At 70.2% G+C, this 42,812-nt stretch carries 42 protein-coding genes (1 of these 42 running past the window's edge); 31 read left to right on the forward strand and 11 right to left on the reverse strand.

Annotated features, from left to right (window positions below; translation table 11 throughout):
- On the reverse strand, positions 1-1,069 hold the 5' portion of the coding sequence (locus KAK07_RS18305) for a hypothetical protein (protein ID WP_210862363.1). 83 nt of this gene lie to the left of the window's left edge; only the first 1,069 of its 1,152 coding nucleotides appear in the window; its start codon is at positions 1,067-1,069; its stop codon lies beyond the left edge, outside the window.
- 226 nt (positions 1,070-1,295) lie between these two features.
- Here KAK07_RS18305 and rpoH point away from each other — a divergent pair, with 226 nt between their 5' ends.
- Complete coding sequence (gene rpoH / locus KAK07_RS18310) at positions 1,296-2,219, forward strand: RNA polymerase sigma factor RpoH (RefSeq protein WP_210853211.1); 924 nt, start codon at positions 1,296-1,298, stop codon at positions 2,217-2,219.
- A gap of 51 nt (positions 2,220-2,270) precedes the next feature.
- On the opposite strand, the gene KAK07_RS18315 is transcribed toward rpoH, so the two are convergent.
- Entirely contained in the window at positions 2,271-2,867 is a 597-nt protein-coding gene (locus KAK07_RS18315) for an SCO family protein (RefSeq protein WP_210853209.1), read from the reverse strand.
- Between the two features lie 28 nt (positions 2,868-2,895).
- On the reverse strand, positions 2,896-3,777 hold the full coding sequence (gene cyoE / locus KAK07_RS18320; RefSeq protein ID WP_210853207.1) for a heme o synthase: 882 nt from the start codon (positions 3,775-3,777) through the stop codon (positions 2,896-2,898).
- A gap of 249 nt (positions 3,778-4,026) precedes the next feature.
- Between cyoE and KAK07_RS18325 the strand changes: the two genes are divergently transcribed.
- Positions 4,027-5,385: a cbb3-type cytochrome c oxidase subunit I gene (locus KAK07_RS18325; protein ID WP_256441135.1), complete on the forward strand. Its 1,359-nt coding sequence runs from the start codon at positions 4,027-4,029 to the stop codon at positions 5,383-5,385.
- A gap of 17 nt (positions 5,386-5,402) precedes the next feature.
- The gene (locus tag KAK07_RS18330; protein ID WP_310738508.1) at positions 5,403-6,017 is read left to right on the forward strand and encodes an SCO family protein; all 615 of its coding nucleotides are present in this window, start codon (positions 5,403-5,405) and stop codon (positions 6,015-6,017) included.
- Here the strand turns inward: KAK07_RS18330 and KAK07_RS18335 are convergent.
- Entirely contained in the window at positions 6,014-6,589 is a 576-nt protein-coding gene (locus KAK07_RS18335) for a TlpA family protein disulfide reductase (RefSeq protein WP_210862365.1), read from the reverse strand. The two genes, KAK07_RS18330 and KAK07_RS18335, sit on opposite strands and share 4 nt — an antisense overlap.
- Positions 6,590-6,907: 318 nt before the next feature.
- Between KAK07_RS18335 and coxB the strand changes: the two genes are divergently transcribed.
- From coxB to KAK07_RS18365, 6 genes are all read left to right on the forward strand, one after another.
- The gene (coxB, locus tag KAK07_RS18340; RefSeq protein ID WP_210853200.1) at positions 6,908-8,056 is read left to right on the forward strand and encodes a cytochrome c oxidase subunit II; all 1,149 of its coding nucleotides are present in this window, start codon (positions 6,908-6,910) and stop codon (positions 8,054-8,056) included.
- 59 nt (positions 8,057-8,115) lie between these two features.
- Positions 8,116-9,744: a cytochrome c oxidase subunit I gene (gene ctaD / locus KAK07_RS18345; RefSeq protein ID WP_210853198.1), complete on the forward strand. Its 1,629-nt coding sequence runs from the start codon at positions 8,116-8,118 to the stop codon at positions 9,742-9,744.
- A gap of 8 nt (positions 9,745-9,752) precedes the next feature.
- Positions 9,753-9,875 carry a cytochrome oxidase small assembly protein gene (locus KAK07_RS18350; protein ID WP_210853195.1) on the forward strand — a complete coding sequence of 41 codons (123 nt, stop codon included), beginning with the start codon at positions 9,753-9,755 and terminating at the stop codon, positions 9,873-9,875.
- A 9-nt stretch (positions 9,876-9,884) separates the two neighbouring features.
- Complete coding sequence (locus KAK07_RS18355) at positions 9,885-10,463, forward strand: cytochrome c oxidase assembly protein (protein ID WP_310738507.1); 579 nt, start codon at positions 9,885-9,887, stop codon at positions 10,461-10,463.
- A complete protein-coding gene (locus tag KAK07_RS18360) occupies positions 10,460-10,687 on the forward strand; it encodes a DUF2970 domain-containing protein (RefSeq protein ID WP_210862367.1) in 228 nt (75 codons plus the stop codon). Before KAK07_RS18355 ends, KAK07_RS18360 begins: the two co-directional genes overlap by 4 nt.
- Positions 10,688-10,751: 64 nt before the next feature.
- Positions 10,752-11,612: a cytochrome c oxidase subunit 3 gene (locus KAK07_RS18365; protein WP_210853192.1), complete on the forward strand. Its 861-nt coding sequence runs from the start codon at positions 10,752-10,754 to the stop codon at positions 11,610-11,612.
- 86 nt (positions 11,613-11,698) lie between these two features.
- Here the strand turns inward: KAK07_RS18365 and KAK07_RS18370 are convergent, their stop codons facing one another.
- A complete protein-coding gene (locus KAK07_RS18370; RefSeq protein ID WP_210853189.1) occupies positions 11,699-11,899 on the reverse strand; it encodes a twin transmembrane helix small protein in 201 nt (66 codons plus the stop codon).
- A 169-nt stretch (positions 11,900-12,068) separates the two neighbouring features.
- On the opposite strand from KAK07_RS18370, the gene KAK07_RS18375 reads away from it, so the two are divergent.
- From KAK07_RS18375 to KAK07_RS18385, 3 genes are read left to right on the forward strand one after another with little or no spacing between them, the layout of a single operon-like run.
- On the forward strand, positions 12,069-12,794 hold the full coding sequence (locus KAK07_RS18375) for an SURF1 family protein (protein ID WP_256441136.1): 726 nt from the start codon (positions 12,069-12,071) through the stop codon (positions 12,792-12,794).
- Positions 12,791-13,369 carry a redox-active disulfide-containing membrane protein gene (locus KAK07_RS18380; RefSeq protein WP_210862371.1) on the forward strand — a complete coding sequence of 193 codons (579 nt, stop codon included), beginning with the start codon at positions 12,791-12,793 and terminating at the stop codon, positions 13,367-13,369. The genes KAK07_RS18375 and KAK07_RS18380 overlap by 4 nt, the downstream gene beginning before the upstream one ends.
- Positions 13,370-13,385: 16 nt before the next feature.
- Positions 13,386-14,486 (forward strand): COX15/CtaA family protein, encoded by a 1,101-nt coding sequence (locus tag KAK07_RS18385; RefSeq protein ID WP_210862373.1) that lies wholly within the window; start codon positions 13,386-13,388, stop codon positions 14,484-14,486.
- On the opposite strand, the gene KAK07_RS18390 is transcribed toward KAK07_RS18385, so the two are convergent.
- The gene (locus KAK07_RS18390; RefSeq protein WP_210862375.1) at positions 14,464-15,321 is read right to left on the reverse strand and encodes a methyltransferase domain-containing protein; all 858 of its coding nucleotides are present in this window, start codon (positions 15,319-15,321) and stop codon (positions 14,464-14,466) included. The genes KAK07_RS18385 and KAK07_RS18390 overlap by 23 nt on opposite strands.
- 22 nt (positions 15,322-15,343) lie before the next feature.
- Here KAK07_RS18390 and KAK07_RS18395 point away from each other — a divergent pair, with 22 nt between their 5' ends.
- On the forward strand, positions 15,344-16,048 hold the full coding sequence (locus KAK07_RS18395; RefSeq protein WP_210862377.1) for a ComF family protein: 705 nt from the start codon (positions 15,344-15,346) through the stop codon (positions 16,046-16,048).
- A 19-nt stretch (positions 16,049-16,067) separates the two neighbouring features.
- Entirely contained in the window at positions 16,068-16,535 is a 468-nt protein-coding gene (locus KAK07_RS18400) for a tRNA (cytidine(34)-2'-O)-methyltransferase (protein ID WP_210862379.1), read from the forward strand.
- A gap of 17 nt (positions 16,536-16,552) precedes the next feature.
- On the opposite strand, the gene KAK07_RS18405 is transcribed toward KAK07_RS18400, so the two are convergent.
- On the reverse strand, positions 16,553-19,735 hold the full coding sequence (locus KAK07_RS18405) for an ATP-binding protein (RefSeq protein ID WP_210862381.1): 3,183 nt from the start codon (positions 19,733-19,735) through the stop codon (positions 16,553-16,555).
- Positions 19,736-19,772: 37 nt separating this feature from the next.
- On the reverse strand, positions 19,773-20,867 hold the full coding sequence (gene ychF / locus KAK07_RS18410; protein WP_210853166.1) for a redox-regulated ATPase YchF: 1,095 nt from the start codon (positions 20,865-20,867) through the stop codon (positions 19,773-19,775).
- A gap of 80 nt (positions 20,868-20,947) precedes the next feature.
- Here ychF and KAK07_RS18415 point away from each other — a divergent pair, with 80 nt between their 5' ends.
- The 7 genes from KAK07_RS18415 (at position 20,948) to KAK07_RS25835 (ending at position 28,751) form a co-directional block, all read left to right on the forward strand.
- Complete coding sequence (locus KAK07_RS18415; protein ID WP_210862383.1) at positions 20,948-22,048, forward strand: FAD-dependent monooxygenase; 1,101 nt, start codon at positions 20,948-20,950, stop codon at positions 22,046-22,048.
- 22 nt (positions 22,049-22,070) lie between these two features.
- On the forward strand, positions 22,071-22,805 hold the full coding sequence (locus tag KAK07_RS18420; RefSeq protein WP_210853157.1) for a DsbC family protein: 735 nt from the start codon (positions 22,071-22,073) through the stop codon (positions 22,803-22,805).
- Between the two features lie 71 nt (positions 22,806-22,876).
- A complete protein-coding gene (locus KAK07_RS18425; protein WP_210853155.1) occupies positions 22,877-23,332 on the forward strand; it encodes a DUF3429 domain-containing protein in 456 nt (151 codons plus the stop codon).
- A 76-nt stretch (positions 23,333-23,408) separates the two neighbouring features.
- A complete protein-coding gene (locus tag KAK07_RS18430; RefSeq protein ID WP_210862385.1) occupies positions 23,409-25,145 on the forward strand; it encodes a M61 family metallopeptidase in 1,737 nt (578 codons plus the stop codon).
- Positions 25,142-26,209, forward strand: a complete 1,068-nt coding sequence (locus KAK07_RS18435; RefSeq protein WP_210853151.1) for a DUF3108 domain-containing protein — start codon at positions 25,142-25,144, stop codon at positions 26,207-26,209. Before KAK07_RS18430 ends, KAK07_RS18435 begins: the two co-directional genes overlap by 4 nt.
- Positions 26,210-26,294: 85 nt before the next feature.
- Positions 26,295-27,083, forward strand: coding sequence for an enoyl-CoA hydratase (locus KAK07_RS18440; RefSeq protein ID WP_210862387.1), 789 nt, complete (start codon positions 26,295-26,297; stop codon positions 27,081-27,083).
- The gene (locus KAK07_RS25835) at positions 27,084-28,751 is read left to right on the forward strand and encodes a tetratricopeptide repeat-containing sulfotransferase family protein (RefSeq protein WP_210862388.1); all 1,668 of its coding nucleotides are present in this window, start codon (positions 27,084-27,086) and stop codon (positions 28,749-28,751) included.
- Between the two features lies 1 nt (position 28,752).
- Here KAK07_RS25835 and KAK07_RS18450 read toward each other — a convergent pair whose 3' ends face one another.
- Both KAK07_RS18450 and KAK07_RS18455 read right to left on the reverse strand, forming a co-directional pair.
- Entirely contained in the window at positions 28,753-29,034 is a 282-nt protein-coding gene (locus tag KAK07_RS18450; protein ID WP_210862390.1) for a DUF427 domain-containing protein, read from the reverse strand.
- A 22-nt stretch (positions 29,035-29,056) separates the two neighbouring features.
- The gene (locus tag KAK07_RS18455) at positions 29,057-29,974 is read right to left on the reverse strand and encodes a LysR substrate-binding domain-containing protein (RefSeq protein WP_210853144.1); all 918 of its coding nucleotides are present in this window, start codon (positions 29,972-29,974) and stop codon (positions 29,057-29,059) included.
- 460 nt (positions 29,975-30,434) lie between these two features.
- Here KAK07_RS18455 and KAK07_RS18460 point away from each other — a divergent pair, with 460 nt between their 5' ends.
- The 5 genes from KAK07_RS18460 to KAK07_RS18480 all read left to right on the forward strand — a co-directional run bounded on the left by KAK07_RS18460 (position 30,435) and on the right by KAK07_RS18480 (position 36,642).
- On the forward strand, positions 30,435-31,817 hold the full coding sequence (locus KAK07_RS18460; RefSeq protein WP_210862392.1) for a ribulose-bisphosphate carboxylase: 1,383 nt from the start codon (positions 30,435-30,437) through the stop codon (positions 31,815-31,817).
- Between the two features lie 8 nt (positions 31,818-31,825).
- Entirely contained in the window at positions 31,826-32,629 is an 804-nt protein-coding gene (locus KAK07_RS18465) for a CbbQ/NirQ/NorQ/GpvN family protein (RefSeq protein ID WP_210853140.1), read from the forward strand.
- Between the two features lie 5 nt (positions 32,630-32,634).
- The gene (locus KAK07_RS18470) at positions 32,635-34,914 is read left to right on the forward strand and encodes a nitric oxide reductase activation protein NorD (protein ID WP_210862394.1); all 2,280 of its coding nucleotides are present in this window, start codon (positions 32,635-32,637) and stop codon (positions 34,912-34,914) included.
- A 154-nt stretch (positions 34,915-35,068) separates the two neighbouring features.
- On the forward strand, positions 35,069-36,115 hold the full coding sequence (locus tag KAK07_RS18475; RefSeq protein ID WP_210862396.1) for a hypothetical protein: 1,047 nt from the start codon (positions 35,069-35,071) through the stop codon (positions 36,113-36,115).
- 29 nt (positions 36,116-36,144) lie between these two features.
- Positions 36,145-36,642, forward strand: a complete 498-nt coding sequence (locus tag KAK07_RS18480; protein ID WP_210862398.1) for a hypothetical protein — start codon at positions 36,145-36,147, stop codon at positions 36,640-36,642.
- 12 nt (positions 36,643-36,654) lie between these two features.
- Here KAK07_RS18480 and KAK07_RS18485 read toward each other — a convergent pair whose 3' ends face one another.
- Positions 36,655-37,599, reverse strand: coding sequence for a LysR family transcriptional regulator (locus tag KAK07_RS18485; RefSeq protein WP_210853132.1), 945 nt, complete (start codon positions 37,597-37,599; stop codon positions 36,655-36,657).
- A gap of 126 nt (positions 37,600-37,725) precedes the next feature.
- Here KAK07_RS18485 and KAK07_RS18490 point away from each other — a divergent pair, with 126 nt between their 5' ends.
- The 5 genes from KAK07_RS18490 to KAK07_RS18510 all read left to right on the forward strand — a co-directional run.
- Positions 37,726-38,823: a class 1 fructose-bisphosphatase gene (locus KAK07_RS18490; protein WP_210862399.1), complete on the forward strand. Its 1,098-nt coding sequence runs from the start codon at positions 37,726-37,728 to the stop codon at positions 38,821-38,823.
- A 41-nt stretch (positions 38,824-38,864) separates the two neighbouring features.
- The gene (locus KAK07_RS18495) at positions 38,865-39,749 is read left to right on the forward strand and encodes a phosphoribulokinase (protein ID WP_210862401.1); all 885 of its coding nucleotides are present in this window, start codon (positions 38,865-38,867) and stop codon (positions 39,747-39,749) included.
- Between the two features lie 161 nt (positions 39,750-39,910).
- Entirely contained in the window at positions 39,911-41,965 is a 2,055-nt protein-coding gene (tkt, locus tag KAK07_RS18500) for a transketolase (RefSeq protein WP_210862403.1), read from the forward strand.
- Between the two features lie 13 nt (positions 41,966-41,978).
- Positions 41,979-42,689 (forward strand): HAD-IA family hydrolase, encoded by a 711-nt coding sequence (locus KAK07_RS18505; protein WP_210862405.1) that lies wholly within the window; start codon positions 41,979-41,981, stop codon positions 42,687-42,689.
- A 28-nt stretch (positions 42,690-42,717) separates the two neighbouring features.
- The coding region (locus KAK07_RS18510; protein WP_210862457.1) for a glyceraldehyde 3-phosphate dehydrogenase NAD-binding domain-containing protein at positions 42,718-42,812 on the forward strand (95 nt) is incomplete at its 3' end.

Genomic DNA, 42,812 nt, shown 5'->3' on the forward strand with positions numbered 1-42,812 from the left:
GGGTGCGGCCATCGCCACTGACGGCGCTGACCTCGAAGACCTGGTAGCGCCTGGGCAGGTCAATGCCCTGGGCGCTGAGGAAGGCGCGTGCCTCCATCAGCCCGGTGGCCGGCGTCCAGACCCAGCCCGAGGACTGCGGGCTGAACGTGGTGCGGCCGAAGCCCACCACCACCTGGCCGTCATCGGACAGGCCCAGCGCATAGGCCGAGCCGTCCCATTCGGTGCCGGGCAGCACGCCCAGCAGCTGGCGCTGCCAGGCGCCGCTGCCGTCGGCCGTCCACATCACCGCCGACTCGACGCCGGTGCTGGCGTCCCAGGCCTGGCCGACGATGCGGGTGCCGGCCGCGTCCACCGCGGCGGCTTCGCTGGGCCAGTCGCTGAGTTCCAGCAGCTGGCGCTGGCCGTGGATCCAGACCGCGGCCTGGCGCATGCCCCATTCCAGGTGCTCGTCCCAGCCCACCATCACGCGGCCGTCGTGGTTGGCATCGTCGATGCGGCTGGACCGCCCGCCGCTGCCCTGGTCCTTGACCCCCTTGCGCGCGGTCCAGGCGCTGCCGTGCGCCAGGCCGTCCTTCTTGCCGGCGCGCCAGTACAGGCCGGTGACCACCTTTCCGTTGCCCGACATGCCGTAGACACCCGCCTGGTCCAGGTCCATCTGGCCGGCGTCGCGGGGCAGCGGCCACAGCACCTGCCAGCCGGTGGCCGCCGTCCAGCGTCCCTGGATGCCGAACTGGCCGCTGTCGTCGAGGATGCTGCTGGCGATCACCTCGCCGTCGGCCGAGATCGCCGGCGTGCCGCTGTACAGGCCGATCGCGGTGGTGGCCCGGCCCAGCGGCACCTGGCCGTCCTCGGCGCGCCAGCGGAAAGTCTGGAAGTCGGCCGACAGCTGGCCGGTGGCGGTGCGGCCGTCGGCCGACAGGTCGGTGACCCAGCCGTCGCCGATCACGGTGTAGGGCTTGGCCAGCGCCGGTGCGGCGGGCTGCAGCAGGCCGGCGGCCAGCGCCAGCGCGGTGGCGGCCTGGCGCAGGCCGAAACAGCGGCCAAGCGCTGACAGGGGGGATGTGTGCATCGCGAGATCCTCCAGGACGCCGGGTGCGCCCTTGCATGGCAGCCACTCTAGGCCGTTCTCAAAGAATCTTCAAGAGTTCTCCAGGAGAAATTTGCTCAGGGCTTTCCAGCACGCTGGCGCCGCCGCTCGCCGCTCGCCGGCGCAGGCGAACCCGCGCTTAGCACTCATTTGCCAAGAGTGCTAATATTGTTGGAACCAACGGGCCTCGTGCCTCTCCAACTTCGCCATGACCCAGCACTCCACTGCCACCGCCGTCGCCCTGCGTGACCCTTGGGCCCTGGTGCCCTCGCTCGGCAATCTGGACGCCTACATCTCGGCCGTCAACCAGCTGCCGCTGCTGACGCAGGAAGAGGAAACCCGCTTCGCCCGCGCGCTGCGCGACGAGGGCGACCTGCAGGCCGCCAGCCGCCTGGTGCTGTCGCACCTGCGCCTGGTGGTGGCGGTGTCGCGCCAGTACCTGGGCTACGGCCTGCCGCAGGGCGACCTGATCCAGGAAGGCAACGTCGGCCTGATGAAGGCGGTCAAGCGCTTCGACCCTGAACAGGGCGTGCGCCTGGTCAGCTACGCGCTGCACTGGATCAAGGCCGAGATCCACGAGTACATCCTGAAGAACTGGCGCATGGTCAAGGTGGCCACCACCAAGGCCCAGCGCAAGCTGTTCTTCAACCTGCGCTCGATGAAGCGCCACCTCAAGAGCGACGCCGCCGAGGGCGACACCTACCGCCAGGCCCTGTCGGCCGACGAGGTCGCGCGCGTGGCCGCCGAGCTGGACGTGCGCCCCGAGGACGTGGTCGAGATGGAGACCCGGCTGGCCGGCGCCGACGTGGCCCTGGAGCCGCAGGACGACGACCGCGAGGACAGCGTCGCCCCGATCGCCTACCTGGCCGACGAGCGCCAGGAGCCCACCCGCGTGCTGGAATCGCGCCGCCGCGAAGCGCTGTCCACCCACGGCGTGGCGCATGCGCTGGAGCAGCTCGATGCGCGCAGCCGCCGCATCGTCGAGGAGCGCTGGCTCAAGGTCAACGACGACAGCAGCGGCGGCATGACGCTGCACGAACTGGCCGCCGAGTACGGCGTCAGCGCCGAGCGCATCCGCCAGATCGAGGTGGCGGCGCTGAAGAAGATGCGCAAGGCCCTGGAAGCGGCCTGACCCGGGTCCGCCCCGCGCTGTGACGACGGCCCCGACGGGGCCGTCGGCGTTTCAGGCAGCTTCCTTCAGCAGCACGCGCAGGTCATGTGCCAGCGTCTCGGCGCCAGCGCCATAACGGCTGAACACGCGGATGCGGCCCTGGGGATCGAACACATAGGAGCCCGCCGTGTGGTCCACGGTGTAGCTGCCCTCGGTCTTGCCCGGCACCTTGGCGTAGAAGACCTTGAACTCCTTTGCCGCGGCCTGCGTCTGCTCTGGCGTGCCGCGCAGCGCGATGAAGCCGGCCTTGAAGCTCTCGGCATAGGCGCCCAGCACCTCGGGCGTGTCGCGCTCGGGATCAACGCTGACGAAGATGCCCTGGACACGCTCGCCATCGGCGCCCAGCAGCTGCCGGGCGGCGGCCAGCTCGGCCATCGAGGTGGGGCAGACGTCCGGACACTGGGTGTAGCCGAAGAACACCACCACCACCTTGCCCTTGAAGTCGCCCAGGTGGCGCTCCTGGCCGCTGGGGTCTTTCAGGTCGAGGTGGCGGGCGTATTCAGCCCCGGTGATGTCGATGCCCTTGAACGGGCTGGGGCTCGGCCCGCCCGGCCGACAGGCGGCCAGGGCGGTGAGCAGGCTGAGGCTGAGGAGCAGGCGTCGGCGCATCGGGGAAGGGGCCCCGCGCGCCGCCGCATCAGACCAGGTAGTGGTCGACCAGCAGCGCCGCGAACAGGGCGGCCAGGTAGAGGATCGAGAACTTGAAGGTGCTGCGCGCCCAGGCATCGGAGTAGTGGGTCAGCAGCTTCACCGCACGGTAGAGGAAGACGCCGCCCAGGCCCAGTGCGCAGACCAGGTAGGGTAACCCATTCATGCCGATCACATAGGGCATGACCGTGACGACGATCAGGGCCAGCGTGTACGCCACGATCGAGCGCCGGGTGTAAAGCGAGCCGTGGGTGACCGGCAGCATCGGCAGGCCGGCGCGCTCGTAGTCCTTGGTGCGGTACAGCGCCAGCGACCAGAAATGCGGCGGCGTCCACATGAAGATGATCAGGAACAGCAGCCAGGCCTCGGCCGGCACGGTGCCGGTCACCGCCGACCAGCCCAGCACCGGCGGCATCGCGCCCGAGGCGCCGCCGATCACGATGTTCTGCGGCGTGGCCGGCTTGAGCCACAGCGTGTAGATGAAGGCGTAACCGACGAAGGTGCCGAAGGTCAGCCACATCGTCAGCGGGTTGACGAAATAGTGCAGCAGCACCAGACCGCTGCCCCCCACCAGGAAGGCGAAGGTCACCGTCTGGCGCGAGCTGATCACGCCTGAGGGCAGGGGCCGACCCCGGGTGCGCGCCATCTGCGCGTCAATGTGCCGCTCGAGCAGGCAGTTCACGGCGGCCGCCGATCCGGCGGTCAGCGCGATGCCCAGCGTGCCGAACACCAGCACCTGCAGCGACGGCACGCCCGGCGTCGCCAGGAACATGCCGATGACCGCGCAGAACACGATCAGCGACACCACGCGCGGCTTGGCCAGCGAAAGAAACTGGCTGACGGCACTCTTGCCGACGACGGAGGTGTTCATGAGTGAGATCTTCAAGGGGCTCTGCGGCGGGCAGAGCAATAACCCAGGCACGCACTCTGCCACAACGAAAGGGCACTCAAGGCTGGGGCTGACACCGATGGATTGTGCGGCCATAAGCGGCCTAGCCGGTGTCCGCCAGCGCCCCGGCCCGGGGTCGGGCCCAGCCCGGCCGCCACCGATCCCGCGCCGCCCGGCACAGGGGCAGGCTTGTGGTCTACTGCGCGGTCGCTGAAATCCTCGGTTACTGCAATGAGTGTGGATGCTTGGAACATCAGGGCCCCTTCGGGAGGGGCTTCGGCCCTGGCCAGGGGGCAGTTGTGGCTGGGCGTGGCGGCCCTGGTCGGTGCTGGCTTGCTGGCCGTGGTGCTGGTGTTGTCGCGCACCCCCGGTGCCTCGGCGCTGTTCTCCTCGACCAACCTCTTCCGGGCCGCGCTGGTCGTGCACGTGGACCTGTCGGTGCTGGTCTGGTTCATGGCCTTCGCCGGCGTGCTGACCAGCATCGTCACGCCGGACCGCTGGGTGCCGATGGGCTGGCTGGCCTGGGCCCTGGCGGCCCTGGGCACCTGTCTGATGCTGGTGTCACCGTTCCTGGATGGCGCGCAACCGCTGCTGAACAACTACATCCCGGTGCTGGACCAAGGGGTGTTCCTGGCCGGCCTGCTGGCCTGCGGCGCCGGCTTCGGGATGACCCTGCTGCGCTGCCTGCTGCTCAACGGCTCCGGGCCGGAGTGGCCGGCGGGCGAGCGGGCGCTTCGGCAGGGTGTGCGCCTGGCGGCACTGGCGGGCGCGATGGCGTGGCTGGCGTTTGGCTGGACCTGGCTGCAGCTGCCGGCGACGCAGGGCACCGCCTATTTCGAGCTGCTCTTCTGGGGGCCCGGCCACGTGTTGCAGTTTCAACACGCCCTGCTGCTGGGCGTGGCCTGGCTGTGGCTGGTGCATGGGCTGGGCGCGCAGCCGCCCGTGTCGCAGGGGCGCTGGCTGCGCTGGGCGGTGATGCTGGCGGCCGTGCCGCTGGCCGCCGTGCCGGTGTTGTACGTCGTGTGGCCGGTGGGCAGCCCCGGCCATCTGGCGGCGTTCACCGAGCTGATGCAGTGGGGTCATCTGTGGATGCTGCCCCTGGGCGCGCTGGTGTTGACCGCGCTGCCGGGCGTCTGGCGCGCGGCGCCCAGCCCGCAGCGCTCCGCGCTGTTGTTCTCGCTGCTGCTGTTTGCCACCGGCGGCGTGCTGGCGTACATGATTCGCGGGGTCAACGTGGTGGTGCCGGCGCATTACCACGGCTCCATCGTCGGCGTCACGCTGGCGTTCATGGGCCTCACCTATGCGCTGTTGCCGCTGCTGGGCTATCGACCGGTCCAGGCCGCCTGGGCCCGCTGGCAGCCCGTGGTCTACGGTGGCGGTCAGTTGATGCACATCCTGGGGCTGGCCTGGTCCGGCGGCTATGGCGTGCAGCGCAAGGTGGCCGGAGCGCAGCAGGTGCTGACGACCCTGCCGGAGAAGATCGGCATGGGCATGATGGGCCTGGGCGGCTTGATCGCCATCATTGGCGGCGTGATGTTCGCGTGGGCCTGCATCCAAAGCATGAGACCACGGGCGGTGGCCGAGGGCTGAACATGGGCCAAGCCCGGGTGTCTCGAGCCGTTTGGCTGCGTGCGGCCACGTGCGTTCCCCTGCTCTGGCTGCTGGGGTGCGACCAGCCGGCGGCCCCCCGCGCCACCCCATGGCGTGGCACCGACCTGAGCGGCACCGACCTGGACCGTGACGGCCTGGCCCAGGCCCTGTCCGACCACACCGGACAAGCCCGGCGGCTGGACGGTTTCCGGGGGCAGCTGGTGGTGCTGTTCTTCGGCTACACCCAGTGTCCCGACGTGTGTCCGACGGTGCTCGGCACCATGAGTCAGGCCATGCAACAGCTGGGCGAGGACGCGCACAAGGTGCAGGTCGTGTTCGTGACGATCGATCCCGAGCGCGATACGCAGGTCCTGCTGGCCCAGTACCTGGGGGCCTTTCATGCGGGCTTTCTCGGTCTGCGCGGCGATGCCGCCGCCACGGCCCGCGTGGCCAGGACCTTCAAGGTGCACTATGAGAAGCGCCCGGGCACTTCACCCGGTCAATACGCCATGGATCACTCCACGGGCAGCTATGTGCTGGATGCGCACGGCCGCCTGAGGCTGTACTTCACGCACGGTGAGAGCAGCGCGGCCATCGCGCAGGACCTGCGCCAGCTGATGGCCGAACGCTAGGGCTGGGCCGCGAGCAGGGTCCTGAGCTGCTGCTCCAGGGCCGGCTCGGACAGAGGGCCCAGGTGCACCGCTGCCAAGCGTCCGTCGCGACCGAAGAAGGCCGTGAAGGGCATCGCCTGGGCCGAATTTCCCCAGGCCACGCTGAGCTCCAGCAGGTCCACCCCGCCCATCAGCAAGGGGTAGCTGAGCGGATGCTCCGCCTCGAACCGGGCGACGTTGTCCGGCGTGTCGATCGACAGCCCGACCATCTGCACGCCTTGGGGGCCGAAGGTCGTCTGCGCCCGCGAGAACACCGGCATCTCTTCCCGGCAGGGTGGGCACCAGGTCGCCCAGAAATTCAGCACCAGCACCTTGCCGCGCCAGGCCTGCAGCGCCTGTTGCCGGCCCCGCGCGTCAGGCAGGGTGAGCGACCAGACGGCCCCGGGCTGTGTTGTCGCCATGGGCGGGGCCGACGCTGGCTGCTGGCGGGCGGACGGGCGTGTCGCCCACAGGCTGGCACCGGCCATCGCGGCCAGCAGTGCCACCACCACGGCAACGAGAAGCAGTGGGGCGATCGCCTTGTTGCGGCTCATGGCCAGAGGTTGTGATGGGCCAAGGTCTGGGGCATGCGAGTCACGCGGCCGGGACCGGGTGGATGACAGCCGCCAGCGGTGGGCAGCGGGCCTGTCTGATCCTTATCAAGCAGGGCCTGCGGCTTGTCCAAACATCTGGCGACGGGCTTGGCGATAGCTGGAATCCCTGACAAGTCCCCCCTGGCAGGGCGTGCTAACCTCGTCCGGGGGAACCGAGCAGACTGAGCCATTGCTTTGAGCATTATCAATGGCCAGTGCCATTTTTCATGCGGCGGCTCAAGGAGCGCGTCGGCGTGAGGTCTAGGTCCGGAGGAAAGAATGACGAGAGGCACGTTCAAGAAATTCGTTGGCATTGAGGCATGGCTGGTGTTGGCGCTGGCCCTCTTTGCCGGCGCAGCGAACGCCGCGTGGGACATCAATCTGCAGGAGCCGGTGACCAGCACCGCGCGCCGGATCTACGAGCTGCACACCTTCCTGACATGGCTGATCTTCGCCATCTTCGTGGGTGTTTTCGGCGTGGTCACCTACTCGCTGATCATGCACACCCGCAAGCGCGGGCACAAGGCGGCGACCTTCCACGACAACACCACGATCGAGATCGTCTGGACGGTCATCCCCGCGATCATCCTGGTGATGATTGCCTTCCCGGCCACCAAGGCCCTGGTTGCTGCGCGCGACACCAGCCAGCCTGACATCACCGTCAAGGCCACCGGCTACCAGTGGAAGTGGGGCTACGAGTACATGACCGGCGATGCCGCCGGCGTGAAGTTCATCAGCGCGCTGGCCACGCCGCAGAACCAGATCCGCGAGAACGCACCCAAGGGCGAGCACTACCTGCTGGAGGTGGATCGCCACCTGGTCGTGCCTGTCAACAAGAAGGTCCGCGTGCTGACCACCTCGGCCGACGTCATCCACGCCTGGTCGGTGCCGGCCTTTGGCGTCAAGACCGACGCCGTGCCGGGCTTTGTGCGCGACACCTGGTTCAAGGCGGAGAAGGAAGGCATCTACCGCGGCCAGTGTTCGGAACTGTGCGGCAAGGACCACGGCTTCATGCCCGTGGTGGTGGAAGTGGTCTCCGAGGCAAAGTACGCCGAGTGGATCGCCGAGCAGAAGAAGGCCATGGCGGCGGGCGCCGAAGATCCCAACAAGACCTATGCCCTGGACGAATTGGTGGCCAGGGGTGAGAAGGTCTACGCGGCGAACTGCGCGGCCTGCCACCAGCCCACCGGCAAGGGCCTGCCGCCGGTGTTCCCGGCGCTCGACGGCTCGGCGATCGTCAAGGGTCCCAAGGAGAACCACCTGAAGATCGTGCTCAACGGGAAGCCCAACACGGCCATGGCAGCCTTCGGTGCGCAACTGAGCGATCTGGACATCGCCTCGGTCGTGGCCTATGAGCGCCACGCCTGGAGCAACCAGTTGAACGATGCCATCCAACCGGCCGAGGTCAAGGCCCTGCGTGCCAAGTGACGGGCCAGCATGGCCACTGACACCAGCATCCCGTTTGGCGCATTGAGGACGTTTTGAACATGCAAGCAAACCAAGAAGCCCTGGCGGGCGGACACTCGGCTCACCACCACCACGACGACCACGGCCACCATGGCCGGGCGCCTGGCCTGGTCGGTTGGTTCACCACCACCAACCACAAGGACATCGGCACGATGTACCTGTGGTTCAGCTTCGCGATGTTCCTGGTCGGCGGCGCGATGTCGCTGGTCATCCGGGCCGAACTGCTCTCGCCTGGCTTGCAGTACGTCTCGCCCGAGTTCTACAACCAGATGCTGACGCTGCACGCGCTGATCATGGTGTTCGGCGCGATCATGCCGGCCTTCGTCGGGTTCGCGAACTGGATGATCCCGATGATGGTGGGCGCGTCCGACATGGCCTTCGCGCGCATGAACAACTGGAGCTTCTGGCTGCTGCCGCCTGCGGGCATCCTGCTGGTCTCGTCGTTGCTGGTGCCAGGCGGCGCCGCGGGCACGGGCTGGACCTTGTACCCGCCGCTGTCGGTGCAGATGGGCATTGGCATGGACATGGCCATCTTCGCCATCCACATCCTGGGCATGTCCTCGATCATGGGGTCGATCAACATCATCACCACGATCCTGAACATGCGCGCGCCCGGCATGAAGCTGATGAACATGCCCATGTTCTGCTGGACCTGGCTGGTGACGGCCTTCCTGCTGATCGCCTCCATGCCCATCCTGGCCGGCGCGGTCACGATGCTGCTGACCGACCGTCACTTCGGCACCAGCTTCTTCAACGCCGCCGGCGGTGGTGACCCGGTGCTGTTCCAGCACATCTTCTGGTTCTTCGGCCACCCCGAGGTCTACATCATCGCCCTGCCGGCCTTCGGCGTGGTGTCGCATGTGATCCCGGCCTTCTCGCGCAAGCCGCTGTTCGGCTACACCTCGATGGTGTACGCGATCGCCGCCATCGGCCTGATCTCGTTCGGCGTCTGGGCCCACCACATGTATGTGACCGGGCTGCCGCTGACGGGCCAGCTGTACTTCATGTATGCCACCCTGCTGATCGCCGTGCCCACCGGGGTCAAGGTGTTCAACTGGGTGTCCACGATGTGGCGGGGCGAGCTCACCTTCGAGACCCCGATGCTCTTCGCGCTGGGCTTCCTGTTCCTGTTCACCGTGGGTGGCCTGACCGGCCTGGTGCTGGCGATCACGGCGGTGGATGTGCAGATGCAGGACACCTACTACGTGGTGGCCCACTTCCACTACGTGATGGTGGCCGGCGCCTTGTTCTCGGCCTACGCGGGCACCTACTACTGGCTGCCCAAGTGGTGTGGCCACATGTACGACGAGAGCCTCGGCAAGCTGCACTTCTGGCTCTCCATCGTCTTCTTCAACGTCGCCTTCTTCCCGCAGCATTTCCTGGGCCTGGCGGGCATGCCCCGGCGCATCCCCGACTACGCCCAGCAGTTCACCGACTTCAATGCGGTGTCCAGCATTGGCGCCTTCGGCTTCGGCGTGAGCCAGCTGATCTTCCTGTGGGTGGTGCTGAAGGCCATCCGTGGCGGTCCGGCCGCTCCGGCCAAGGTCTGGGATGGCGCCGAGGGCCTGGAATGGACGGTGCCGTCGCCTGCGCCGTACCACACGTTTGAAGACCCGCCCAAGCTGCCGCAAGGCACGGCCAGCCACTGATGAACGTCATGAAACCTGATCTGGAGCAGCAGCGCCGCGGCAACCGCCGCGTCGGCCTGGCGCTCACCGCGCTGGCCTTGGCGGTGTTCGTCACCACCATCGTCCGGCAGTGGATGTCGGGCGGTCTCTGAGGTCTGATCGTGGCCAGCCCCAAGCTGTCGAGCACCAATGCCCGCCTGGCCGCCGGCCTGGGCGTGCTGGCCTGCGCGGCGTTCGGCTTTGCCTACCTGCAGCCGCCCCTGTACCGGGCCTTCTGCGAATGGACCGGGATCAACGATGTGCAGAAGGCCGACGACTTCCAGGCGTCGTCGGTGGCAGGTCGCCCGGTCACGATCGAGTTTGACGCCAACACCCATGGCCAGGGTCTGCGCTTCATCAGCCTGCACAACGCGGTGCAGGCCCGCACCGGCGAGCTGGTGCAGGTGTCGTTCCGGGTCCAGAACACGTCCGACCGTCCCATCACCGGCCAGGCCGTGCCCAGCTACGGGCCCAGGCATGCCGCCAATTTCGTCAAGAAGCTGGAGTGCTTCTGTTTCAGGCAGCAGACCTTTGCGCCTGGCGAGGTGCGTGACATGCCGGTGGTGTTCGCGCTGGACCGTCAATTGCCCGACGACGTGGTCACCGTGACCCTGTCCTACACCTTCTTCGAGGTTCCGGGCACGTCGGCGGACGCTGCAGCCGCTGCGAAACCCTTGAGCGGCCCGGCCAAAGGAACATGAGCAAAGCGCCAGCCATGCCCAAAGCCGCACCACCTGCCACACCGGGTTTCCTGCGGCTGATTCGCACCGTCGGTGCCGCCATGTTCGGTATCCGCGGGCGGAAGAGCCACGAACAAGATATGCCGTCCTTGTCGCCACTTCAGCTCATCGTGACCGCCCTGGTGTTCATGCTGATCTTTGTGGTGTCCGTCGTGTCGATTGCCAGCTATGTGGTTGGCCAATGAATCAGCGGTGCGCGATCCATTCAGCGCCCATGAGAAGTCCTGAGAACTAAAGGAGCCCATCCCCATGAGCAGCCACACCGCCGCCTCACGCTATTACGTCCCGCAGCCCTCCTACTGGCCGATGGTCGGCTCAGCCGCCCTGTTGCTGCTGGCCATCGGTGCGGTGCTGTCGATGAACAAGATCTCCTACGGCGGCCTGGTGCTGCTGGCGGGCTTCGTGGTGCTGCTGGTCATGCTGTTCGGCTGGTTCGGCCGCGTCATCGACGAGTCCGAGGGCGGGCAGTACAACCTGCAGGTGGACCGTTCCTTCCGCTGGTCCATGGGCTGGTTCATCTTCTCGGAGGTGATGTTCTTCGTCGCCTTCTTCGGCGCCCTGTTCTATGTGCGCGTGCTGTCGGTGCCGGAACTGGCCAGCGCCTCGCAGGAACTGTTGTGGGGCGGCTTCAGCGGCCATTGGCCCAGCGCCGGTCCGGTGGCCGAGGCGGCGAAGACCGAGATCCACGCCGTGCCCGCCATGGGCATCCCCTTGCTCAACACGATCCTGCTGCTGAGTTCAGGTGCCACGCTGACCTGGGCGCACTGGGGCATGCTCAAGAACAACCGCCGTCAGCTGAACCTGGGCCTGTTCCTCACCATCGCCCTGGGTCTGACCTTCCTGGGGTGCCAGGCATACGAGTACGTCGAGGCCTATTCGCACGGTCTGAAGCTGAGCACCGGCGTGTATGGCTCCACGTTCTTCATGCTCACCGGCTTCCACGGCTTCCACGTTACCCTGGGCGCCACCATGCTGGTCGTCATCTGGCTGCGCAGCCTGAAGGGCCACTTCACGCCTGAGCGCCACTTTGCCTTCGAGGCGGTGGCCTGGTACTGGCACTTCGTTGACGTGGTGTGGCTGGGCCTGTTCATCGTCATCTACATGCTCTGAGCCCGGGGACGGGCAGCGGCTGGGGCGGGGCGCGGGTTCAGCCCCCCGCCGCGTCCGGCGCTTCTTCAGCCGTTTCTTTGGCCGCGTCAGGACGCCAGGCCGTGGGTCCAACCCAGGTACCTGGCCGTCATCAAGGCCACCAGCAGCGCGACCGACAAGGCCACACGCCAGGTCAGGGCGCGCACGGCCTTTTCCCGGTTCGGGCCCTGGTCGTGGAAAATGAACAGCAGCGCGCGGCCCAGGTTGTAGACGATGGCCAGGAACATCAAGATGACAAACAGTCGCATGGCCTGAATTGAACGGCAGTCGGTGTGCTCGCGAGTGTGCCATCCCGGCGTGGGCCCGCAGCGCGGCGTGAACCCTTGGCCACACCACGGCCACAAGACCCTCCGAGGTCACTTGCCATGACCGCCCCGACGCTGCCTGCCAGCGGCCAGATCTGCTGACCACCCCCACATGAGTTCCTTACGCACTGCGCCCCGACCGCGCCGATGGGGTCTGTGGTTGGTTGTGCTGGCCTGTGCCGTGTGTCTGGGCATGTCGGCGTTCCAGCTCTGGCGTGCCCACGTCAAGGCCCAGCGCTACGACCAGATCCAGGCCGCCATCGCGTCGGGCCCCGTGTCGCTGAACGAGGTGCAAGCCCGGGGCGGGGACCTGGGCGCCCTGCCACTGCACACGCTGACCCTGCGTGGCACCTGGCTGCCCGAGCACACCCTCTTTCTCGACAACCAGATTCGGCGTCGATGGGTGGGCTATCACGTGCTCACGCCCTTCCGGCTGGAGGGCAGCGCGCTCGTCGTGCTGGTCAATCGTGGCTGGGTGCAGGCGCCGCGCCTGCGCAGTGACCTGCCCCAGGTGGTCACGACGCCGGGGCTCGTGCAACTGACCGGCCAGGCGCGGCCCTTCCCGCAGCGCGTCTTTGAGCTGGCGCCCGACGTGTCGCCGGGCCGTGTCTGGCAGCATGTTACTGAAGATCGCTACCGGGCCAGATCCGGCCTGGCGGCGACCGACCGCATCGCCCCCTTCCTGTTGCTGCAACTCAGCCCGTCCGAGGACGGACTGGCACGCGAGTGGGAGGAGCCGCAACACCCCGCACTGCACCACCTGGGCTATGCCGCCATGTGGTTGGTGTTTGCCTTGCTCGCCATCGGCTATGGTTGGTTGAGCAGGAGTCGACCTTGAACCCGTCCCACACCACAAGCCCTTCCCAACGCAGCGGCCGGCGCACGCTGCTGCTGATCGCCGCCATCTGCCTGCTGCCGCTGCTGGCGGCCGTGGTGCTTCGCCTGGTGTGGACGCCGCCCAAGCCAGACAGCCTGGGTGAGCTGCTGCCGCCGCAAGCGCTGGCCTATGACCGGCTGGTGGGCGCGGATGGTCGCCCCTGGCCGCACGAGCAGGTGGCGGATCGCTGGCTGATCGTCTACGCCTCACCCGGCCAGTGCGATGCGGCCTGCCAGGAAACGCTCTACCTGACCCGCCAGTCGCGCACCGCCCAGGGCAAGGCCAGCCTGCGGCTGGGCCGCTTGTGGGTGCTGACCGACGATACCCAGCCCGACCCGGCCTTGCTGGCAGCGCACCCGGATCTGCAATGGGCCAGGCTGGTCCAGCCCGGTGACCTGCCAGAACTGGGCGGCGTGAACCAGGCGCCCCGTCACCTGTTCCTGGTGGACCGGCGCGGCCAGATCGTGATGCGCTACAGCGACCACCCGGAGCCCATGGCCTTCATCAAGGAACTGGGGCGCCTGATCAAGTTCTGACGACCTGCGCGACGCCATGCCCCCCGTTCACACCGCTGATGCCTGGCTGCGCCTGGCGCTGCTGGCCATGGCACTGGCCGCCGTGCCACTGGCATGGTGGTGGTTTCGGCAGCGTCGGCAGCCCATGGCACGGCGGCTGGCGGCGCTCACCGCGCTGACCCTGTTCCTGACCCTGGACCTGATCGCCTTTGGTGCCTTCACGCGCCTGAGCGACTCGGGCCTGGGCTGCCCCGATTGGCCGGGCTGCTATGGCCGGGCCAGCCCGGTGGGCGCGAGTGCGCACATTGCGGCGGCCGAGGCCGTGCTGCCCGATGGCCCGGTGACGCAGACCAAGGCCTGGATCGAGATGACCCATCGCTACCTGGCCATGGCAGTGGGTCTGCTGATCCTGATCAGCGCCGTGGCCAGCTGGCGGCACCGGCAGGTGCTGCCGCACTCGTGGCTCTGGAGCCTGGGCACGCTGGCCTGGGTGATCGTGCAAGGCCTGTTCGGCAAGTACACGGTGACGCTCAAGCTGTATCCGGCCATCGTCACCCTGCACTTGCTGGGCGCGGTGACCCTGCTGGCCTTGCTGGTGATCCAGCATGCGTCGTTCACACGCCGCGCTGAGGCGCCCATCCCGGCGGCCACGGCGCGCTGGCTGCCCTGGGCCCTGGTGGCCCTGGTCATGCAGATCGCGCTGGGTGGCTGGGTCAGCACCAACTATGCCGTGCTGGCGTGCCAGGACTTTCCGGGCTGCAACGGCGACGGCTGGCCGACCATGGCCTGGACCGAGGGCTTCGCGCTGCTGCGCGAACTGGGCCACACCGCCGACGGCCGCATCCTGTCCTTCGAGGCGCTGGTGGCGATCCACTGGACCCATCGGCTGTTTGCGCTGATGGCTGCCCTGGCGGTGGGGACCGTGGCCGTGTGCCTGTGGCGCGTGCCAGGCTGGCGCCGGCCGGCAGCGTGGCTGGCCGGTCTGCTGCTGCTGCAGGTGCTGACCGGGCTGAGCAACGTGGTGCTGCGCTGGCCGTTGCTGGGCGCGCTGATGCACACCGTCGGGGCCGCCAGCCTGGCGGGCGTGCTGGTGTCGGTGATCGCGCGGCGGCGCTTCAGCGCTTCGGCCGGTTCCTGAGCATGGCGCTCATGTCGTCGAGGCCGATGCGAACCTCGGCGCTGACGGCCGGCCCGCGGTCCAGGCCACGGATGGCGTGCCCGTAGACCAGTTCCAGGCGCAGCGCGATGCGGCCCTGCGCGTCGGCGCGCGCTGACAGCGCGTCCAGCAGCCGTTGCCGCCACGACGGCGTGCGCAGGCCGCTGAAGCGCGCCGGGTCGGCGTTGGCGCCGAGCTCGCGCAACTCGGCCAGCAGCGCCTCGGGCGACGACCAGGTCAGGGTCAGCGTCTCCTGGTCCATCACCGGGCCCTCGTAGCCGGCGGCCACCAGCATGTCGCCCAGGTCGTGCATGTCGACCAGCGGTGCCATCGGCGAGCCCCAGCCCGCCTGGCTGTAGAGCTGGCGCAACTCGTCCAGCGTGCCGGGGCCCAGGGTGCTGAACATCAGCGCGCCCTGCGGCGCCAGACGCCGGCGCCAATCGGCCAGCAGCGCCGGCGGATCGGCGGCCCAGTGCAGTTGCATCACCGACCACAGCAGGTCGGCTTCACCATCGGCCAGCGCGGTCGGCGCGGGGGTCAGCAGGCGCTGCCACCAGCGCCCGCCCGGTGGCGGCGCACCGGCGCGGTCGATCTGCGCGCCGGGACAGGCCTCGGCCAGGACCGAGGCCGGGCCGCCTGCGCTGCCGGACAGGTCCAGCACCCGCCGAGGCGCCTGACGGAACACGACCAGGCGCTCGGCCAGTCGGCGCGCGGATTCGGCATGCAGCCAGGGCGCGGCGCCGGCCCGCTGCTGACGCCCCTGCACGCGCTGCGCGGTCCGGGCGTCCAGCGCGCGAGGGGCGGGAGAGGTACTCATGGCGCGGCAGTATATTGAGGCCATGCCGCCGCCCGCCGCCCTGGGGACATGGCTGCCAGCTTGGCGGCCCGCGCCGCCGCCGCAGGTCTGCGCGGTCTGCGGCGGCTGGGCGCGCGGCCCGGCCTGCCCGGACTGCCTGGCCCGCTTCGCGGCGCCGCGGCCGCGCTGCGGGCGCTGCGCGCTGCCCCTGCCGGCCGGGCAGCCGCTGTGCGGGCGCTGCCAGCTGTCGCCGCCGCCCTTCAGCCGCGCGGTGGTGGCGCTGGACTATGGATTTCCATGGGACCGCCTGGTGTCACGCTGGAAGCAGTCGGGCGACCTGGCGCTGACGGGTCTGTTCGCGCTGCTGATGCGTCCGGTGCTGTCGGCCGAGCCGCCGGTGGACGCGGTGCTGCCCATGCCCGCCTCACCTGCGCGCCTGCGCGAGCGCGGCTACGACCAGGCGCTGCTGCTGGCCCGCGCGGTGGACGCGCGCGCCGATGGCGGCCTGCTGCGCCGCTGGCGCGACACGCCGCACCAGACCGGCCTGGACCGGGCTGCGCGCCAGGCCAATCTGCGCGGCGCCTTCATGCTGGCGCCGGGCCGGCGTGCCGAGGTGCAGGGGCGCCACCTGGCGCTGGTCGATGACGTGATGACCACCGGCGCCAGCGTCACCGAGGCCAGCCGGGTGCTGCGTGAGGCCGGCGCCGCCTCGGTCAGCCTGTGGCTGCTGGCGCGCACCCCCGAGTGAGCGGGCCGACAATCGGGCCATGTTCCGCATTGTCCTGGTCCACCCCGAGATCCCGCCCAACACCGGCAACGTCATTCGCCTGGCGGCCAACACCGGTTGCGCGCTGCACCTGATCGAGCCGCTGGGCTTCTCGATGGACGACAAGCTGCTGCGCCGCGCCGGCCTGGACTACCACGAGTACGCGCCGGTGCGCCGGCATGCCGACTGGGACGCTTTCGTGGCGGCCGAGCAGCCCGACCCGGCGCGCTGCTTCGCCTTCACCACCCGCGGCAGCCGGCCGCTGGGCGAACTGGCGTGGCAGCCGGGCGACGTGCTGGTCTTCGGGGCGGAGAGCGTCGGTCTGCCGGCCGCGCTGCGCGAGCGCTTCCCGCCCGCGCAACGAGTCCGGTTGCCGATGCGGCCGGGTCAGCGCAGCCTGAACCTGAGCAATGCCGTGGCGGTGGCGGTGTTCGATGCCTGGCGCAGCCAGGGCTATGCCGGCAGCTGAGCCGTTGCCTTCGACCCTCAGACCAGCTCGTCCACCAGCGCCAGCAGACGCGCGATGTCCACCGGCTTGGTGACGTAGCCGCGCACGCCAGCCGCCTGGGCGCTGGCCAGGCGCTCCTGGGTGGCGTCGGCCGACACGGCCAGCACCGGCACCTCGGCCAGGCGCGGGTCGGCGCGCCAGCGGGCCAGCACCTCCAGGCCGTCCATGTCGGGCAGGTGCATGTCCAGCAGCAGCAGGTCAGGCAACTGGGCGCGGGCGGCGGCCAGGCCTTCGGCGCCGGTGGCGGCCACCGTCAGGCTCAGCCAGGGCCGCTGCGCGAGCACGCCGCGCATCACCTCGGCATTGGTTTCGTTGTCCTCGATGTAGAGCACATGGGCGGGCGCACGCACCGGCACCGGCGCACCCGCCGTGGCGGGCGCGGCCTCCGAGGCCGGGTCGGCGCCGGCGGCCGGCAGGCACAGGCGGAACACCGAGCCCTGGCCCGGCGCGCTGCGCGCCTGCAGCTGGCCGCCCATGGCCTCGGCCAGGCGCAGGCTGATCACCAGACCCAGGCCGGTGCCTTCGACACCCGAATGCTCGCGGCCCAGCCGGTTGAAGGGCTCGAACAGATGGGCCAGCTGCTCCGGCGTCAGGCCCTCGCCCTCATCGGCCACCTCGATGCACACGCCGTCCCCGTGATCGACCACGCTGCAGCGCACCGCGCCACCCTCGCGGTTGTACTTGGCGGCATTGCTCAGCAGGTTGGTCAGGATCTGGCGCAGGCGCAGCGGATCGGCCCAGACCCGCCGGGTGCTCTGGCTGCGCACCGGCTCAAAGACCAGGCGGCGGGGGGCCGCCGTGGGCGCCAGCATGGTGATGCATTCCTGCAGCAGCACGGCCGGGTCCACCGACTGCGGGCTCAGCCGCAACTCGCCCGATTCGATGCGCGCCAGGTCCATCATTTCGTTGATCAGACCCAGCAGGTGCCAGCCGGCCTGCTGCACCTGGTCGTTCCACTCGCGCTGGCGCGGCGTCAGCGCCGGTGAGCGCTCCAGGCCCAGCAGCTGGCCAAAGCCCAGGATGGCGTTCAGCGGCGTGCGCAGCTCGTGGCTGATGCGCGACAGGAATTCGCTCTTGGCGCGGCTGGCGGCCTCGGCGCTTTCGCGCGCACGCTCGGCCTGGGCCAGACGCAGGTGCTCGGTGACGTCCTCGATCACGCCCACCACATGGTGCGGCCGGCCCTCGGCGTCGCGCAGCAGGCCCAGGGTGACCTGCACTTCCAGCGGCTCGGCGCCCTCGCGCTGCAGCTGGCGCCGCGCCTGCCACAGGCCGCGGGTGTCGGCCAGTTGCGCCACCAGCGCGCGGTCATGGCCTTCGGGGCCGGGCAGCAGGCGCGCCAGGCTCAGGCGGGCCAGCGCCTCGGCGCCGTCCGGCGGCAGACCCAGCATCGTGCGCAGGCGTGGGTTGGCCTCGCGCAGCCGGCCTTCCAGGTCGGCATAGACCACGCCGGTGGGGATGTTGTCCACGATGGCGCGCCAGCGGGCCTCGCTGTCGCGCAGCCGCTCCTCGGCGCGGCGGCGTTCCTGCACCTCGTGGCGCAGGTCGCTGGTGCGCTCGGCCACCGCGTCCTCGACGCGCCGCTGGCGGCCGGTGATCGACAGCAGCAGCATGCCCAGCAGGCCGGCGAACAGCAGGCCGCCCACGCCGAACAGGCCGGTCAGCCACGGTGCATCGTCCGGCACCTGGCTGGGCGCGGCGCTGAGCCGCAGCTCCCAGCTGCGGCCGCCGAAGCTGGTCAGGCGGCGGTAGCTGAGATGGCCGGCCGGCAGGGCAGCGGCGCAGGCCGGTGGGCCGGCCAGCAGGGCCCGCGGTCCCTGGCCGTCGCGATCGACCAGGCAGGCTGTCAGGTAGGGCGGCGCGGTGGCCATGATGCGCGACAGCGTTTCACCGGTGCGCAGGGTCACGAAGGCCACGCCCTCCAGCCGGGCCCGCGGACCCTGGCCCAGCACCTGGCCGTCCGGCCGCATCACCGCGCGGTAGACCACCACGCCGGTCTCGTCGCCCAGCGCCTGGGTCAGGCGGAAGCCTTCGCTGGCACGGGCCTGTTCGTCCGCCAGTGCGCGTCCGATGGCCTGGCGAACCGCCGGGATCGACAACTGGTTGACGCCCAGCGCCACCTGGTTCGGGCCGAGCGGCGTGATGCGGCGCATGGCCACCACGTCCTCGTCGTCGGCGGTCAGGCTGGGCGGCGCGTCGGCGCGGTTGAACACCCGCCAGGCCCGACCATCCCGGGCGGCGATCCGGGCCTGGGCAGCGGCCAGATCCGCGCGCATCAGCCGCTGACCGAAGCCCAGCGCCACCAGGTGCGGCGACTCCTTGAGCCAGGCCTGGGCGGCGCGGTCGAACTCGTCCACGGTGACGTCGTCCGAGGCCAGGTACAGGCCGTGGATGGCCTCCAGTGCATGCAGCGGCGTGCGCAGGCCCCAGTCGAAGACGTCGGCGGTGCGGGTGGCGTCGCGCTCGAAGGCGCTGCGCAGGCGCTGGGCGTCACCCCGGCCGACCAGCAGCGTGGTGGTGGCCACCGCGGCCACCAGCGCCAACATCGGCAGCGCCACCGTCAGCCGGCGCGAGCGCCACAGGTGCGCCGGCTGGCCGACCAGCGTGAGCGCGATCGGCGCACCCAGCAGCACGCCCAGTGCGTCGCCAGTCCACCAGGACAGCCAGGTGCTGACCAGGGCGTCGCGGCCCAGCGCGCCGGTGCCGCCCAGCACCGACACGGCCACGCTGGCGCTGACGGTGCAGGCCAGCACGCCGGCCAGCAGGAACAGCTGCAGCACGTCGCGCGGCTCGGACAGGTCGCGCGGCGGCCGCAGTCGGCGGCGCACCAGACGTGCGCCCAGCTCGGCCTGGGCCGCCGCACCCAGCGCGATCAGGCCACCGCTGAGCAGGCTGATCCAGTCGGTCTGGCCGCGGGCACTGCCCAGCAGGGTGTTGACGGCGAAGGCCCCCAGCAGGCTGCCCACCCAGCCGGCGCGCCCCCAGGTCAGTGTGGCGACCAGGGCGATGCCGGTCGACGGGTACAAGGGGGCCGCGAACGACGGTGGCGCCGCCAGCCACAGCGCCAGGGCCGCCGTGGCGGCGTAAGCCAGCGCGGTCAGCAGCGCCACCCCGGCCTGGCGGGCCAGGGCGCTGGGGGCGTTCTCGGCGTGGCCGGAGCTCATCGTGGGGCGCTGGCAGGCGCGCAGGCCGGAAGCAGGCTCAGACGTTGAACAGGAAGTTCATCACGTCGCCATCCTTGACGACGTACTCCTTGCCTTCGGCGCGCATCTTGCCGGCATCCTTGGCGCCCTGCTCGCCCTTGAACTGGATGAAGTCCTCGTAGGCGATGGTCTGGGCGCGGATGAAACCACGTTCGAAATCGCCATGGATGACCCCGGCAGCCTGCGGCGCGGTGTCACCGATGTGGATGGTCCAGGCGCGCACCTCCTTCACGCCGGCGGTGAAGTAGGTCTGCAGGCCCAGCAGCTTGAAGGCGGCGCGGATCAGGCGGTTCAGGCCCGGCTCGTCCTGGCCCATCTCGGCCAGGAAGAGGGCGCGGTCCTCGTCATCCATCTCGGCCAGCTCGCTCTCGGTCTTGGCACAGATGGCCACCACCTCGCCCTTCTGGGCGGCGGCATACTCGCGCAGGCGGTCGAGGAAGGGGTTGTTCTCGAAACCGGTCTCGGCCACGTTGCCGACGAACATCGCCGGCTTGGCGGTGATCAGGCACAGCGGCTTGAGCAGCACCCACTCTTCCTTGCTGAACTCGACCGAGCGCACCGGCCTGGCTTCGTCCAGCGCGGCGCGGCACTTCTCGAGCACCTTGACCAGGGCCGCCGCCTCCTTGTCGTTGCCGCTCTTGGCCGCCTTGGTGTAGCGCTGCAGGCTCTTCTCAACCGTGCTCAGGTCGGCCAGGCACAGCTCGGTCTGGATGACCTCGATGTCGGCGATCGGGTCGACCTTGCCGGCCACGTGGATCACGTTCTCGTCCTCGAAGCAGCGCACCACGTTGACGATCGCGTCGGTCTCGCGGATGTGGCTGAGGAACTGGTTGCCCAGGCCTTCGCCCTTGCTGGCGCCCGCCACCAGACCGGCGATGTCGACGAACTCGACGATGGCCGGCAGCACCCGCTCGGGCTGGACGATCTGGGCCAGCGCGGCCAGGCGCGGATCGGGCACCTCGACCACGCCCACATTGGGCTCGATCGTGCAGAAGGGGTAGTTCTCGGCGGCGATGCCGGCCTTCGTCAGGGCATTGAACAGGGTGGACTTGCCGACGTTGGGCAGGCCAACGATGCCGCACTTGAGGCTCATGGGGATTCCTGGGGTTCTGGGGGGCGCTGGAGGTTTCCAGGCATAACCCGCCATTTTAGGGCGGTGCCTACAATGCCGGGATGGTTTCGCCCGACGTTCGCATCCTCGGCACCGGCATCGTCAGCCGCGCCGCTGCGCTGGCGCTGTCGCACGACGGCTTGTCGGTGGCGGTGCAGCGCCGCGCCGCGCCAACGTCGGCCGACCTGCGTGCCTATGCGCTGAATGCCGCGTCGGTGGCCTTGCTCGAGCGCCTGCGCGTCTGGGACAGCCTGCCCGCCGATGCCCGCACCGCCGTGCAGGACATGCGTGTGCAGGGCGACCAGGGCGCGGTGATCGGCTTCTCGGCCTGGCAGCAGGGCGTGGACGCGCTGGCCTGGATCGTCGACGCAGCCGCGCTGGAAGACACGCTGGAGGCCGCGCTGCGCTTCGCCCCGCGCATCAGCGTGCAGGACGAGCCCGCTGCAGCGGCGCTCACCGTGATCGCCGAGGGCAAGGCCTCGGCCGCCCGTGAGGCGCTGGGGGTGCGCTTCGAGCGCCACGGCTACGGCCACCATGCGCTGGCCGCCCGCCTGGTCAGCGACCGGCCGCACCAGGGCCTGGCCCGCCAGTGGTTCCGCTCGCCAGATGTTCTGGCGCTGCTGCCACTGGACCGGCCGCAGCCCGGCGCGTCGTACGCGCTGGTCTGGTCGCAGCCCGAGGCCCAGGCGCGGCAGTGGCGCGACGCACCGGCGGCGGAGCTGGAAGCCGCGCTGGCCGAGGCCACGGGCGGTGCGGCCGGCGCGCTGCATCTGGCCAGCGAGCGCGCCACCTGGCCGCTGTCGCTGGGCCATGCCAGCGCCACCACCGGCCCCGGCTGGGCGCTGCTGGGCGACGCCGCGCATGTGGTGCACCCGCTGGCCGGGCAGGGCCTGAACCTGGGCCTGGCCGACGTGCTCTCGCTGTCCGAGGTGCTGGCCGCGCGCGAACCCTGGCGGGCGCTGGGCGACCCGGCGCTGCTGCGCCGCCATGCGCGCCGCCGCAGCGGCCCCAACCACCTGATGGCCGGCACCACCGACGGCCTGTGGCAACTCTTTGGCCATCCGCACCCGCTGCTGCGGGAACTTCGCCACCACGGATTGACTCTGGTTGACAGGATGCCGCCGCTCAAGCGCTGGCTGATCGACCGCGCACTCGGCGCCTGACCGGCCGCCACAAGGACCCCCGATGACCCGTACCACCCCGCTGTTCCGCTCGATCGGCCTGTCGGCCCTGATGGCCGTGGCCACGCTGGCGCAGGCTGACGAAGCCACGATCCGCAAGGTCCTGGCCGATCGCATGCCCAACCTGCCGCCGATCGACGAGGTCAGCCGCACGCCGATGGGCGGCCTGTGGGAGGTGCGCCTGGGCACCGACGTGCTCTACACCGACGATGGCGGCAACTTCCTGATCGAAGGCAGCCTGTTCGACACCAAGACCCGCACCGACCTGACCAAGGCCCGGGTCGACAAGCTCACCGCCATCGACTTCGGCAGCCTGCCGCTGAAGGACGCGATGGTCCAGAAGCAGGGCAGCGGCGCGCGCAAGCTGGTGGTCTTCGCCGACCCGAACTGCGGCTACTGCAAGCGCCTGGAGCGCGACCTGCTGAAGGTGAAGGACGTCACGATCTACACCTTCCTCTACCCGGTGTTGGGCCCCGACAGCACGGTCAAGACCAAGGACATCTGGTGCGCCAAGGATGCCCAGAAGACCTGGCGCGCCTGGATGATCGACGGCGTCACGCCGCCCAAGTCGGTCGGTGAATGCGACACCACGGCGATCGACCGCAACTCCGCCATGGGCCGCAAGTTCCGTGTCCAGGGCACGCCGGCCATCGTCTTCGAGGACGGCTCCCGCTCGCCCGGCGCCATGCCCGCGAACCTGATCGAGAAGCGCCTGGCCGATCTGCAGAAGAAGGGCTGAAGGCCCGACACAGGGGGGGCGGGAACGCCTGCGCCGGCAAAGGTGGCGCGGCGCAGCGACAATCGCCCGCCATGAATGCTCCCACCCGTGCCCTGGCGCTGCATGAGCCGCCCGCCGATGCGGCGCGCCTGTCCTACCTGGGCCTGCTGCCCTTCGTGTTCGGCGCTGCGCTGCTGTGGCTGATCGACAGCCCTGAGCCCCACGCTTTCGTGGCGCTGGCCTTGGCCGCCTATGGCGCCACCGTGCTGGCCTTCCTGGGTGGCGTGCACTGGGGCCTGACGATGAACGCCCATGGCGAACCCCCCACGGCCCGGCGCTGGGCCGTCGTGCCGCCGCTGGTGGGCACGCTGGCGGTGGTGATGCCGGCCTACTCCGGCCTGCCGCTGGTGGGCATGATGCTGGTGGTGTGCTACCTGGTGGACCGCCGCCTCTACCCCCAGGCCCAGCTGGCCCACTGGCTGACCCTGCGCTTCCGTCTGACCGTGGTGGCAGCGCTGTGCTGCTTCCTGGCGGCCGCCGCCACCTGAGCGACCGAGCGTCGTTCAACCCCCGCCGCCTGGCCCCATCCACTGCTCCGCCGCTGAGCCCGAGGACCCCCACCCGATGGCCCGCATCGCCTACCGTATCGAGCTGCCCGAGCCGGGCACCCACCGCTACCGCGTCACGCTGACCGTGCCGCAGCCGCAGGCGCTGCAGGAGCTGGCGCTGCCGGTGTGGATACCGGGCAGCTACATGCTGCGCGAGTTCGCGCGCCACCTCAGCCGCCTCGAGGCCCGCCAGGGCGGCCGCGCCTGCGCACTGCGCCAGCTCGACAAGACCCGCTGGGTGGCCGAGTGCCACGGCCGCGCGGCGCTGGTGCTGAGCTACGAGGTCTATGCCTTCGACCCTTCGGTGCGCACCGCCTGGCTCGACGACACCCGCGGCTTCTTCAACCCCACCAGCCTGTGTCTGCAGGTGGTGGGCCGCGAGGCCGAACCCCATGAGCTGCAGATCGGCACCCTGCCGCGCGGCTGGGAGGTCGCCACCGCGATGACGCCGCTGCCCGGCCGCCGCCAGGCCTGGCTGTGCGCCGATTACGACGAGCTGGCCGACCATCCGGTGGAGCTGGGCGCCTTCTGGCGCGGCCAGTTCGAGGTGGCTGGCGCGGTGCACGAGTTCGTCGTCGCCGGCGCCTGGCCCGGCTTCGATGGCGAGCGCCTGCTGGCCGACACCCGCCGCCTGTGCGCCGCGCAGATCGCCTTCTGGCACGGTCGGCGCAAGCCGCCGTTCCAGCGCTACGTGTTCCTGCTGTGGGCGGTGGACGAGGGCTACGGCGGCCTGGAGCACCGCGCCAGCACCGCCCTGATCGCCAACCGCCGCGACCTGCCGCGCCTGGGCCAGAGCGCCAGCACCGATGGCTATGTCACGCTGCTGGGCCTGATCAGCCACGAGTACTTCCACACCTGGAACGTCAAGCGCCTGAAGCCGCGCGAGTTCCTGCGCTACGACTACCAGCGCGAGAACTACACCCAGCTGCTGTGGTTCTTCGAGGGCTTCACGTCCTACTACGACGACCTGTTCCTGCAGCGCACCGGCCTGATCGATGCGCCGCGCTACCTGAAGCTGCTGTCACGCGTGATCAACGGCGTGCGGGCCACCCCGGGCCGGCGCGTGCAGAGCGTCGCCGAGGCCAGTTTCGATGCCTGGAACAAGTACTACCGGCCCGACGAGAACACGCCCAACGCCACCGTCAGCTACTACACCAAGGGCTCGCTGATCGCGCTGTTGCTGGACCTGCGGCTGCGTGGCCGCGAGCAGTCGCTGGACGCCCTGATGCGTCTGCTGTGGACACGCCACGCCAGCAGCGGTCTGACCGAGGACGACGTGCTGGCCGCCGTCACCGAACTGGGCGGCGCCGATCTGGCGCGCGAGCTGGCCCAGTGGGTGCATGGGCGTGACGAGCTGCCGCTGGAAGCCGCGCTGGCCGCCAGCGGCGTGCAGCTGAGCCAGGAGGGCAGCGGCTGGACGGCTGCGCTGGGCCTGAAGCTCAGCGAGGGCCCGGTCAGCGGCTGCCACGTCAAGCAGGTGCTGGACGGCAGCGCCGCCGCGCGCGCCGGCCTGTCCGCAGGCGACGAGCTGCTGGCGGTGGACGGCTGGCGCATCCGCCGCCTGGATGACGCCCAGGCCTGGGTGCGCGAGGGCCAGGCCTTCGAGCTGACCCTGGTGCGACAGCAGCGCCTGCGCACGCTGCGGGTGCAACCGGGGGGCGAGGCCGGCTTCACCCGCGCCTGGGCGCTGACGCTGCGCAGCGAGCCGGCCGCCGCCGCGGCGGCGCTTCGCCAGGGCTGGCTGGGCGCGTGATCGCGGCCATGCGGCGCTGGGGCAGCGGCGGCCGTCGGCTGGCGCTGGCCGGCCTCACCGTGCTGGTGTCCTGCGTGCACCTGGGTGCCGGCCAGTGGGTCTCGGCCAGCCTGGCGCTGAGCCGCGACGCGCCGCCCGCAGCGATCGACGTGCGCTTCATCCAGGAGATGGCGCTGACCGAGCCGCCGCCGCCCGCATTGCCACCGCCGGCCCGCCGTCCACGGCCCCAGCCGGTGGTGGCGGCCGAGCCGGCCGCCAGTGCCGTGGCCGAGGCGGCGTCGGCGCCGGTGCCGCCACCGCCGGTGGCCACGGCGCCGCCCGAGCCGGCCGATGACGCGGCCAGCGCCGTCGCCGAGGCGCCGTCGCCCGCGGCGTCGGCCCCGCCTCCCTTCGCCTGGCCGCCGTCCACCCAGCTGCTCTACGCGCTGGAGGGCTCCTACCGCGGCCCGATCGTCGGCGAGGCCCAGGTCGACTGGCTGCGCGAGGGCGAGCGCTACCAGGTGCGCCTGGAGGTGCGCGTGCCGCCGCTGTTCAAGCGCCGCATGCTCAGCGACGGCCTGCTGGGTGACGAGGGTCTGAGCCCCAGCCGCTACGACCAGGAGACCGAGGTGGCGCTGTCGGCGCCGCGGCGCGAGACCGTGCAGATCGATGGCGACCGGGTGCAACTGGCCAACGGCAAGTCCGAACCCCGACCGCCCGGGCTGCAGGACGTGGCCAGCCAGTTCGTGCAGATGACCTGGCTGTTCCTGACCCGGCCCGAGCTGGCCCAGACCGGGGCCACCGTGGAGCTGCCACTGGCCCTGCCACGCCGGGTGGGCCGCTGGATCTATCGCGTGCAGGAGCGCGGCCCGCTGGAGCTGCCCTTCGGCACGATCGATGCGGTTCACGTGGTGCCGCAGCGCGACAACGCCAAGCCGGGCGAGCTGGCGGTGGAGCTGTGGGTGGCGCCGGGCCTGCTGTACCTGCCGGTGCGCATCGTCATCCGCCAGGATGCCGACAACTACCTGGACCTGCGTCTGAAGACCGCGCCACGCATCGCGGTGCTGAACGCGCCGTCCTCCTGAGGCCGGCCCGAACGCCTCTATCATCGGCCCATCCCCCCGATGAACCCGCTGCCCCAGGTGCTGGGGCGGCCCGCAGGAGACTTCCATGGCCTACGAATGCATCCTCACCGAGGTGCGCGGCGACGGCGCGCTTAAGACCGGCGTCATCACCCTCAACCGCCCCAAGCAGCTCAATGCGCTGAACGACCAGCTGATGGACGAGCTGGGCGCCGCGCTGCTGGCCTTTGACGCCGACGACGGCATCGGCTGCATCGTGCTGACCGGCAACGAGAAGGCCTTCGCCGCCGGCGCCGACATCTCGCTGATGGCGGGCTACAGCCACATGGACGCCTTCAAGAAAGGCCACATCTCGCGCAACTGGGAAACCATCCGCCAGGTCCGCAAGCCGGTGATCGCCGCGGTGGGCGGCTTCGCGCTGGGCGGCGGCTGTGAGCTGGCGATGATGTGCGACGTGCTCATCGCTGCCGACAGCGCGAAGTTCGGCCAGCCCGAGATCAAGCTGGGCATCGTGCCCGGTGCCGGCGGCACGCAGCGCCTGCCGCGCGCCATCGGCAAGGCCAAGGCCATGGAGATGCTGCTGACCGGCCGCATGATGGGTGCCGACGAGGCCGAGCGCAGCGGCCTGGTCTCGCGCGTGGTGCCGGCCGCCAGCCTGCTGGACGAGGCCCTGGTCACCGCCGGCCAGATCAACGCCATGGGCCAGCCCAGCGTGATGATGATCAAGGAACTGGTCAACGAGGCCTTCGAGAGCGGCCTGTCCACCGGTGTGCGCTATGAGCGCCGGCTGTTCCACGCGCTTTTCGGCACCGAGGACCAGCGCGAAGGCATGGGCGCCTTCCTGGAAAAGCGCCCGGCCAGCTTCACCCACCGCTGAGTGGCCCGGCCTGCCGCCCAGCCCACCCCGGCGGCCGACGATCCGCTGGCTGCGGCGCGCGCCGCGCTGGCGCGCCAGTGCCCGCCGCCGGCCGCCTTGCGCGCGCAGGCCACCGCGCTGCGCGAGCGCCAGTCGCTGCTGGCCGACCTGGAACTGCGCCAGCACCTGGCCGCTCACCCGGACGACGCCGACGCCTGGTGGCTGGCCGCGCAGGCCAGCGAGCGCCTGGACCGCGCGCCGCAGGCGATCGAGCAGCTTCAGCGTTGCCTGGCCCTGGCACCGGGCCATGACCCGGCACGCTGGCGGCTGGTCGAGCTGCTGCTGCGCGACGAGGAACTGGCTGCGGCGCGCCAGCACCTGGATCAGCTGCTGAGCCACCAGCCGGCGCAACCCCTGTTCCTGCACCACCAGGCCAATGTGCTGGAGCGCCTGGGGCTGGGTGATCAGGTCCTGCCGCTGGTCGAGCGCCTGCTGGCCACCGCGCCAAAACAGCCGGCCTTCCAGGTGCGCCTGGGCCATGCGCTGCGCGTGGCCGGCCGCAGCGCCGACTGCGTGGCGGCCTACCGCGCCGCGCTGCGCCTGCAGCCCGACTGCGGCGCCGCCTGGGCGGCGCTGGCCAACCTGAAGACCTGGGGTTTCGACGACGCGGACCTGGCCACGCTGCGCCAGCGGCTGGGCCGCCGCAGCCTGCCTGAATCCGAACGCCCGGCCCTGCAGTTCGCGCTGGCGCGCGCGCTGGAACTGCGCGCCGAGTACGCCGAGAGCTTTGCGCTGTACCACCAGGCCAATCGCAGCCTGCGCGCGCGCATCCACTACGACGCGGGCGCCCTGCAGGCCATGGTCGACGCCCAGATCCAGGGCCTGGACGAGGCCTTCTTCGCCCGCTGTGCGGGGCAGGGCGATCCGTCAGCGGCGGCGATCTTCATCGTCGGCCGCCCGCGCTCGGGCTCTACGCTGGTCGAGCAGATGCTGGCCAGCCACCCGGCGGTGGAGGGCACCTCCGAGCTGCCCTATGTGGGCCACCTGGCGCGCGTGCTGGCCGAGCGCCGCAGCGGCGAGCTCGGACCCGCGCATGTGCGCGCGCTGCTGCAGCAGCCGCCCGAGCGCTGGGCGGCGCTGGGGCAGGACTACCTGCGCCGAGCCGGCGCCCACCGCCACAGCGACCGCCCGCGCTTCATCGACAAGAAGCCCGCCAACGTGCTGCACCTGGGCCTGATCCGCGCGATGCTGCCCAACGCCGCCATCGTCGATGTGCGGCGCCACCCGGTGGCCACTGCCTGGTCGATGTACAGCGCCTACGGCCGTGGTGCGCTGGCGCTGGAGGAACTGGGCCAGTACTACCGCCACTACCTGCGCCTGGTCAGCCACGTGCAGCGCCTGCAGCCGGGCCGCGTGCTCACGCTGCACTACGAATCACTGGTGCAGCAGCCCGAGCCGGTGCTGCGCCAGTTGCTGGACCATCTGGGCCTGCCCTGGGACGCCGCCTGCCTGCGTTTTCACGAGAACACCCGCCAGGTCCTCACCCCCAGCTCCGAGCAGGTGCGCCGACCGCTGGACCCGCAGGCCGTCGACCACTGGCGCCACTTCGAGCCCTGGCTGGGGCCGCTGATCGAGGCGCTGGGCGAGGCGGCCGACTATTCGCTGCCGGCCGGCGGCACCCGCGCCTGAGTCACTCCACCACCTTCACGTCCTTCCAGAAGGCGATGCGCCCCTGGATCTCGGCGGCTGCGTCCTTGGGCGCGGCGTAGGTCCAGGCGGCGTCGGGCAGGGCGTCGCCGTCGACGAAGACGGTCATGTACGAGGCCTCGCCCTTCCAGCTGCACATGGTGCGGGTGTTGCTGGGCAGCAGGTGCTGCGGCTTGACCGCCGAGGCGGGAAAGTAGTGGTTGCCTTCGACCAGCACGGTGTCGTCGCTCTCGGCGATGACGGTGTTCTTCCAGATGGCGCGCATCGGTGTCTCCTGGGTGGGTGGTTCAGCCCGGCAAAGAGCGGGCAGCGGTGCCCTGGGGCAGGGCCTTGACCAGCTCGCCGATCAGGCGGCTGGCCTGGCGCATCAGCGGCGTGGGGCGCTTGTGGGCCGAGCTGGCCAGGCACAGCACGCTGATCAGCGGCGGGTCGGTGATCGGACGCACGGCGAGTTCATCGCCCCGTCCCGAGGCGGCCACGGCGCTGGCGGTGAGCACCGCATGGCCGTGTCCGGCGGCCACCAGGTCGACGATGGCGGCGATGCTGGAGACCTCCCAGCGCACCTGCAGCGTCAGCCCGGCCAGCGTGGCCTGGCTGTCGAGCTGGCGGCGGATCACGTGCTGACGCTCGGGCAGCACCAGCGGCAGTGGCGCCAGATCGCGGAACGGCAGCGGACCACGCGTGGCGTCGCGTGCGCGCTGCACCAGGCACAGCCGTTCTTCCAGCAGCGGACGGAACTCCAGGCCGGGCTGGGTCTCGGGGTTGTGCACCAGGCCCAGGTCGACCCGGCCGGTGCTGATCCACTCGGCCACATGGCTGGACAGGCCTTCCACCAGGGCCAGCCGCGCGCGGGGCAACTGGCGCTCGAAGGATTCGATCAAGGGCAGGGTGAGCTGGCGGCCAATGCTGGGCGGCACACCAATCGTGACATGCCCCACCGGTTCGTCGCGGCTGGCCCCCATGTCGGCCCGCGCCTGGGCCACCTGCTGCAGGATCTCGGTGGCATGGCCGAACAGCCGCCGACCGGCATCGGTCAGCACCACGCCTCGGCCATTGCGCAGCAGCAGCGTCTCCCGCAGGTCGATCTCCAGCGCGCGCACCTGGCGGCTCAAGGCCGGCTGGGCAATGTCCAGCACCACCGCGGCCTTGCTGAAGCTGCCCAACTCAGCCACGCTGACGAAGTACTCCAGCTGCTTGAGGTTCATGTGGGCGATTATCGACAGCTGGACCGGGTGCGGCTGCAAACTGCCCAAGGCAGTCATTGCCCGCGGAGGTGGTCGAGGCGAGGCGGGGGAAAGGGGTCTCTCTCATGTCCCCCGGCCTTCGGCCTCCTCCTTGACTTCGTTCGACCCCTTTCCCCCACCTCGCTTGGCACCGTTTCGGGACTGCTCGCGCGAGCAGTGCGGGAACGTCGGTAGCGGGTGAGGGGGAGTTCGCTTGGCCGAAGTCAAGGAGGAGGCCGCAGGCCGGGGGACATGAGGACAAGCGAATTCCCCCTCGCCCGCCGCGCCACACCGCCGCAGTCGACCCAACGGCCGGTCAGGGCAGTGAGCGGTCTGCTACAGGTTAATAAGATACTTAACTGAGAAGTCAAAACAACTGACTTCCACTTATCGTAGGGTCTTTCTAGCATGCACTCCATCGCATCCCAGACGGAGACCCAGCATGGACCAATCGAACCGCTACGCCGACCTCAGCCTGCGCGAGGAGGACCTGATCAAGGGTGGGCGCCACATCCTGGTGGCCTACAAGATGAAGCCGAAGGCGGGTCATGGCTATCTGGAAGCGGCTGCTCACTTTGCGGCTGAGTCCTCCACTGGAACGAACGTCGAGGTCAGCACCACCGACGAGTTCACCAAGGGCGTGGACGCGCTGGTCTACTGGATCGACGAGGCCAACGAGGACATGCGGATCGCCTACCCGCTGGACCTGTTCGACCGCAACATCACTGACGGCCGGATGATGATGGTCAGCTTCCTGACCCTGGTGATCGGCAACAACCAGGGCATGGGCGACATCCAGCACGCCAAGATCATCGACTTCTGGATGCCGCCGCGCGCCATCCAGCTGTTCGACGGCCCGAGCAAGGACATCTCCGACCTGTGGCGGGTGCTGGGCCGGCCGGTCCAGAACGGCGGCTACATCGCCGGCACCATCATCAAGCCCAAGCTGGGCTTGCGGCCGGAGCCCTTCGCCAAGGCGGCCTACGAATTTTGGCTGGGCGGCGACTTCATCAAGAACGACGAACCGCAGGGCAACCAGGTCTTCGCGCCGATGAAGAAGACCATCCCGCTGGTGGTCGATGCCATGAAGCGCGCGATGGACGAAACCGGTGAGGCCAAGCTGTTCTCGGCCAACATCACCGCCGACGACCACCACGAGATGATTGCCCGCGGCGAGTACATCCTCGAGCAGTTCGGCCCCGACGCCGACAAGGTGGCCTTCCTGGTGGACGGCTATGTGGGCGGCCCCGGCATGATCACCACCGCCCGCCGCAACTTCCCCAACCAGTACCTGCACTACCACCGCGCCGGCCATGGCGCCGTCACCAGCCCCAGCGCCAAGCGCGGCTACACCGCCTATGTGCTGGCCAAGATGTCGCGCCTGCAGGGGGCCAGCGGCATCCACGTGGGCACCATGGGCTACGGCAAGATGGAGGGCGAGAAGGACGACCGCGCGATCGCCTACATCATCGAGCGCGACAGCTACACCGGCCCGGTCTACCACCAGGAGTGGTTCGGCATGAAGCCCACCACGCCGATCATCTCGGGTGGCATGAACGCGCTGCGCCTGCCGGGCTTCTTCGAGAACCTGGGCCACGGCAACGTCATCAACACCGCGGGTGGCGGCAGCTACGGCCACATTGATTCGCCGGCTGCCGGTGCGCGCAGCCTGCGCCAGGCCTACGACTGCTGGAAGGCCAAGGCCGACCCGATCGAATGGGCCAAGGAGCACCGCGAGTTCGCGCGCGCCTTCGAGAGCTTCCCGAAGGACGCCGACGCCTTGTACCCGGGCTGGCGCGAGAAGCTGGTCGGCATCCACCGCTGAGCCCCGCCATGGACCCGCTGCACGACTGGCGCATCACCGCCGAGCCGCGCTACCAGCCGCAGGGCGACGAGGTGGCGCTGTTCGAGGCCGCCTGGGCCGCCCGGCTGCCGGTGATGCTCAAGGGCCCCACCGGCTGCGGCAAGAGCCGCTTCGTCGAGCACATGGCCTGGAAACTGGGCCGGCCACTGGTCACCGTGGCCTGCAACGAGGACATGACCGCTGCCGACCTGGTGGGCCGCTTCCTGCTGGAACCGGACGGCACCCGCTGGCAGGACGGTCCGCTCACGCTGGCCGCGCGCCATGGCGGCATCTGCTACCTGGATGAAGTGGTCGAGGCCCGGCAGGACACCGTGGTCGTCATCCATGCGCTGACCGATCACCGCCGCCAGCTGCCGCTGGACAAGAAGGGCGAACTGCTGCGCGCCCACCCGGATTTCCAGCTGGTCATCTCCTACAACCCCGGCTACCAGAGCCTGGTCAAGGATCTGAAGCCCAGCACCCGGCAACGTTTCTGCGCGTTTGATTTCGACTATCCCGCCGCGGCCCAGGAAGCCGCGGTGCTGGTGGCCGAAACCGGCGTGGCCGCACCCCTGGCCGCGCAACTCATCGAGGTGGCCCATGCGGCACGCCGTCTGAAGGGCCACGGCCTGGCCGAGGGCATCTCCACCCGGCTGCTGGTCAACGCCGGCACGCTGATCCAGCGCGGCGTGGCGCCTGCCGCCGCCGCACGCATGGCGATGGTGCAGCCGATCACCGACGACGCCGACATCCGCGAGTCGCTGGAGCACGCGATCGACGCCTTGCTCGCCTGAAGGCCATGCTCGCCCCCCAGTCCAGCACCCGCCACCCGCTGTGGCGCGAACGCCTGGGCCGCGTCTTCTCCGAGGTGGACGCCGTCTTCGACGACGCGCTGGACCGCGGCCTGCCGCTGCTCAGCGACACCGGCGCTGGCGAGTGGATGGACCTGTGCGCCTGGCTGGCCCGCCTGGGCCGCGGTCCCGAGCCCGTGCTGGCCGCACTTGAGGCCTGGCCCGAGGTCGCCCACGCCGCCGGCGAAGCGGTCATGCATCCGCTGCGCGAGGCCATCGGCACGTTCCAGAAATCACCCAACGGCCGCGGCATCGCGCCGCTGCTGCAGAGCCTGCCCGCGGTGGCGCGGCGCCTGCCCTCCGAGCCCGCGCTGCGCCGCTACCTGCAACTGGTGGTGGGGCTGATGCAGCGCACCAGCGTGTCCATCCACGGCCGCCACGCCACCGAGCCCAGCCCCGGCCTGCCGGCGCTGCTGCAGGCCGCGCCGCGCCTGGTGGCCCAGGTGCCGCTGGATGGCCTGGCGCGCTGGATCGAGGCCGGCATCCGCGCCCACGGCGGCCACCCGCAGCGGCAGATCGCCTTCTTCGCCGCCGAATCCGACGACAGCCGTGCCCTGCTGCAGCGCGAGCGCCACGGCACGCTGCTGATGGACGCCCAGCGCCGCCTGCAGTGCACGCTGCAATCGCTGTGGCAGTGGGACGCCACGCTGGTCCCGCAACCGGTGGACGCCGAGGCGCCGCTGCCCCAGACCTGGCTGGCCAACGACGGCGACGCTGACACCCCGCTGTGGGGCCTGCGCCTGCCCGAGGTGCTGGACGAGGTGAACGGCATCAGCGCCACCACCCGCTACCGCCTGATGATCGGCCACCTGGCACTGCACCGCCGCCACAGCCAGGCGCTGGTGGCCGACAACTGGAGCCCGCTGCAGCGCCTGGCCGTGGAATGCCTGGAAGATGCCCGCGTCGACCGGGCACTGCTGCAGCGCTGCCCCGGCCTGCGCAGCGCCATGCAGTCGCTGCACCCCTGCCCGACGCTGGACAGCGTGGATGAATCGCGCCAGAGCGGCCTGCGCGTGCGCCTCACGCGGCTGTCGCACGCGCTGCTGTTCGGCGCGCCCAAGGACGCGCTCGAGGACGAGACGCTGGCCGCCTTCGACGCTGCGCTGGCTGACGGCGCCGACAGCACGGCGATGTCCCGCCTGGCGCTGGGCTGGGCCGCGCGCAGCCGCCGCGCCAGCGACCAGTTCGCCGACGTGGTGTTCGACGGCACCCAGGTCGACTGGCGCGACGACAACCGCCACCTCTGGCGCTTCATCGAGGACGGCGACGAGGAACAGTCCTTCGACGACGCCGCCCGCCGCCTGCCAACCCACGACGAGCACGGCTTGCCCCCGCGCCGACATCCCGAGTGGGACGAGGCCGCGCAGCAGCTGCGCCCCGACTGGGTCAGCGTCTACGACCATCTGCAGCCTGCCGGCGATGCGTCCGAGATCGATCGGCTGCTGCAGCGCCACGCCGGCACCGCGCGTCACCTGCAGCGCCTGCTGCAGCACCTGCGCCCGCAGGACCGCGCGCGCCTGCGCCGCCAGGTGGAGGGCAGCGAACTGGACCTGGACGCCGCGGTGCGCGCCCTGGTGGACGCCCGCGCCAGCGGCCAGGCGGTCGACACCCGGGTGCAGATGAGCACCCGCCCCGAGGGCCGGCGCTTCGCGGTCACGCTGTTGCTGGACCTGTCGGCGTCGGTCAACGACCCGGTGCCCGGCGCACCGGGCGAGACCGTGCTGTCGCTCAGCCGCGCCGCTGTCGCGCTGCTGGCGCAAGCGGTGGACGCGCTGGGCGACCAGCTGGCCATCGTCGGCTTCCATTCCAACACCCGCCATGAGGTGCGCATGTGGCACCTCAAGGGCTTTGGCGAGCGCTGGTCCGACGGCCACCCCGCCGCCCGTCTGGCGGGCGTGCAAGGCGCCTTCAGCACCCGCCTGGGCGCCGCACTGCGCCACGCCGGCGATGCGCTGCTGGCCCGCCCCGCCGACCAGCGCCTGATGCTGGTGCTGACCGACGGTGTGCCCAGCGATGTCGACGCGCCGGACCCGCAGCACCTGGTGGCCGATGCCGCGCATGCCGTGCGCACGCTGGCCGGCCAGGGGCTGCCCGTGCATGCGGTCAGCGTGGACCGCGCGGCGGACGACTACCTGCGGCGCATCTTCGGCAAGCGCTTCAGCGTGGTCGACCGGGTGGAGCAGTTGCCGCGGCGGCTGCCGGAAGTCTTCGCCGCGCTGACCCGCTGACGCCCAGCGCATCCCGCGTTTGCCAGTCTGGCGGCGCGCCTGGGTGCCCCGCAGAATCATCCGAATCCGTCGCGCCATCCCGGCCGCCGGCCACGACCACAGCGAGAGGATGCCGGCCATGATGAACACCCCCACCCGTTTGGATGCTTCGCCCATGCTCCACCAGGAGCCGGCACGTCGCGCGCGCCAAAGGCTTCGGACATGGACGCTGGCGGGTGGGCTGCTGGCCGCGGCGGCCTGCCAGGCCGCCCCCTACACCTTCACCGACCTGGGCACCCTGGGCGGTACCTCCAGCAGCGCGACCAGCATCAACGCCGCCGGCCAGGTGGTGGGCTGGAGCCAGATGCCCGATGGCTCCCAGCGGGGCTTTCTCTGGCAGGCGGGCACGATGACCAACCTGGGCACGCTGGGCGGCAGCAGCAGCGGGGCGCAGTCGATCAATGATGCCGGCCAGATCGCCGGCTATTCGCTGCTGGCGGGCGACCGCGACCTGCACGTGGTGCGCTGGGACGGCCTGACACCCACCGACCTGGGCACGCTGGGCGGCACCGCCGGCTATGGCAACGGGATCAACGCCAAGGGCGACGTGGTGGGCGAATCCACGCGCACCGGCGACCAGCAGTCGGTGGCAGGCCGCTGGAGCCAGGGCCAGGCCACCGACCTGGGCACCATCGGTGGCCAGACCAGCGCCGCCTATGCGGTCAACACCCGGGGCGTGGTGGTGGGCTACAGCAGCACCGCGGGCGACAGCGGCACGCGCGGTGTGGTCTGGGACCAGGGCACGGCCACCGCGCTGCCCACGCTGGGCGGCAACCTGGGCTTTGCCCTGGGCATCAACCGCAGTGGCACTGTGGTGGGCTACGCCAGCGTGCCCGGCGACACCGCCCTGCGCGCCGTGAGCTGGACCTTGGGCGTGGCCACCGACCTGGGCACGCTGGGCGGCGACAACAGCCAGGCCCAGGGCATCAACCGCCGCGGCCACATCGTCGGCGCCAGCCAGGCCACCGGGGGGTTCTTCTACCGCGCCACGCTGTGGAAGGGCAAGCGCGTCATCGACCTGAACGACCTGCTGGACGCGCCCACCCGCGCCGCCGGCTGGGTGCTGACCAGTGCGACGGCGATCAACAACCTGGGCTGGATCGTCGGTCAGGCGCAGAACACCCTCAGCGGGCAATCCCGGGCGTATCTGCTGACGCCCTGAGGGGCACTCACCGGGCGTAGGATGGGGCCATGCGCGCCCTTGCTTCTGCCACGCTGGCCCTGTTGCTCTGCGCCTGCGCCACGCCGTCCCGCTGGACCCCCGGCGAGCCGCTGAACGGCGTGGTCGCCCGCCTGGGCTACCCGACCTACGAGTTCCCCGGCGAGAACGGCCAGCGCGTGCTGGAGTACGCCACCGGCCCCTTTGGCAAGTACACCTACCAGCTGCGCTTTGCCGCCGACGAGCGCCTGCTGTCGGGCGAGCAGGTGCTGACCGAGGCGAACTTCGCCACCATCGTCGCGGGCATGAGCACCGAGGACCTGCGCCGGCGCATCGGCCCGCCCGCCAAGCGCTTCCGCGTGGCGCGGCCGCCGCAGACGGTCTGGGCCTACCGCTACGACGCGCCCTTCTGCCAGTGGTTCATGGTGGGCGTGGGCGACGATGGCCGGGTGATGGATACGGCCTACGGGCCCGATCCGGCCTGCGAGGTCAACGACGGCGATCTGCTGTCGATGGGCCGGCGGCGCTGAGCGCCGGCGGGCTCAGCCCTCGGCGGTTGGCTGCAGCCACGGCCGGTCGTGCTCGGCCAGGTAGTTCTCGCCCTCTTCGATGATGAAGTAGCGAAAGGCCTCGGCCGCAGGTGACAGCACCCGCGAGGGCAGGTGCACCACGTTCCAGGTGCGGATGACCGGCGTGTCTTCCACATGCACCAGCTCGATCTCGCCGGCCCGCAGCTCCAGCCCCAGCGTGTGCAGGCTCAGGAAGCTCAGGCCCATGCCGGCCATCACCGCCTGCTTGATGGTCTCGTTGCTGGGCATCTCCATGGCGATGCGCGGCTCCACGCGGTGGGCCTGGAAGAAGCGGTCCATCAGCGCGCGGGTGCCGCTGGCGGGCTCGCGCACGATCAGCGGGTAGTTGGCCAGCGCCGACACCGGCGGGTGGCCGCTGCGGAAGATCGGGTGCCGGGGCGGCGCCACGAAGACATGCGGATGGGCGGCAAAGGGCTCGGCGCGCGTGGCCAGCTCCTTCGGCGGGCGGCCCATGATGGCCAGGTCCACCTCGGCGGTGGCCATCAGCGCCACCAGTTGCTCGCGGTTGGAGCTGACCTGCAGCTTCACCTCCACGCCGGGGTGCTCCTCCCTGAACCGGGTCAGCAGGCGCGGCACGAAGTACTTGGCGGTGCTGACCATGCCCACGGTCAGGATGCCGGTCTCCAGCTTGCGAAAACGGGCCATCGCCACATCGGCGTCCTTCAGCGTGGCCAGCAGGCGCTTGGCGTAGACCAGGAAGTACTCGCCGGCGGTGGTCAGGCTGACCTTGCGGCCCTGGCGGTCGAACAGCGGCAGCTCGATCGCCGCCTCCAGTTCCTTGACCTGCATGGTCACCGCGGGTGGGGTCAGGTGCAGGGCTTCGGCGGCGCGGACAAAGCTCAGGTGGCGCGCCACCTCCGTGAAAACCCGGAGCTGGCGGAAGGTCACGGTCTTCATTAAGTTCTCCTGAATCAGGAGCCAAATATCAATGAATTTACCTTAAACGACCGCGTTTCTACATTCGGTCCTCATCGGCCTGTCCACACCAGGCCCCCGCCAAGAAGTGATCCCAGGAGACCCGCCATGCCACTGTCCAACCGCAGCACGCTGACCCAGTACCTGATCGAGGAGCGGCGCCGCTTTCCCGGGGCCAGCGGCGCGCTCAATGCGCTGATCCTGGACGTGGCGCTGGCCTGCAAGGCCATTGCCCGGGCCGTGGCCTTTGGCGAACTGGGCGGCACGATGGGCGACGCCATGCCCAGCGTGCAGGCTGGCCAGGTCAATGTGCAGGGCGAGGTGCAGAAGCGCCTGGACGTGATCAGCAACGAGGTCTTCATCCGCCGCAACGAGTGGAGCGGCCTGCTGGCCGGCATGGCCTCGGAAGAGATGGAGCTGCCCTACCAGATCCCCGCCAGCTACCCGCGCGGCAAGTACCTGCTGGTGTTCGACCCGCTGGACGGCTCCAGCAACATCGACGTCAACGTGTCGGTGGGCAGCATCTTCTCGATCCTGCGCGCGCCCGACGACGTGATCAAGAGCGGCCGCGACGTGACCGAGGCCGACTTCCTGCAGCCCGGCGCCACCCAGGTTGCCGCCGGCTATGCGCTGTACGGCCCCACGACGATGCTGATGCTCAGCGTGGGCAACGGCGTGGCCGGCTTCACGCTGAACCCCAACCTGGGCGAGTTCATGCTGACGCACAGCGATGTGCGCGTGCCCGAGGACACCCGCGAGTTCGCGATCAACGCCAGCAACAGCCGCTTCTGGGAGCCGCCGGTCAAGCGCTATGTGGACGAATGCCTGGCCGGCGCCACCGGCCCGCGCGGCAAGGACTTCAACATGCGCTGGATCGCCAGCATGGTGGCCGAGGCGCACCGCATCCTGATGCGCGGCGGCGTCTTCATGTACCCGCGCGACATGAAGGACCCGAGCAAGCCCGGCCGCCTGCGCCTGCTCTACGAGGCCAATCCGGTGGGCTTCCTGATGGAGCAAGCGGGTGGGCGCGCCTCCACCGGCCGCCAGCCGGTGCTCGGCGTCAAGCCCAGCGGCCTGCACCAGCGCATCGGCCTGGTGTTCGGCTCGAAGAACGAGGTCGAGCGCATCGAGCGCTACCACCACGAGCCGGCCGCCAAGGAGAGCGTGAATCCGCTCTTCTCAGAGCGCTCGCTGTTCCGCGACTGACGCACCGGCCCGCACCGCATTCGATTCACAGGAGACCCACCATGTCCGAAAGGCATCCGATCATCGCCATCACCGGCTCCTCCGGTGCCGGCACCTCGTCGGTGACCCGCACCTTCGAGAACATCTTCCGCCGCGAGGCCGTCACCGCCGCGGTGATCGAGGGTGACAGCTTCCACCGCTACGACCGCCTGGAGATGCGCAAGCGCCAGGCCGAGGCCGAGAAGGCGGGCGACAAGCACTTCAGCCACTTCGGCCCCGAGAACAACCTGTTTCCCGAACTGGAGCAGTTGTTCCGCAGCTACGGCGAAACCGGCACCGGCAAGCGCCGCAAGTACCTGCACGATCCGGTGGAGGCCGCGCCCTACAAGCAGGACCCCGGCACCTTCACGCCCTGGGAAGACCTGCCCGAGGGCACCGACCTGCTGTTCTACGAGGGCCTGCACGGCGCCGTGGTCACGCCCGAGATCAACATCGCCCGCCACCCCGACCTGCTGATTGGCGTGGTGCCGGTGATCAACCTCGAGTGGATCCAGAAGCTCTACCGCGACAAGAACGTGCGCGGCTACAGCGCCGAGGCGGTGACCGACACCATCCTGCGCCGCATGCCCGACTATGTGCACTACATCTGCCCGCAGTTCGCCCACACGCATGTCAACTTCCAGCGCGTGCCGGTGGTCGACACCTCCAACCCCTTCATCGCCCGTGACATTCCCACGCCGGACGAATCGATCTGCGTGATCCGCTTCTCCAACCCCAAGGGCATCGACTTTCCCTACCTGCTCAACATGGTCAACAACTCCTGGATGAGCCGGGCCAACACGCTGGTGGTGCCGGGGGGCAAGATGGAGCTGGCGATGCAGCTGATCTTCACGCCCTACATCTGGCGAATGATGGAGCGCCGCAAGCGCGCGCTCGGGGCGATCTAAGCCCCCCCGAAGCGTCCTGGCGGCCGCTTCCCCCCCCGGGGGCACCGCTGGCGGGCCGGCAGAGCCGGATCCGCGGTGGTCGCTGGACACGATGACTGCGGACCGCGGGTGCAGCCTGTCGCTGTGCTGGTGGACAACTTCCTTCTCTCTTGGAGCCGGTGATGGCATCGAACTCTTCGGACCGTGTGGTCCGTGCGGACAATGGGCAACGCCATGTGCTGGCCAATGCGCTGCGCGCGCTGGCGATGGACGCGGTGCAGCAGGCCAACTCGGGGCACCCGGGCGCGCCGATGGGCATGGCCGAGATGGCCGAGGCGTTGTGGCACCGCCATCTGAAGCACAACCCCTCCAACCCGCAGTGGTGGGACCGCGACCGCTTCGTGCTGTCCAACGGCCACGCCAGCATGCTGCTGTACGCGCTGCTGCACCTCACCGGCTACCCGCTGCCAATGGACGAGCTGAAGAAGTTCCGCCAGCGCGGCAGCCTCACCCCCGGCCACCCCGAGGTGGACCACACCCCGGGCGTGGAAACCACCACCGGCCCGCTGGGCCAGGGCATCACCAACGCGGTGGGCATGGCGCTGGCCGAGAAGCTGCTGGCCGACGAGTTCAACCGCCCCGGCCACACCCTCATCGACCACCGCACCTGGGTCTTCCTGGGCGATGGCTGCCTGATGGAAGGCATTAGCCAGGAAGCGATTTCTCTGGCGGGCGCCTGGAAGCTGGGCAAGCTGGTGGCGATGTACGACGACAACGGCATCAGCATCGACGGCGGTGTCACGCCCTGGTTTGCCGACGACACGGCAGCGCGCTTCCGCGCCTGTGGCTGGCACGTCATCGGCCCGGTCGATGGCCATGACGTGAACGCGTTGGACGCGGCCATCACCGCGGCCAAGGGTCAGAGTGCCCAGCCCACGCTGATCATCTGCCGCACCACCATTGGCAAGGGCTCGCCGGCCCGCGAAGGCACGGCCAAGGCGCACGGCGAGCCGCTGGGCGCCGCCGAGATCGCCGCCACCCGCGAGGCCCTGGGTTGGAGCGCCGCGCCTTTCGAGCTGCCGGCTGATGTGGCCGCCCAATGGGATGCGCGCGGCCGCGGCGCCGATGCGGAAGGCGAATGGCGTGCGCGCTGGGCGGCCTACCGCAAGCTCTTCCCGACCGAGGCGCGCGAGCTGGAGCGGCGCATGGCCGGCGAGCTGCCGCTGGGCTTCGAGGCCGACTGGATCAGCACCGTGGCTGCGGTGCAGCAGCGTGGCGAGACGGTGGCCTCACGCAAGGCCTCGCAGCAGGCGATTGCCGAGCTGGGCCCGCGCCTGCCCGAACTGCTGGGCGGCTCGGCCGATCTCACCGCGTCCAACCTGACCGACTGGCCGGGCTGTGGCGCCGTGCGTGGCGGTGAGCCGGGCGGGCGCCACATCAACTACGGCGTGCGCGAGTTCGGCATGTCGGCCATCATGAACGGCATCGCGCTGCATGGCGGGTTCATCCCCTTCGGCGGCACCTTCATGACCTTCAGCGACTACAGCCGCAACGCCATCCGCATGGCGGCGCTGATGAACCGTCGCGTGGTGCATGTGCTGACGCACGACTCGATCGGCCTGGGCGAGGACGGACCGACCCACCAGCCGGTGGAGCATGCGTCCAGCCTGCGCCTGATCCCCAACCTCGACGTCTGGCGCCCCTGCGACGCCGCCGAAACCTTCGTCGCCTGGGGCCACGCGCTGATGAGCCGCAGCCGACCCAGCGCGCTGCTGCTGTCGCGCCAGAACCTGCCGGCCCAGCCGCGCACGCCCGAGCAGACCGCGGCCATCCGACGCGGCGGCTACGTGCTGTCCGACCGCCCGCAGCCGCGCGCGGTGATCGTGGCCACCGGCTCCGAGGTGGCGCTGGCGATGCAGGCGCAGGCGCTGCTGGACGAGCGCGGCGTGGCGGTGCGGGTGGTCTCGATGCCCTCGACCACGGTCTTCGACCAGCAGGACAGCGCCTGGCGCCAGGCGGTGCTGGGCCGCCACCTGCCGCGCGTGGCGGTGGAGGCGGGCAGCAGCAAGCTGTGGGCGGCGTACGGCTGCCAGGCGGTGCTGGGCATCGACCGCTTCGGCGAATCGGCCCCAGGCCCCACCCTGATGAAAGCCTTCGGCTTCACCGCCGATCACCTCGCGGCCCTGGTGGCCGAGGAGATCGAGCGCGAGCCGCAGATCGAGCGATCTTCCAACTGACCGGGGCCCTGCCATGCGCTACAGCGTCATCACTTTCGACCTCGACGGCACGATGGTCGACACCGCCGACGAGATTGCCGAAGCGGCCAACCGCACGCTGGCCGAGTTCGGCGTGCCGCGCCAGGACCCGGCGATGATCACCGGCTTCATCGGCCACGGCGCGCGTCACATGATGATGCGGCTGATGGCCCATGTGCTGCTGGAGCAGCCCGAGCGCGCCGACACCTTGCGCCCCGATGCGGTGCTGGCCCGGCTGGACGCCCACTACGGCGCCACCGCGGGCCTCACCGCCAAGCCCTACCCGGGCTGCCGTGACGCGCTGCGCACGCTGCGCGAGCACGGCGTGCGCGTGGCCTGCCTGACCAACAAGGAACACCGCTACGCCACCAAGGTGCTGCGCAGCTGCGGCCTGGCCGACATGCTGGACTACGTGGTCGGCGGCGACCTGCTGCCACAGAAGAAGCCCGACCCCGCCGGCCTGCACCATGTGCTGGGCGTGCTGGGCGGCCAGACCCACCGCGCCGCCCATGTGGGGGATTCGCGCACCGACGTCGAGACCGCGCGGGCTGCCGGTGCCGAGGCCTGGGCCGTGCCCTGGGGCTACAACAGCGGCGAGCCGATCCAGCTGGCGCACCCCGACCGCGTCTTCAACAGCCTGCCCGAGATCGCCGAACTGGTGGTCGAGGCCAACCGCGCCTGGGGCTACGCGCCCGCGCTGTCATGAATCCGCCTGAACTGACGAGACCCCACCCATGACCCTCAAGATCGGAATCAACGGCTTCGGCCGCATCGGCCGCATGGTGTTCCGCGCCGCCATCCAGAACTTCGCCAAGGACGTGCAGATCGT

The sequence above is a fragment of the Ideonella alba genome (assembly GCF_018069875.1).
GTDB classification, from domain to species: Bacteria; Pseudomonadota; Gammaproteobacteria; order Burkholderiales; family Burkholderiaceae_C; genus Ideonella; species Ideonella alba.

Coding starts and splice junctions, on each gene's coding strand:
- KAK07_RS18400 (WP_210862379.1), top strand. CDS start 16,068: ATGTTCCGCATTGTCCTGGTCCACCCCGAGATCCCGCCCAACACCGGC.
- KAK07_RS18425 (WP_210853155.1), top strand. CDS start 22,877: ATGAATGCTCCCACCCGTGCCCTGGCGCTGCATGAGCCGCCCGCCGAT.
- KAK07_RS18450 (WP_210862390.1), bottom strand. CDS start 29,034: ATGCGCGCCATCTGGAAGAACACCGTCATCGCCGAGAGCGACGACACC.
- KAK07_RS18455 (WP_210853144.1), bottom strand. CDS start 29,974: ATGAACCTCAAGCAGCTGGAGTACTTCGTCAGCGTGGCTGAGTTGGGC.
- KAK07_RS18395 (WP_210862377.1), top strand. CDS start 15,344: ATGCCGCCGCCCGCCGCCCTGGGGACATGGCTGCCAGCTTGGCGGCCC.
- KAK07_RS18335 (WP_210862365.1), bottom strand. CDS start 6,589: ATGAGCCGCAACAAGGCGATCGCCCCACTGCTTCTCGTTGCCGTGGTG.
- KAK07_RS18405 (WP_210862381.1), bottom strand. CDS start 19,735: ATGAGCTCCGGCCACGCCGAGAACGCCCCCAGCGCCCTGGCCCGCCAG.
- KAK07_RS18430 (WP_210862385.1), top strand. CDS start 23,409: ATGGCCCGCATCGCCTACCGTATCGAGCTGCCCGAGCCGGGCACCCAC.
- KAK07_RS18385 (WP_210862373.1), top strand. CDS start 13,386: ATGCCCCCCGTTCACACCGCTGATGCCTGGCTGCGCCTGGCGCTGCTG.
- KAK07_RS18475 (WP_210862396.1), top strand. CDS start 35,069: ATGCTCCACCAGGAGCCGGCACGTCGCGCGCGCCAAAGGCTTCGGACA.
- KAK07_RS18365 (WP_210853192.1), top strand. CDS start 10,752: ATGAGCAGCCACACCGCCGCCTCACGCTATTACGTCCCGCAGCCCTCC.
- KAK07_RS18470 (WP_210862394.1), top strand. CDS start 32,635: ATGCTCGCCCCCCAGTCCAGCACCCGCCACCCGCTGTGGCGCGAACGC.
- KAK07_RS18505 (WP_210862405.1), top strand. CDS start 41,979: ATGCGCTACAGCGTCATCACTTTCGACCTCGACGGCACGATGGTCGAC.
- cyoE (WP_210853207.1), bottom strand. CDS start 3,777: ATGAACACCTCCGTCGTCGGCAAGAGTGCCGTCAGCCAGTTTCTTTCG.
- ychF (WP_210853166.1), bottom strand. CDS start 20,867: ATGAGCCTCAAGTGCGGCATCGTTGGCCTGCCCAACGTCGGCAAGTCC.
- tkt (WP_210862403.1), top strand. CDS start 39,911: ATGGCATCGAACTCTTCGGACCGTGTGGTCCGTGCGGACAATGGGCAA.
- KAK07_RS18370 (WP_210853189.1), bottom strand. CDS start 11,899: ATGCGACTGTTTGTCATCTTGATGTTCCTGGCCATCGTCTACAACCTG.
- KAK07_RS18325 (WP_256441135.1), top strand. CDS start 4,027: ATGAGTGTGGATGCTTGGAACATCAGGGCCCCTTCGGGAGGGGCTTCG.
- ctaD (WP_210853198.1), top strand. CDS start 8,116: ATGCAAGCAAACCAAGAAGCCCTGGCGGGCGGACACTCGGCTCACCAC.
- rpoH (WP_210853211.1), top strand. CDS start 1,296: ATGACCCAGCACTCCACTGCCACCGCCGTCGCCCTGCGTGACCCTTGG.
- KAK07_RS18480 (WP_210862398.1), top strand. CDS start 36,145: ATGCGCGCCCTTGCTTCTGCCACGCTGGCCCTGTTGCTCTGCGCCTGC.
- KAK07_RS18375 (WP_256441136.1), top strand. CDS start 12,069: ATGAGTTCCTTACGCACTGCGCCCCGACCGCGCCGATGGGGTCTGTGG.
- KAK07_RS18315 (WP_210853209.1), bottom strand. CDS start 2,867: ATGCGCCGACGCCTGCTCCTCAGCCTCAGCCTGCTCACCGCCCTGGCC.
- KAK07_RS18420 (WP_210853157.1), top strand. CDS start 22,071: ATGACCCGTACCACCCCGCTGTTCCGCTCGATCGGCCTGTCGGCCCTG.
- coxB (WP_210853200.1), top strand. CDS start 6,908: ATGACGAGAGGCACGTTCAAGAAATTCGTTGGCATTGAGGCATGGCTG.
- KAK07_RS18485 (WP_210853132.1), bottom strand. CDS start 37,599: ATGAAGACCGTGACCTTCCGCCAGCTCCGGGTTTTCACGGAGGTGGCG.
- KAK07_RS18440 (WP_210862387.1), top strand. CDS start 26,295: ATGGCCTACGAATGCATCCTCACCGAGGTGCGCGGCGACGGCGCGCTT.
- KAK07_RS18495 (WP_210862401.1), top strand. CDS start 38,865: ATGTCCGAAAGGCATCCGATCATCGCCATCACCGGCTCCTCCGGTGCC.
- KAK07_RS18465 (WP_210853140.1), top strand. CDS start 31,826: ATGGACCCGCTGCACGACTGGCGCATCACCGCCGAGCCGCGCTACCAG.
- KAK07_RS18390 (WP_210862375.1), bottom strand. CDS start 15,321: ATGAGTACCTCTCCCGCCCCTCGCGCGCTGGACGCCCGGACCGCGCAG.
- KAK07_RS18460 (WP_210862392.1), top strand. CDS start 30,435: ATGGACCAATCGAACCGCTACGCCGACCTCAGCCTGCGCGAGGAGGAC.
- KAK07_RS18360 (WP_210862367.1), top strand. CDS start 10,460: ATGAGCAAAGCGCCAGCCATGCCCAAAGCCGCACCACCTGCCACACCG.
- KAK07_RS18415 (WP_210862383.1), top strand. CDS start 20,948: ATGGTTTCGCCCGACGTTCGCATCCTCGGCACCGGCATCGTCAGCCGC.
- KAK07_RS18350 (WP_210853195.1), top strand. CDS start 9,753: ATGAAACCTGATCTGGAGCAGCAGCGCCGCGGCAACCGCCGCGTCGGC.
- KAK07_RS18490 (WP_210862399.1), top strand. CDS start 37,726: ATGCCACTGTCCAACCGCAGCACGCTGACCCAGTACCTGATCGAGGAG.